The sequence below is a fragment of the Deltaproteobacteria bacterium genome, from assembly GCA_018668695.1.
Taxonomy (GTDB): domain Bacteria; phylum Myxococcota; class XYA12-FULL-58-9; order XYA12-FULL-58-9; family JABJBS01; genus JABJBS01.
On the sequence record JABJBS010000336.1, the window covers coordinates 1 to 57,671 of the forward strand.

Genomic DNA, 57,671 nt, shown 5'->3' on the forward strand with positions numbered 1-57,671 from the left:
GACTTGACGATGGAATTGTGGCCCTTTCTAGATCTTGAAATCTCCTTGATTAACAATGTTTATGTCATTCCACTCTCAGATAATTATGCCCATGGCTCTTTAATGCTGACGAATGAGCAACGATACGCTCACGCTTCGGGTAACCAAGATGGGGCAGGGTTTTCAGACCCCATGCCAACCTATGATGGTATTGCGTGTATTGAGGGAAATGAGGAAGATGTATCGAGTCTCATGACTACCTATTCGGCGGACGGTTCGTTGTCGCAAGAAGGCATGACGGAGTCTGAAATGCTCAGTTGTGATGACATGGATTTTCCAGAATGGAAACCGGAACCAAACGACCCGTCTGATCCCTCAGATCTGATTCCTGGTATAATGACCCCGATTTTCACAATTTACTCCAAGTACAATTTAGACATTTACTGTACGAAGTACGAGCAGGACCTTACCCAGAACCTTGACGTTCCCGAGGACCTGATTTTTCAACCTCTGGGCGATAACTCCCAGTACTGCGTCGTTGTTTTAGTTGATGATGATGGCAACCATATTTTTCCAACCAATGAAGCCCGAGATCAGTACGATTCTGAGTGCTACCTAAAGACTGCTGAAGATTGTGAAGACGATGGTCAGTGTATCTTAGAGGAGCGCATCGTGGGCGATGATGGCGAGGTTGTCATGCACTGCGGCAAAGCTTGACCTGTTTGAGAACTTAACTTCTGAGAAGCGGGGAGCAGGCTTAGAGTTTGCTTCCCGCTTTATTTTTGAATCAATTTTTTCACTGCCCGAAAATAAACCCAATCAGGTATCCATCTTCGAAAACGCCATTGCCAGGCACTGGTTGCAGGCAGGGTGTTTCTATATTTCCAGCGTTGGCCATCCAGGAGTTCGTAAACCCGTTTGGCAATGTTGCTCGCAGGTGGCAATTTCTTTTGTTCGGCGAAAAATTGAAGCGCCTTTGCCATAGCGCCGTAGCGTTCATGGTCAAAATACGGTTCCACCTGGTGTTTGCACTTTTCCCAGATAGAGCTGGCATGAGAGCCGGGTTGAACAATCGCAACTTTGACTCCGTCGTGCTCAAGTTCCATAGCCAAGGCATCGGTTAGAGCTTCAAGCGCGCGCTTGGATGCGGAATAGGGGCCATAGAGAGGGAAAGTTAAATCGGAGGATACCGAAGAAAGCATCACGATTTTCCCTTTGGTTTTTCGAATCTCCGGTAGGAGCAAGCGGGTCAGCTCGAAAGGTCCGAATACATTCACCTCGAACTGCTCACGCAATCTGTCTCGTGAGAGTTCTTCGATGGGTGCGACCACAACATTTCCAGCATTGTTAACCAAGCCATCGATACCATCAGGCGACCAGCTTAGAGCAGCCTTGGCGAAATTCAGAACCGACTCCGAGCTTTGAAGGTCTAAGATTTCTACCTTGCAGCCGAGCTCTTCAAGCTGAGCAGCATCTTTGGTTTTACGCACAGATGCCAGTACGTCCCAGCCTTGGTTTCGTCCTAAGCGGGCCATGGCAAGACCGAGGCCAGAGGAGCATCCTGTAATGACGACCTTTCTCATGAGCAAAATCCTAGCACATAAGTGGACGGGCCATAAACGAAGGCGCCATTCACCGTATTATTTGACGGAGGTGTATTGTAAACTCGGGCCATTGAACAAAGAAGAAAGGGCTCCTTTAAGGAGAACGATATGAGCATTCTTGATTCGCTCGACCAATGCGGCAGCGACCGCCTTTTTTGGTTTACCGATAGGCCAAGTGGCTTGCGGGCTGTGATTTGTGTGGACGACCTCACATTAGGCCCTGCGGCGGGCGGCGTCCGCACACGCTCCTATGCTACTGAGCAGGATGCTCTAGAAGATGTTTGCGCTCTTGCTCAAGCGATGACCCGCAAGTGCGCTCTCGCCGGCTTGGCCGCAGGCGGCGCGAAAGCTCTCGTGTTAGAGGATAAACTCACCAATCGCTCGGCCGCTTTTATGAGACTGGGTGGTTTTATTGAGGAGCTAGGCGGTATGTTTCGTACGGCGGGAGATCTTGGAACGACAACCCAAGATTTAGAGGCCATGGCAACCACCACACAGTATGTTCACACCGATACGTCGCATTTAGCGGGCTCAGTAGCCCGCACCACCTTGCGGTCTATGGAGGCGGCATTGGAAGTGCTGGGTGAGACTGGATTGCGCGGCAAGAAAGTATTGGTCCAAGGCTGCGGCGATATGGGCGAAGCAGTTGCGAAAGCATTGGTAGCGGCCGGAGCAGAGGTATTGTTATCAGATTTATTAGCTGAGCGAAGCGCTGAGGTTGCGAAAGATTTAGGCGTTCAAGCAATCCGTTCCGAAGACTTATTTCAAGTCGAGGCGGACGTCTTTGCTCCTTGTGCGGTTGGCGGTGTGATAGACGACGCCTTGGCCCGAACGCTTAAAGTAAGAACCGTGTGCGGCGCAGCCAACAATGTACTCGCAGAAGATGAAGCCGGTGAAACTTTGATGGAGCGCGGGATCATTCTTGTTCCTGATGTGCTCAGCTCCTCCGGTGCAGTCATCGATGGCATTGGCCGCAGTGTCATGGGGCTCTCGGATAGAGGCGACCTACTCAATGAGATCCGGGACACCACGTTTGTGATTCTCAAAATGGCACAAGATGAAAACATTCCGCCTCACCGCGTGGCGATGGATGTTGCGGATGCCCGCTTGGCCAGAGCAAAAGAAAAGAAATAATCGATAAGCATGTCATCCAAGTTATCTCTTCCCATTGAGTCGCACCTAGCCGGCGCCCTGCAAAAGCTTAAGGCCAATGGTCAGCTTGTATTAGAGGCTGAGCCGGGTGCGGGTAAAACCACACGTTTCCCGTTGGCGCTTTTAGACTCAGGGCTTACTTCGGGCTTGATTATCGTGGTCCAACCTCGCCGAATAGCCGCACGGATGGTGGCGCATTTCCTTGCTGAGACGATGCAGGAGTCAGCCGGGGATACCATTGGTTACCAGGTGCGTTTTGAAAAACGCCTGGGTCCAAAAACACGCGTTTTGTTTATGACTGAGGGGATGCTGCTGAGGCGTATGCAAGGCGACCCCGAACTTGAGGGCGTGGGTGCGGTGATTGTGGATGAATTCCATGAGCGTTCTTTGGCTCTCGATGTCATGGTCGCACTTCTGGGAAAACTTGTACGGTCCCGTACAGATAAGCTTTGGCTGGTGGTGATGTCCGCAACGATGGACGGCCAAAAAGTAGCCGAGTATCTGGGAGGAGCTGAGCATATCAGCGTACCGGGTCGCGTGTTTCCTGTGGAAATGAAGCATCTTGATGTTCCAAGCCAGAATCATCTCGACCAGCAGGTGCGAGTCGCAGTTGGACGGGCGCTCTCTGAAAATTCGGAGGGGCACATCTTGGTCTTTCTACCGGGTGTGGCCGAGATTCGAAGAGCGCGTAAGGCCTGTGAAAAGTATCAGCGCGCAGGTGAAATTGAGATTTTTGATTTACATGGCTCGCTTGCCCTTAAGGCGCAGCGCCAAGCCTTGGCTAAAACGAATTGCCGTAAGATTATCTTGAGCACGAATATTGCCGAGACATCGCTCACCATTGATGGAGTGCGCGCGGTCATCGACTCAGGTCTGGTCCGGGAGTCGCGCTTTAATCAGCAGCGCGGTGCCTCAAGTCTTGTGATGTGCAATATCAGTCAAGCTTCTGCAACGCAGAGAGCTGGACGTGCCGGGCGTACTCAAGAGGGCACTTGTTACCGTCTCTATACGCGGCAAGCGTATGGGCGTTTCTCCGCATACGATACTCCAGAGATTCTTCGCGCTGATTTGGCCGAGCCAATGCTGATGCTCGAAAGTCTTGGGCTGAAGATTGAATTGATGCCATTTTTGGATGCGCCACCTGAAACGGCTTTATTACAGGCACGGAGTTTATTGAAAAAGCTCTCTGCGATTGGTGATGAAGGGCTACTTTCGCTGGGCAAAGAGATGCTGCGTTTACCACTGCATCCGCGCCTTGGGCGGTTGGTCTTGGCTGCAAAGGAAACGGGCGCCGGTGCCGATGGAGCTTTATTGGCGGCACTTTTGGCAGAACGTGATATCCGCCAAAATAGAGATGAGCCGCTTGAGACCGGAGACTCAGACCTCTTGGCACTGCGAGACCTTTTTACTGAAGTTGAAAAAGCTGGGTTTTCCGAGCGCATGATGCGCCATGCTCGGTTGAATGTTTTAAGTGTTCAGAGGGTTCGCCAGGCCAGGGACCAGCTCCTACGCAGCATTTCTTGTAAGAAAAGTTCTACAGATAATGAAGATGCGCTTTTGCAGGCGATTCTCTTAGCCTACCCCGATCAGGTGGCTCGTATGGCTGTGGCCAGCGGGAAGCGCAAAGGTGAGCAGGATCTTGTGATGGTTGGCGGCGGCCGGGCAGCTCTGCATGCATCTTCCGTGGTTCGTGAAGGTGAGTGGGTGGTGGCGCTTGATGTAGAAGAGCGCCAAACGGGAACCGACCGGCGGGCATGGGCCCGTCAAGTGAGCCGCATTGAGCCCGATTGGCTTCTGGACCATTTCGAAGATGAAGTTGAAGCGGTGGACGGTATCGAATGGGATGGTGCAAGAGGCCGGGTGGATGCCATCAGCCAGCTGCGCTACGGGAGTCTTGTACTTGAAGAAAGCCGGGAGCGGGCAAAACCAGATGAGGCCGTGACTGAACTTTTAATTACCGAAGCGATGCGTAAAGGCGCGGAGCAATTTGTTGATATGGGAGCCTTCGCCTCGTTGGTGCGAAGGTTAGAATACGCGCGAGAGTTTTTCCCTGATGTCGAGGTACCTGAAGTGTCTCGGGATGACGCTCAGTCCCAGCTTCGGCTGGCCGCAAAAGGCCTGACCTCATTGAAAGAACTCTCCGCTGTGAATTGTGTGAAGCGGGCGGAAGAGTCTTTAAGTTACGAAGTACAAAATGTTTTGCGAAAGCAGCTGCCGACCCAAGTGAGTCTTAAGGGAGGCCGAAAGCTGACTGTTACTTATGAACCGGATAAGCCGCCTTGGGTGCAAAGCTACTTGCAGGATTTCTTTGGCATGGACCAAGGTCCCGCGATTGCTTCAGGCCGTTTAGCACTCACTTTACATTTACTTGCCCCAAACCGCCGGGCTGTTCAGGTCACTGGAGACTTGCCAGGGTTCTGGGACAATCACTACCCGGGCTTGCGGCAGTCCCTCATGCGGCGATATCCAAGACATGGTTGGCCTGAAGATCCAAGAACAGCCTCGCCAACTCGCCCGACAAGACGAAGAAAGAAACAATCATGAGTCAAGATACCACCACCCACCCTTTGGATAGAATGATTCGTGGAGCTACCACATTGGCAATGGTGGCCGCGGTATTTTATCTGGTCGCCTATGTGGCAGATGTTCTGGTTCCCTTGGCGCTGGGGATACTATTGGCTTATCTCTTGGACCCGGCCGTGGCATGGGTGCAGTCGGGTGTTAAGAAGCGCAATCTGGCAGTTTTTATAACGGTAAGCGGAGCTTTACTCCTCTTAACGTTGCTGGCCTGGGTTCTTGTGCCCATGATTTCTGGAGAGTTCAAAAATCTAATGGTGATGGTGCGTGAAGCATTGGAGCCAGGTTCAACTTTTCGTGCCGGTCTTCGAGAGCGTATCCCAGTCGATGTTTTCATTTTAGTTGAGCAGGTGCTGCGCAGCGAAGAAGTTCAAAGCTTTGTTAAAGAGAGCAATGAGCTTCGCTCGGCCGGTATTCATGTGATGCGCAAGCTTGTACCCGGTCTTTGGGGGATCTTATCGGGCGCATTTTCAGTGGTGGGCTTGGTGATTCAAGCCTTGCTGGTCTTTGTGTATCTGATTTTTATATTGGTCGACTTTAGGAAGTTCCAAGAATCTTGGCGCGATTTTTTACCGCCGCAGTGGCGCGTGGGGATTGTGGATTTTCTAAGTGAGTTCAACGATGCGATGTCGGTCTATTTTCGCGGCCAATTCTTAGTTGCCTCAACAGTCGGTGTCGTGTTTGCGATTGGTTTCTCGATTGTCGGCATCAAAATGGCAATTCTGATGGGCCTAATGATTGGGCTTTTAAATATGGTGCCCTATCTGCAGTTGGTGGGCGTCGTGCCGGCCCTTATTCTTGCTGTGGTCACAGCAGTAGAGCAGGGCAGCGGCGTACAAGGTTACTTAATTGGCGTAGGTGTTGTCTTTTTGGTGGCACAGATTCTTCAAGATGTTGTCATCACGCCGCGTATCATGGGAGAGGCTACGGGACTTCGTCCTGTTGTTATCCTCTTTTGTGTGTTCTTTTGGGGTAAGTTACTTGGGTTTTTGGGTGTTTTGTTGGCTATCCCATTAACGTGTTTGGGACTGGCCCATTACCGCCGTCTTCTTAAGGCGCAAGCTGCAGAGATGCAGGCAAAGGTATAGACAACTTATGGCTCGTAAAAGTCGCTCAAATCGTCCGAACCGTTCCGGTAAGCGTAAGTCATCATCGGATGCCAAGAAGCGCCACCCGAACCGCCGTCAGCACCGTAAGCAGTCTGATGTTGAACAGCCGCGGCTTAAAGGAAGCATTCAGCTCAGCGGAGACGGCAGTGGCCGACTGATTCCCGAGAAAAAAGATGCTGACTATGTATTTTTGCATCCAGAAGAAGTGGCCGGATTGCATACCGGTGATGTCGTTACGGCGGAGCTTCATGTTGGACGAAGAGGAAAAGTAAAGGGACGCATTGTCGAAGTTCACGAGCATGCAAATGATGCTTTGGTTGTGGGCATCGTTCATGAAAACCGCCGTGGCCTCTTTGTTGTGCCACGAGGCGGCGGTATCCCTATTGTATTGGAAGACAGTTCTGAGCTTGAAGTTGAGACTGCTGTAATAGTGCGTCTTACTGAGCGTGGCGATGATACAAAAGTTGCCCGCGGTGAACTTGAAGAGGTACTGGGAGATCCCGATCACGAGATGGTGGCCATTCAAGCCGCAATTTTAGCCACAGGTTTACCCAATGAGTTTCCTGCAGCGGTTTTAAAAGAAGCCGATTCTAAGCCAGATGTTGACCCTAAGAAGGTTTTGGATGGTCTGCGTAAAGACCTGCGCGAAGTAACGCACGTAACGATTGACGGTGCCGATGCTCGCGACTTTGATGATGCGGTGGCGGCAGAAGAGCAGAAGAATGGAACGCGTATCTGGGTGTCGATTGCCGATGTAGCAAGCTATGTGCAACCAGGTTCGGCGCTTGATGATGAAGCGCAAAACCGCGCAACGAGCGTTTATTTTCCCCACATGGTGTTGCCGATGTTACCGGAGCAGCTCTCCAATGGTTTGTGCTCGCTGCGCCCTGACGAATTACGTTTGGCGATGACCTGTGAGTTTCTTGTGGGTACCGATGGTAAGCCCCAAGACATTAATATCTACCCATCATTGATTAAGAGCGCAGCGCGTCTGACCTATGAGCAGGCGCAATCGGTGCTCGATAATACGGAAGAAGCGGCCGATTTACCGGAGCACATCCGAAAGCTCATTGTTCGGTTGAACCGTGCCTCAGGTTGTATTCGTAAAGAGCGTCAGGGCAGAGGATGCCTGGAGCTTGAACTGCCGGAAGCCAAAGTTTTGGTTGATGAAGAGAACAGGCCGGTTACCATTGTGCGGCGCGACCGGATCGCTGCGCATAAGCTTATTGAAGATTTAATGATTGCAGCCAACGAATCGGTTGCTTCTTATCTCCTAGTAAAAAGCATCCCCGGCATGTTTCGAATTCACGAGCCACCGAAAGCGGAGAAGCTCAAGCCTTTGAAAAAGTGGTCCAAGCGGCTCGGTATTAAGTTTGATTGGAAGCGGGCAGACGAGCCTGCGACCCTAGGAAACTTTGTTGCTCAGCTTCAAGAACATGATCCCGCAGGCGTTGTGCAGATGCTTTTGCTGCAGTCGTTGCCGCAGGCGCGTTATTCACCAGAGAACGAAGGACACTTTGGCCTTGGTTCAGAAGCATATCTGCATTTCACATCACCGATCCGGCGTTATCCCGACTTATTGGTACACCGCGCACTTTGGCAGATGTGGAAAAAGAAAGGTCCCATCGAAGACCTCGAAGACCATGCTCGCAATACATCCTCCAAGGAACGGCGCGCTGTTTCTGCAGAGAGAGATGTAACGCAGCTGATGGGGTGTTTTATCGCAAAACGCCATGTCGGCGAGTCGATGACGGTGACGGTCATGGGCGTGCACTCCGTGGGTGCTTTTGTAAGGGCCAATGAACTCTTTGTAGAAGGACTTTTACCCATCGAGTCCATTGGGCGCTTTTACAATGATTACTTCGAATGCGAGCAAGAAGAGGGCATGTTGCGAGGCCAAAACGGTGGCCACAACGTGAGCATGGGTGACGAGCTTGAAGTGGTTCTCGCCCAGGTCGACCCCGATTTACGCCGCATTAACTTTGCGATGGACGAACCCGAAGACGGTCAAAAACCTGCCGCAACGCCAAGTCTGCGGGCGATTCAGGGACGTAAACCGCGATTGTCCTTACGGCAAGAGCAGCGAAATCGAGCGAAGAAAAAAGGCAGAGGTGGTGCGAAGAAGCGAGGAGGCAAAGGTAAAGGTGGGAGTAAGTAAATTCTTATTGGAGCCAATCCGTTTCATACTCACCACTTTGATGAGTCGCTACGTCTAACATAGCCACCAGCATACTTGCTCGCTTCTCAATTTCGGACGACTCTAAAAGAGCCTGCTTATCACTTGGGTCAAATGGCGCGCCCATTGCTACTGCATTGAGTAGTTCTTCATCTTCAGCTTTGCGAAGTTCTTCCCAGCTAATATTAATTTCCTGACTGACGGCAAACGCTTTGAGTTTTTCGAAAAGCTTAACGCGATCTAAAAATCCCGGTACCGGTGGGCAGAGGTCTTCTAGGTATTCTTCAAACCGGGGCGATACGATTCGAAAGCCCCCTTGTGCCGTAGGCAATTCTTCTTCGATGTTAAAGCGACAAACCCCGGTCAGTACGAGGAAGTAACGTCCATCGTCGGTTTCCTGGAAGGAGCTAATTTTTCCGAGACAACCGGTTTCGTAAATTTCAGGTTTCTCTGAGGGATCTCGAAGATTCTTGGGTTGGACCATCCCAATCATACCCGAGTTCTCCAGTGCATAGGTGACCATGGCTCGGTAACGTGGTTCAAATATGTGCAGAGGCATGTTTGCTCTTGGTAACAAGAGGCAACCCGGGAGGGGAAAGATCGGCAAGAGATTGGGGGTCTGTTCGAGTTCCAACTTCGATTCCTCACGCAAGCAACACGTTGATAAGAGCTTACCAGCAATGAACCTCAGAGGGTACGAGTTTCGGATGAACCGGTGCGAATCTATGTATGGAGATGTCTGAGCGTGTCAGTTACTTTTGAGCACCAGAAGGCTTTGGCAGGTTTCTAGGTCAGGCTGTCTGCATTGCTCGGAAGTAATGCACTCTGTGTAGGCTTCCAGGCTTGCGTCGGTAAATGTCGCCAGCACGCGCTCGCAGATCTCAGCAGAGCCACTGAATCCAAGATTTACATCGCAGGTCGTCGCATATTGAATCAAGGTTCCACAAGCGTCTTGCGCAGGAGAGCGATCAACGAAACGAAGTTTCGCCATGCAATCGAGTCGTAAGGCTAAATCGTCACACGCGACATCTTGTAGACAGGTTCCGTAAACGAGGAGGCTCGCAGCAGTAAAAACGTCTGTTTGAAGAAGGCACGTGCCGATGTCTTGAGCATCAACCGCAAGGTACCCGCTGGTTTGTCCTTCGCATTGTTCGGTCCAATCCATGATAAGGCCGCATGCCTCGAGGGCATCGGTAACGCTGGTGGGCACAATGTATTTCTGGCATTCGGAGTAGCGATTATCGGAGCTTGTGGGACAACCAGGCCCGGTCATGCATTCAACCCAGGCGGTAAAAGTATCGCTGGTTAAACCGTCGCTGGCGTTTCTGCAGTTGTCTTCGGTACCGGTTGGTTCAAGGCCACAAGCGGTTGACCAGAGTTTGTATTGCAGACATGGGTTGTCGTTGGCTGCGGTCACATGGGTTTCTTGGCAGCTTTTGATGGCTTCGTTGTCACTGCAATCAGATGCGTTGATGCAGCTGGCAAACGGGTCGAATACCTCTGGAGTGAGTTCTTGACGCATAGAACCGCAGAGTGCTTGCTCCCGATCCACATAGCGGATGTCTACGCCGTCACACCCTTGAGCATGGGCTTTGAGGCTATCGCAGGTGCTGGTGTTGCACCCTTGGAGAAATCCTAGAAGACCGAAGATAAAAGCCAAGTATCGCATCGCAGACCCTAGCATCTCTTGTTTCTATATTTCCAGGGCATAGAGTCTCTGGTGCGGCTCTTGAGGTATTTTTTTGTCTCGAATTCTTAACGCTTGCGATGCGAGGCTTGTGTGGGGTTGTGGGTTGGCATTAACTAAGACCCATGGATGTTCGACTCTTTCATACATTTTCTGGTTTCGTGAAGGGCATACGTGAGCAATCTACGCTTAGTCAGCGAAACTTCGCGAAAAGGCTGGGGGTTTCATCAGGGTATGTGGGGCAATGGGAAATGGGTATTTCCCAGCCTGCGGACGAAATGATCGACAAAATCTGCGCCGAGTTTGGAATTGAGGATGTGGAGTACATAAAACGACTCGCCTTTGCACAGCGTTCCCCGAAGTGGCTTCAAGAATCGATTGTACATTACCGGCGCACGGGTGAGGGGCCGCAAACTCTAAAAGATGTTGAGCGTAAGGTACTTGAGCAAGTACGTCGGCTTGGTGAAAAAGATCAGCAACGGTTGGCTGATCGAATCGTAGGCTGGGTAGAGGCCTTAACCAACCATTGATGAGCAAAAAAAAACGGGCTCTTTCGGTGAAGAAAGAACCCGTTTTCGATTTACTCTAAAAGAGAAACTTAGTTGCCAGCAGCAGTCTTTGCTACTTCAGCAGCGAAGTCTTCGGTACGCTTCTCAAGACCCGCACCCAGTTCGAAACGAACATAGCGACGGATAGTGATTTTTTCACCGATTTTAGCAACGAGTTCATTTTGAACTTCTGTTACGCTTTGCTTAGGCTCCTTGATGAACGGTTGATCCATCAAGCAGATTTCTTTGAAGAACTTGTTGATACGTCCTTCAACGATTTTCTCAACAACGTTTGCAGGCTTGCCTTCGTCAGCAATCTGAGCAGCTAGAATTTCTTTTTCCTTAGCTACCAGCTCCGCAGGAACTGCTTCACGGTTAAGGTACTGTGGATTTGCAGCAGCAACGTGCATTGCAACGTCACGAACAAAACCTTGGAAGTCTTCGTTACGTCCAACGAAGTCAGTCTCGCAGTTGATTTCAACGAGTACACCGATTTTACCACCACCGTGGATGTAGCTTCCAACGAGTCCTTCAGACGCGATGCGCCCAGCCTTCTTAGCGCTTGCAGCGAGGCCTGACTTACGAAGTGTTTCAACAGCGCCGTCGAAGTCACCGTTTGCTTCGCCGAGTGCTTTTTTACAATCCATGATACCAGCACCAGTTTTAGCGCGTAGTTCTTGAACTTGTTTTGCAGAAATTGCCATGTCGATCTCCTACCCATTTTTTTTTGGGTTATAAACTAAGGGGGAAAGTGGGCTCCGCAGAGCCCACCTCGTAGTTTGAATGAATTATGCTTGTGCTTCAGGCTTGGCTTCAGCAGCAGGTGCTTCAGTGGCAGGTGCTTCAGTAGCAGGTGCTGCATCTGCAGGCTTGCCTACAACTTCAACCTTAGGTCCGCCGTCTTTGCCAGCAGATTGGCGTGGCTTGCCTGGAGCAGGTGCGCCTTTAGCAGAGGCTTGTGCCTTAGACTCACGCTCAGTCAGAGACTTCTGGAAGTACTCGGCGCCTTCATTACAAGCAGCCGCAGCAGCTTGGATGAAAATGCGAATAGAGCGAATTGCATCATCGTTACCTGGGATGATGTAATCTACGTTTTCTGGGTTGCAGTTGGTGTCTACGAGAGCCACAACTGGGATACCAAGCTTCTTAGCTTCAGCAACCGCGATGTGCTCTTTCTTAACGTCGATGACGAAAAGTGCACCAGGAAGCTTAGCCATGTCTTTAATACCGCCGAGGGTTTTCTCAAGCTTGTCTTGCTCGCGCGTCAGCTTCAGAACTTCCTTTTTGGTAAGCTTGTCGAATGTTCCGTCTTCAGCCATTTTTTCAATGTTGCGAAGGCGGTCGATACTTGCTCGTACTGTTCGGTAGTTTGTTAAACATCCACCAAGCCAGCGATGCGCTACAAAGAATTGACCAGCAGCACCAACGTGCTCATGGATAACATCTTGTGCTTGACGCTTGGTTCCAACGAAAAGTACTTTTTCGCCGCGGCCAGTTACTGCTGAAAGAAAGCTAGCAGCCTTGTTGAACATCGGAACAGTTTGCTGAAGGTCGATGATGTAAACACCATTGCGGGCACCGAAGATGTAAGGCTTCATGCGGGGATCCCAGCGGTTGGTTTGGTGACCAAAGTGGACACCGGCTTCAAGCATTTCACGCATAGTGAGTGTAGGCATTCTTTTCTCCTGAACGGTTTTTCATCCGTCTGGTCTTATGTGGTCGTTTTGCTGAGACTTTTTGCCACAGCACCGCCCGACCAACTGCCCAGACGTGTAAGTTAACTTCGCCAAAATGACGTAGCCGCGCCGTCGTAGCATAGGGATGAAGGCTTGGCAATCAATTCGCCGGGCTCAAATTAGAGGAAAAGTGCATATTTATGAGGTGGTTAGAGAGACGATCAAGTCGCTGGGAGATCGTTGAAAGTTGGTTTTCGGAGTGCTTCGGGTGAGGTAAGTCCGAAAAGTGTCTTTTCGTGGCAGATTAAATTTTGCACAGAGCTCCCAGCGCAAAGTATAATCAATCCCATGCTACTGCAATCTAAAGGCTTTTTCGATTTTCGTGAGTTCAAAGCGCGCCTGGGTCAAATACTTGTGATGACCGTGCTTTGTCTTTGTGTCCCGACTTCAGTTTGGGCCGCGGGTCCTCGCATCGTTCTTTTGCCAAACCAGATGGCGGGCGGTCCTGATGTGGCCACCGTGGCGCGCACTGTGTTGGGCCCTAAACTGTCTGATGTTGCGGAGGTTGTTCCTTATGGAGCCTTTGTAAAGGCTGGACGAAAAGCCGGAATCAGAAGTGGTAAAATGGCTACAGCGAAGGCCATCAAACGCGTCGGCAAAAAACTCAATATCGATTTGGCATTTATTGTTGAAGGATTTGTCAAAGTGAAACGGGTGGGCAAAAAACGCCGTAAGCGTAAGCGTCCTCAAATCCGGATTGCTTTGATTCAGGTCGCCACTGGCAAACTTCTCTATACGAATACGTGGTCTGTCGTGGGCAATCGGCTAACACCAAGAGAAGCTGGAAAAGTCATCGGCGGTCTCAAGCCTCAAGTGCAAAAGCATGCGCCCCCGAAGCGCGCAAGTCAGCAAAAGAATACTATTTCGAATTTGCCGGTGGTTCCTCCTGCGGCTGTGCCCGAGGCAAGAGCATCTGCTCCGGTTCCAGCTCCTAAAAAAGATGAACCAAGTGCGTTCTTACGACCGGTTGCAGAAGCAGAGGATGATTCACCTCCACCTCCGCCCCCAACTCCTAAAGCGAAGAGGCGAAATGTTCCTGCAGTTTCAGAGGTTGATACCCAGCCGGCACCAAAAGTTGAGGCCGATCCATGGGCAGTTCAAAATGGGGGTGGCTCTCAGGCTTCTGATCCATGGGCTGCAGGAAATTCTCAAGACTCTTCGAGCAGCGCGGACCCATGGGCAACACCGAAAGATGCCGACCCATGGTCTACGAGCCAAGAGCAGCCACCTGCCGATCCAGCAAAAGCTGCATCTCAAGAGCAGAGCGAGCAATGGGCTGCCCAACCGAATACTGGGGAAAACTCAACATGGGGTGATAATGAGGGTCCCATCGCATCACGACGCGATGAGAGTGAGCAGTATGGTCCAGCTTTTCGCAGAGCGTTGCGCTTTATGGTTGGAGCCGGTGCAGTGCGCAGGGAGGCTGCCATCCCAGACCCGAATGTTGAAGGGCAATCTTCGATTTCCTACGGTCTAGGCGGCGGCATGGGTAGTTTTACGCCAGGCGCTGTGGGCTCACTTGATATCTATCCTTTACGTTTTGCGGATATCGGCGGCCTACTGGGTGGCTTTGGTATTACGGTTGATTTTAGTTTTTTCCCGCGCTCTGCCTATGAAGCGGACAGCCAAGGCAATTTGTCAGGCGAACCAATCACGAGCAATGTGCTGAGTTTACGAGGTGGCTTGCTCTGGGATTTTGCACTTTGGGAAGACACCACAGCGCCTCAAATCGGCGTGGTGGCGGGTTTTCATTACTACACTTTCCCTCTCGATAGCGCGTCCTTTCCAGGGGTGGATTACTCGGGACCTTATTTCGGTGCTAACTTCCAATTGCCGATGTCTGAATCTTTTCAAATCGTCTTAGGCGGCGACCTCACGATGCCTTTGATGCCAGGTGGAGGTACCTCAAAACTTGGTACATCGGGTACGGGCTACGGTTTTGGCAGCAATGCTTCCATGGTTTACAGTCTCTTACCTGCAACCGGTATACCTATAGAGTTTGAATTGGGTGGGCGCTATGATTCCTACAATTCAAAATTTGAAGGTCAGACGAGCCTCGGAGGCAATGTGGAAGTTCTTGAGAACGCCGAGCTTCGCGATGTCTCATGGTCTGGATATTTTCTAGTAGGCTTTTCGCTCTAAAGCTTTTGCAGACTCGTTTATTTTGTAAGGCTTAAGAACGCTGTTTCCAGGCTGGTTCCACGTTGAATTCCAACGACCGGACATTCACGCTCAATGAGAATACCCATAGCTTCGTGAATGATGCGCGAGGGTTTACGTTCTTGGGCGAAATAGATGGTGAGCATCTCGCCTGATAGTGACAAGTTGTCATTCCCAAAATGAGACGACAAGGAATCCATGGGGATGTTGGCGCCTTTTTCAAACTCAATCGTAATCTCAGCACTGCTTCTTGTAAGGCTTGCAATGGTTCCCAGTGCTTGTGTTTTACCGTGGTCCAAAATCGCACCATGGGTACAGATTTCCTGGATGTCGGCTAGGTTGTGGCTGGAAACAAGGACGGTTGCTTTGGGACTTTGGGAGGCAATCAGATCTTTAACAATACGCGCGTTATGAGGATCTAGCCCTGCAGTGGGTTCGTCGAGCAAGAGAAGCTTGGGCTCTCCAAGAATCGCTTGGGCAAGGCCTGCGCGCTTGGTCATACCGTGGGATAGTTCGTGGCCGCGTTGTTTAGCGGCATCTTTCAAACCCACAGCTTCCAGCACACGGTCAGCTTCTCGTCCACACTCCAAGGGTCCCATGCCCATCAACGCGCCCATGTGTTTGAGCGTTTTACGAAGCGAGAGCTTGGATGGTAGGGCGGCGTCTTGAGGTAGAACGGTCACCTGACCTCTTAATTTGTAAAGCTCAGAAGGGGCATGGCCAAGTACACGGACCTGCCCTCCGCTTGGTCTTAGCCATCCACATAAGATTCCGAAGGTTGTGCTTTTACCTGCGCCGTTTGGACCGAGGAGACCAAATACAGCTCCTTCAGGGACTTTGAGGCTTAAACCGTCGAGTGCTTGAACACTGCCGTAACGTTTCGAAAGACCATCGGTTACAAGTGCGTTGCTCATAGGTCTCTCCCTGCAAGCTTGCGGTCGGCAAGAAAGAGAAAAAAGGCTCCGAACCCGATGTAGGCCACAATACTGAGGAACATGTCTGGTCCTGAGACAAGCCATAAACCAGTATCGTAATGAGACGGACTAAAGTACTGCATGAAGCTCATATCATCCCAGTGCTTAAGCGCTCCCAAGATTTTAAGGGCAAACAATATGAAGATGATCATGACCAAGGCTCCGAAAGGCTGCTTGGCGAAGGTTGACGAGAAAGTCGTGATGGAGAGATAGCAAAACCCAACCGGGATTAAGAGTGCCCAAGATAGGGCGAGGCCGGGGAGAGTTGCTGCAACGTCGATGGAGTCTAGCATGGTCATTCCCAGTACAATGAGAACGCTAGCATTGACTAAAGTGACGGAACCAAAAAGAAGCATTTGAGCAATGGTTTTGCCAAACAAAATTTCTCGACGGCTGACCCTCAGGAGCTGGTAGCATATGGATCGGTTATGTAAATCACTCACTACGTGATCAAAGCTCGTCATCAGTATCAGGAGGGGGAGAAAGATAAGCGACGCCCAAAGGAAAACAGGCAGAATCGGAGAATCAATAAGGACCGGGTTGAGGTCTTCTTTGGGGACTCCTACGAAAAAAGAAATGATACCTTCATAAGCTTGGTCTTCTAAAACCGAGATTGCACTCACTGCATCTGCTGCACTTGCACCTTGAGCAATGAATCCCTCAATGGCTTTTTCTTCGATCTGATTCAAAGCGCCAACATAAACAAGGCTGCCGATGATACCACTGGCAAGATAGAGTCCGATGACCATCAAGGCTCTTCGGGTGGCCACAGCGGCTTGGAGTTCGTAAATAACGATTTCGAGAATATTGCGAATCACGGAGCTTTTCCTGCCTTAAGTTGGTGTTTGAACTTGTTGCCTGCATTGTTGGCGCGTGTAAAGCACTGCCTAGCCGACGCACCAACTTGCGGCTACCTTCAATCGCGATGCTTTGGAGAGAAACGGTTCTTATGCGCCGAGTGCCGCTTCCACTACGTCTGAATAGACGCTGGCAACTTCAAGCGGTGTCCGCTTTGAGCCAAGGTTTGCTTCAGGAACCGTATCGGTTGCGGAGGCGGTTTTGAATTCCGTGAATTTGAGCCCGTGGGCGGTGGAGACCACCACGACCTGGGCGCCTTTTTCGATGTAGCCTTCGCTTAAACCTTGCTGAAGGCCGGCCACAGCGACTGCGGTATGCGGGCATAAATAAAGGCCGCGCTCGTCAGCGATACGCGCAGCTTGTGTGAGCTCTTGCTCTGCAACAGATGCGACTCGGCCGTTGCATGCTTTGAGCGCCGTGATCGCCTTGGGAAACGATACGGGGTTACCGATGCGAATCGCTGATGCCTGAGTGGCCTGCGCTTGAATGGGTTCAAGTGGGGCAAACTCTTTTTGAAAGCTGTGAAAAAGTGGGTTGGCTTTTTCCGCTTGAGCAACAAGAACCTTGGGTAGCTTATCGATGATGCCAGCGCTTTTGAGGTTTTCAAAGCCGCGGGTTAAGGCCGAGACGTTTCCGAGGTTACCACCAGGAATCACAACCCAGTCAGGTATTTTCCAACCAAGCCCTTGGCAGATTTCTAAAGCGACTGTTTTCTGCCCCTCGATGCGTAAGCTGTTTTTCGAGTTGGCAAGGTATACGCCTTGTTCAACACAAAGTTTTTGAACGTGCTCCATGCAACCATCGAAGTCGGTCTCAATGGCGATGACACGGGCACCATGGGCCAGCGGCTGAATCAACTGGGCGGCGCTAATCTTGCCTGATGGCAATAAAACCAGCGTACGGATTCCCGCGGCGGCTCCGTAGGCTGCCAAAGCTGCAGAAGTATCTCCAGTGGAGGCGCAGGCGACCGCCGGTATATCGCGCCCGGTTTTTCGAAGGTGATTTACCTGGGAGACCAAAACGGTCATGCCGAGGTCTTTGAATGAACCTGAAAGTGTATGCCCACATTGTTTAGTCAGCAGCTCAACACCGAGCTCTTCACTGAGACGAGGTGCTGTTGTGAGCGGGCTTGCTCCCTCGCCCAGAGAGACGATGTCTTCTTCAGGGAGATCGGGCAGGATCCATTCTCGAAATCTCCAGACGCCTGAACCATGATAGCCAGGGCGCCCTGCAAGGCGGCCATCGAAGAGTGTTTTCCATTCTTCGGGGCTTCGCGCTGTGAAAATGGAAGAATCTTGGCGAACTTCCAATAAATTTCCACACTTAGAGCAGCTGTAGACAGAATCTCGCAGACTGTGTTCGGTGTTGCATTCAATACAGGAAAAATGAGCTTTTGGGTCAGACATGGGTAGAGACTACGCCGCACTGCGGCAGGCAATCAACCCTCTAAGCTTGTCATTATGCAAAGATCTCTTATACTAAAATCATACTAAAGTGGTCCTCTATCTCGAGCTGCACTTGCTAAAGAGGGTAAGAGCAGGCTAGAGCATGAACTGAACCACCAAACGAGGTTGTAATCATGACGCTTTTACAAATCCAGCCAGCCGGCTCAGACGTGACTCCTACGCAGCCTATGCCGGTGCAAATCACTGAAAAAGCAGCTGAAATGGTCAAAAGTGCGATGGCTCAAGAAGAACTTATCGACCATGGCCTTCGGGTTGGTGTGACCGGTGGTGGCTGCTCAGGACTTCAGTATCTCCTGGATTTTGCTGAAACCCCTCGTGAAATCGACTATTCGCAGATGCAGCATGGCGTTGAAGTCTTCATCGATCCCTTCAGTGCAGCTCACTTGAGCGGAACGATCATCGATTACGTTGACTCACTCACGGGCGCTGGATTTAAGTTTGAGAATCCAAACATTGTGCGCTCTTGCGGTTGCGGCAGTTCTTTTCAGACTTGATGAGATGAAAAGCACCCGGCGCTCTGCCTGATGCTCCGCTCAGTCTCTTTACATCGAAATTGAACCCTTGCGAAAATCAGTTGCGCCGATTTGCGCGTTGATGAGTACCGGGTGACCTTTGGCAGCCAGTTTCTTGGCCTTGGCAATGACCTCTGGAATCTTTTTCGGGTCGTCCAGTAAGAGACCTTTGCCACCATAGCCTTCGGCTACTTTATGGTAATCAGTGCGCCGTAGCTCCGTGCCGAGAGGTGTACCCAGAACCTCAACTTGTTCTCGAGCAATTTGTTGCCACGATGCATCGGTGCCAACCACTGCGATGACCGACAAGCCGTGGCGAACACATGTGTCGAATTCAGCTAAGCTGTAAGCGGCAGAGCCATCGCCCCAGATAATCCAAGTTTCTGCTTCGGGTCTACAAAGCGCGGCTCCAACGGCGAAACCGCCTCCTACTCCAAGTGTTCCAAATACGCCTGGGTCGAGCCAAGACAGTGGTGATCTGGGTTTGCAGATATAAGCAGCAGTCGCCACGAAGTCTCCTCCGTCTACAACCATCACACTGTCTTCAGACATCATTTTTTCAATGTGCGTGCAGAGCAGCAATGGGTTGATGTACTCCGTTGCTGGTAATTTTGCCTGCTCGGCAATTTCAGTGTCCCGTGCAACTTCGCGTTCGTTGCACTCACCAATCCACTCATCCCAGCGCCCGTGTGGCCGTGGGGTGTTGTCGGCCAGTGCCTGAATGAACCTTCCGGCATCGCATCGAATCGCGAGGGAAGGCCTACGATTTTTTCGTAATTCAAGCGCGCTGCGATTGGCAGCAATCAAGGTTGCTTTACTGTTGATCGAGCGGCCATAGCCGAGCCGGAAATCAAAAGGAAAGCCGGCTACGATAACAACATCAGCATTTTTAAGTGCGGCGCTTCGTTTGTGCTTAAATTGAATGTCGCTTTCAGTACCCAAAAGTCCTCGGGCCATACCACCGAGAAAGGTTGGTATTCCTAAGGCGGTCACAGCCGCTGCAATCGCATCAGCTTCTTGTGCTTGAAGCATGGTTTGGCTGCCAAGTACGAGAACAGGGCGCTGCGCACCGTTGAGGTGTTCGGCTGCTTCTTTAAGCTTGTCCATGTCTAGCTCGGGAACATCGGTTTCGGCGGGCTCGCGAAATCTAACATCTTTGGCGCCTCCAAAGATCTGACCGAGGTGGCGGTTGAGATACAGCTTCAAAAGCTTTGCGCCCACCGCCTTACTCTTATCGACGCCAGTTTCTTTCATGTACCATTCACGGACGGTCTCTTCGTTGTAGAGAAGGTCTACCGGGACTTCGATAAATACCGGACCCGGCACACCTGCTTGGGCAATACGAAATGCCCGCTCAAGAGTAGGAGCGATATCTTTTACCGATTTGAGACTGGTCGCCCATTTGACGTGCGGTGCCATCAAGCTCATTTGGTCGATGTCCTGGAGTGAGCCTCGCCCTTTAAGCACTGTCGCGGTGGCTCCGCCAAATACAATCAAAGGCGACTGTGCCATTTGAGCGTTCTTGATCGAGGTGATGGTGTTGGTTAGTCCTGGGCCAGCAGTTACAGCGGCAATACCGGGGACACCTGTCATTCGAGCGACGGCGTCGGCAGCGAACACAGCATTTTTCTCATCACGAACATCAACTACTTTGATGCCAGCTTTGTCGCTGCCAACAAGGATTGGAGAAATGTGTCCTCCGCAGAGTGTGAAGATAAACTCAACACCGTGCTTTTTAAGAACCTCACCTATAATTGTTCCACCGTTCATCTGATACTCCTGTGTCTTCGAATTATGCTAGGACGTGCTTCTCGGGAATAAAGCAGGTGAATTCACCGGTAAAAACTGCTTCATCACCACGGTTGACGACGACTTCGATAATATTTTTTTTGCCTTCTTGGCGGGCAAGCGTTGCGATTGCTACGACTTTTTCGCCTGCGACAACTGGTTTTAAAAACCGATTTGAAGAGCCACCCAGAACCACATTGGGATGGTTAATGGATAGCATGGCTGCGTAGTCGGCAAGTCCGAAAATGAAACCACCATGAACCAGATTAAAATCATCGACTGCCATGTCTGGGAGGGTTTCCAATTCAACAACGGCTTTACCCTCGCTTAGTTCCACGGGGCTACCAACCCATTGTTTGGAAGTCGTTAAATGGGTTTTTGCTTGATCCATATCTACTTGCAGCTCCCGTAAGAATTTTCGCCTATCGGTTCACAGTGGGCGATATAGCGGAATGTGATGGCGAAAGCCAAATGGAAATAGAGAGTCTCAACAGTTGTGAAACTAAAAAATGGCTTAGGGAGGTGTTGAAATTTAAGACCAAACAAGTGTTCTTAATTCGTGGATAGAAAAAACTGGCGGGCCCGAAGGCATTGTCGTCTTTTTTACTCGTCTGCTTGTTGGAGAGCCTTGTATTTCTCTACTTCATCTTCGAGTTTTTTAAGCATGCGTTGGTCAATATCTTGTTTACGCTCGATGAGCTGTTTCATTGCGGATTCTGGATCGTAGGCCTCACTGGGTGCTCTTCCGCGTCTTCTACCTTGAGCGTCAACGATGATTTCAAAGTAATCGTCTTGGGTCGCGCAGAGCCCGTCTATACCGCAAGATTGAACGAAGTAGGAATCATTTTCCACGTAGAGTTGCCATTCATTGCCCCAGGCGTCCAAGCCCGTGTCGAGTCCTTTGGTACTGTCCATGTTGTTGCGGGCGTAGACGACAATGTCCTCGGGGATTCCTTCATCGAATTGAAGATCAACGTAGATCTGCATAGCGATGTCTTCCATTTCCGATGTAGTTTTGATGACCTTCGCGACGTTGATCATTTCGGTTCCGAGGTTTCTGATTTCTTCGCTACCTCCACCAATGGCGACTCCGGCAGCAAGAAGAGGGGTAAGTTTCATGAGCGTACTAATCATGACTTCACCCCGCTTGCTCGCTCTTGCGCTATTTTTTCAAGCCTAATCCCTGCGAGAAAATCATGCACCATAACGTCTTTGAAGTCTTGCCGGTTAAGGGTGAGCAGAACGCTTTCAGTGGTTGTGGTTACGGTGGCTGTTCGTGGCACATTTGAAAGCAGCGAAATCTCGCCGAAGAAATCTCCTGAGCCCAAAGCGGCCACGGGTTCATTTTGACCAGCTTGGTTTACTTCGACGGCACCGGACTCGATGATAAAGAAGTGGTCTCCTTGTTCGCCCTCCTGCGCGAGAACTTTTCCAGTTGAAACGGTTTGGCGATTGCAGAGTGAGAGAAGTTTATTGAGAGAGCATGGTGAGAGCCCTTTGAAGAGCTCGGAGCGCCTTAGGATACTGGTTGAGCGCAGGGTTGTCGTTATTTGTCCTCGGTCAAGATTGGCGTTTTCTAACGCTTTGAGAAATGCCTCTCGGCCTACCTTGCAAACAGAAGCTGCACCGAGAGCGCGTACCGTAGCATTACGCGGCTCTGATTGAACAAGGGCCATTTCACCGAAACTATCGCCTGCATGTAAAGTGGCTACCGTTGTTTCAACGCCACTGGGTGCAGTGTGAATGATTTCAACATCACCCTCGCTTAACATGTAGAAAGACTCGCCCCAGTCGCCCTCTTTGATAATACTGTCACCGGCCTTAAAGCTAAAAGCCGAAGCCTGATTTGCAAGTTCTTGAATGGCTTCTGAGCTAAGTTGCACAAAGAGTGGGTTGTTGCTGAGAGCCTCTTGAACTTTCGAGAAATCGGGAGTGAAAGATTTAGGAACCACGGATGGGGTTGGAAGACTCTTTAGGAGTGCGCCGCCAATTCCTAAAATGAATGTCAGTAAAATCCCGGCGACGGTGAGTGTGACAATAGCAACAAAACCTACGAGTGCGAGACTGTCTACAAGGCTATGACTTTGCAGTATTGAGCGGGTAGAGGGCAGCAACACTTCAGAGATGAGCCGGGCCCCTAAGACGAAACTAAGGTAAAGCCAAAGCACTGTACCGAGGCTTTGCGCGATGAGCCGGGCTTCACCATCAAACATATCGCGCTTGGTAAGACCTTTGAGATAGCGGGTGCTGACGTAGCTTCCAGCGTGCTTTCGCCCATCTCCGGTGTGGTTCATATGGTCTAATAAAAAACCCAGGTCACTTTTTACAACCGGACATGCACAACCGAGAAGAACGCCCAATGAGCCAAAGCAGGCAAGTTTGAAACCGTGACTGCCAATGCTTGTGCTAAACCAGTCCGAAGTGACCCCTAAGCAGCAAAGCGCGGCAGCCAATGCGGCGCCGGCAAGGCCAGCAAGAGCTACCGAGCGTTGTCCTTGGATACCGGCTCTAAACGCATTACGTGCATCAATGTGAGGTGCGATAAGAAAAAGTCGAAGCTCGATTCCTCGGGCATAGGGAGCAAGTCCGTTACTGGCCAGTGCCCACACGCGGAATATATTGCGTAAGGTAAGCGCAAGTACTCCGCCCATGTAGATTGCAAAGAATCCGGCGAGGTGGCTCTCACCGAGCTTGATAGGTGGCCCGTCGAAAGTGAGGTCTCCCCAGACCAGTAAGGAGCTTGCCGCCAAGACAGAACTTATTAATACCGAGGCAAGAGTGCCCGTACCCAGTGGCAGTATTTTGGGCGACTCAGCGGTGGTTGTCTTTTTTGAGCTAAGCGTAACATTGAAAAACAGGTTCAGTAGCTTACGGCCGAGGCCTTTTGGTTTTCGTGGAGTTTGAAAACCGAAGCGACTGAGCTCTTCATGGCTTTGCTCAAGGCAACCATGTGACGAGAGTTTTTGAATCAGTTGCAGAAGCGCCCGCGTGGATAAAAGGCGTCCGTCGGAGGAGGCAACGTCAATGATTTGTTCAAGCGATTTTTGACCATCGATGAGTTTGACGAAAGGCTGCTCTTCAAGAGTGACGTGTTCGAAGGAACCGTTAGGGGATTCAAAGCCCATACCGGTGTTGCCAATTGAGAAGAACTCAGTTTGGCCTGATAGCACTGGGATAAACGACTCAACCCGAATTTGTTCCTGCATTTTACTCCCTCATGATGAAGAGATACCCCACCAAAGAGTACCGGCTAGTGCCGGGCGGTTCAACGCGAACTCGTTCAGAATGATCTCGATGTATGAGCGTGTATGCCTAGCTATTCGAAAATATGCCGATCATTACAAAATCTCATGCCACGGGTAGGTGTTGCGTAGAGGAAGTTGAAGCACATTTCGTCTTCCGTTCCGTCGCCAAAGAAGACGGTTCGTTGAGGGTCAGAATTGTAAAACCCGCAAGTCGTTTCCAGCTGGTCACCAGGATAGAGAGTAATGGGCATCTCATAGAAAAGTTGCGCCTCGAATGACCAACCGGTTAACTCAATCAAGTTGATACGTGTTCCGTCGGCTCGCACCACATCGGAACGAAAGCTCATGCCAGTTTCATGCATATGAGGCATACCAGCGAGCAAAGTAATCTCTTCTTTAATCTCGCATACCCCTGTGACCACCATCGAGGCCTCCGGACTGACAACAATCATATTGGGGCCGGGGACAATCATACCGTACTCGGTCTCATCGGTGCCGGTCGGGCCGTGGTAGATATTGATGCTCGTTTTATCTTTTACGTTCTCGATACCGGCAGAGTTGTTGTAGTGGATTTGGAAAACATAGCGTTCACCAGGCTCTACGAGAAGACCACCCTCAGGAAACTGAATGGCATCTTGACCAGGCGCCCAGCCGTAGAGAAAGTCGGTGTCTCCGGGTACGCCGCTGCATCGAAATGAGCCGTTGTGACGTTTGCTGGGGTCTCGGTAGAGCACAGCATGATGCAGAACCCGGGTGTCGTCCAATTGCATTTCAAACCGTTTGATAAGTTGAGGCTCGTCAAAAGGGACATCAACAGCCCAGCATTGATATCGGTTGTTCCAGTTTGGGCTGACTTCAAAGTCGTTTGCGCTGATGGTCCAAACGTCGGTTTCAGTGGGGAGATCGCTTGGAGGAAGAAAGACGGGAGCGTTGGCGGTGAGACCTTCCTGGTAGTCCGGATGCTCCATGCCGCAACTCGACCAAAGAACCATGGTATCAAAATCGTTGTGGCTGGGTGCCCCGAAGGGCGCAGGTGGCATAGCGCGTGAATTAAGAGATGGCGTGATTTTATCAACCAGTCTCTCTCCAGGCTCGCCGGCTATCATTTCATCGTAATTTAAGAGGCTGACGGGTGCACCGTAATCTTGAACCTCGCCGTGACAGGTGCCGCAGTTCTTCTCGAATGCAGGTCGCGCGTGCATCTCAAAGGCATCACGGTCCGGGATGCAAATGGTCTCTGCCGGTTCAGCGACTTCTTCCGCGCATCCACTCGTAAGTAGATAAAAAAGACTGGATACAAGAACAGGAATAATAAGATCTGAATGTTTCATAGATAGCCCCCGAGCGTCTGAGCCATGGACGCTAGTATAGTGGCCATACATCTGTCTACACGAAGACTACTTACTTTGGTGGGACCAATGACGGGCTGATCATTTGTAATTACTTGATATTGATAGGATTCCTGGAGAATCGATTCCTGTTTTAGCATCCTTGAGGTTGGCCCGGTAGGTACGCGTTTCCGGCTTTCCAACCCAAGGTTGGAGCATGGCTCCTAATAAACCGTATTCTTCGAGAGGAGCGTAACGGTAAAGAAATGTTTGAACGGTGAAGACAAGGTGGTCGTCTTTGAGTTTGGCCTCGAGTTTAAATCCGTCACCCTCTGGGACTTTGTCCATGGCGGTAAACTGCATGCTTCCGAGTAGGGTGGGTTTGCTCTCACCTTCGCGCCAAATCCAGACACTGGGCGGAGTTTTCTCATTGGGGAACCGCATTCTGACGATACAGCGTTTGCCTTCATGCAAGCCCAGAAAGTGGATCCAGCGGGATGCAATGTCGCGTGGCATTGTGGTGGAACGTGAGTGGTCGACCGCGCCAAAACCGCTTACTGCAACGGGTTCTTGGTTTTTTCGGGTCAGATGGCCTGAGACTCGGCTCCAAGGAACGTAAATTTCGTACTCGTAAAAGTCCTTACCGTTACTCAAAAAGCTGTCGGGGATGGGGATGTGTTTGGCCCGGGTTTGGTATTTCAAGTCGAAGCTGAAGTCCTCAACGGTACCCACCAGAGCCACACCATCTTTTTGGTTTTGAATGCTACAGCGAGCCATCTTCAGCATTTGAGACTCCCGCTCGTAACCCCATTTACTCTTTTTGACCTCTTCGCCTTCTGAGTATGGTTCCTCACCTTTTTTGAGGACGATCACTTTGCAGGCACCTTTTCCACTGCCCATGCCAACATTTGTGACGAAATATTGCACCAACAAGTAGGTGCCATCGGAGAAATCGGCTACCGCGGTGATAGATTCTGCGTAGGTGTCTTGGTGGCTGGTTTTGGGCTCCAGAGGTTTTGCGAGTTGTCCCCATGCAATAGATGGAGACGTAAGCGCTGATAATAAAAGGAATAAAGTCGTTTTGGGGAGCGAGTTGCACCTCTGAAATTGCTGTGAGGAATCAACGGTCATGGCTTATGTTTTCCTTTATTTTACCCGTGAATCTGCATTTAAGCCCGCGTTGGTATGATAATTCAATACCTTACTAGGAATCTTTCGACGCTGGGTATCCTCGTTTTGTTCTGAAAAAGTGTGGCGCAAGTATTTCTGTGGTAGCCGCGACTGGCTACATATGCGAAGACCCGCGTGCGGATATAGGCTTAGGTCCTGTCCCCGAGTGAACATATGACATGAATGATTTTAGGGTGAGTTTCTGGGTATGTCGACAAACCTTACATCCAACACGAGCGCTTTTAGCGAGACTGAGACCTTAGCGCTTGGTCGTTCGCTCGTTAGAAATCTGGCGATACAAGATTGGATTGCCCTCGTTTTTCATAGCTACCTTTGGGTCCGAATCCTGATTGCGCCCGAGAGCGCACAAGCCGAGGAGGGCCGACTTTGGCAGGGCGTTTTGCTCTTGTTCACGTTCATTACGATTTTCTCAGTGCGAAGCCGTTTACTGCCCCAGGGCTCGATTCGAGCATTGATTTATAGGGTTGGCATGTTTCTAAGCATCGCTGGTTCATATTTTGTTCTCAAGTGGGTTTTACCGGGACTGGCCCCGGTTCTTCTCGATATTGAATTGATGGAAATAGACATCGCTGTCTTAGGGCAAACGCCTTCAGTGTGGATGGCTCAGTTCAATACTGTAGCAGTCACCGAGTGGTTGGCTTTTTTCTATTGGAGCTACTTTTTCATTTTGGGTCTTATGACTATCCCGTGGCTGTTTTTAGCCCACGGCAGAATGCTGGTTGAGCTGATGCTGGGAGCAACCATTGTTTGTTCATTGGGTCACAGCGGTTACACGTTCGTTCCGGGCGTCGGCCCTTATGCAGCCATCGAGTTTGCTGAGCCGCTGCATGGCGGAGTCTTTTTAGAAATGGTGATGGGTACTGTGGCTTCCGTGGGTGCAGTTTTGGATATCTTTCCATCGCTTCATACAGCTTACCCTACATTCTTCGCACTCTGGGCTTTTTCAAATCGCAAGCACCGAGTGGTGAAATGGATCTGGCCTGTTCTGGCATTTTTTGCCATCAATATTATCGTTTCGACTATGTTCCTTCGCTGGCACTGGGCCATTGATGTGGTGGCTGGATTGATGCTCTCAACATTTGCTTGGCAGTTTGGAAGATTTGCCGCGAAGTTTGAGATGTCGAAAGGTGTTGGGGACGACACCCGGCAGCCGGTTTGGGAGCGATTGGGCCTTGGTGAATGGGCCACGCGTAAATAAAAAACCTGTATTTTCCGATTTCCTCGACGAATTCCTCAAAACCAATGATTTCAAGTAGCCTCCAAGTGATGCTATGAAATCAGTTCATATTCACGAGGATTGAAATCACGATGTCTAGCAGTAGCCTTATGAATGCAAGCAGAAGCTCCGAGACCGAAGCCTTTTACACCGATTTACGTGAAAGCCTTGGTCAATACCGAGTTTTGGCGGGAAGCAATCCACTTAGTAATCCAATCTCATTATTGGGGCTGGAGATATCTAAAAAGCTTACGACTGAGCAGACTTCCCTATCTGAGTTGAGCGCGGTTATTCAAAGTTCTTCCAGCGCAGCATTTCTGCGAAGGGCCACGAGACTTGGCGACTACCTTGGGGAGATGAGTATCCACCGCAATACAGCGCGGCTCGAGGAACTCTTCGGCGGCATTGCCAAAAAGTGCGAGAACTTTGAGGCATTTGAGAAAACGCTCAACCGCGAGTGGCTCGGCGTTGTCATGACCGCCCACCCAACTTTCGGACTTTCAGATAAGTTGTATGAAGCATTGGCAGGACTTGCGCTGGATAACGCCGAAGGCGGGTCTGAGCTTGATGAGGAAGACCGAAGCGCCCTCCAGGATTTGGTTGCCAGTGAAGTTCATGCACCAGACGATCCTGTGAATCTAAGCAAGGAGCATACGCTTTCTCTTGAAGCCATTGGCAATTTACATTGGGCGCTTCGCCGCGTTTATGGAGTTGCGCTGGATGTGGCGAAGGAGCATTACCCACAAGAGTGGAACGGCCTTTCGCCGCGTTTGATGACCGTAGCAAGCTGGGTTGGTTATGACCTGGATGGCCGAAGCGACATCCTCTGGCATGACACATTTCGCGCACGTATGAAGGTCGAGCTTGAACAGCTTAGAGTTTACCTGAGTGAACTCGCGTCGATTCGAAATATGTTCTCGACAGTTCTTGAAAACAGTCCTGCGGCCACGACAGCCCTTAAACAAATCGAAGAAAAATTAAGAGCGACGGAATACGCGGTCGCTTCGGATATCGATGTTCTATCTCGTGATTGTAATGAGAATGAAGCAGTAGAGCACCTGGGCAAGCAATTGGCCCGCAGTCTTGATGTTCGGCTGACCGATACGTCTTTGTGTGTGGGGCTTCTTAGTGAAGCGATTGATAGTGCCACTGAAGATGACATGGTTCGGGCCTTGTGCATCTTACGCGCAGAGATGGCAAACCATGGTTTGGGTATGGCCCACACCCACGTGCGCCTTAACTCTTCGCAGTTGCACAATGCTATTCGCGGTGTTTTGAAAATGGAAGGCTCGCCGGATGAGCCAGGTAACCGAAGACGCTATCTTAACGAGTTAAGTGCACTCTTTGATGATTTAGAGCCCGTATCGATTAATGTGGGCTCCATTATGGCTGAGAGAACCAGTGGTAAACGATTGTTTATGATCGTTGCTCAAATGATGCGTTACATCGACTCAACCCATCCTATTCGTTTTCTCATTGCAGAATGCGACACCGCATTTACAATCTTAACGGCATTGTACTTTGCTCGCCTCTTTGGTGTTGCGGAGCACGTTGATATCTCTCCTCTGTTTGAAACTGAAACCGCGCTCGAACGCGCAGACTCGGTGATAGAGAAGCTCTTAGATATTCCTCATTATAGAAAATACGTTGAGGAGCGCGGTCGCATCGCAATTCAGACTGGCTTCTCCGATGCAGGTCGTCACCTGGGCCAGCCGGCTGCCAGTATGGCCATCGAGCGATTGCGAATGAAGATGGCAAGAATGCTTTCACGCCACGGTTTAGACGGTATCGAACTTTTAATTTTCGATACTCACGGTGAGTCGATCGGGCGAGGTTCACACCCAGTTAGTTTTTCAGACCGTTTAAATTATACTTCGCCGCAAAAGAGCAGAAAACTCATTGAAGAAGCGGGTCTCCTCTTTAAGCAGGAGCTTAGTTTCCAGGGCGGAGATGGGTACCTCTTTTTCAAGAACGAGTCCTTGGCCTTTGCAACGCTGGCGCGGCTTCTTGAGAACACGCTGGACCCAGAAGAGTCGGATGCAAGTGACGCGTTTTACGATGACACAGACCATTCACTAGATTTCTTTATTACTGCAAAAGAGTTCAATGAAAACGTCATGGACAATCCCAGTTATGGGACCTTACTTGATGCTTTTGGAACCAACCTTTTGTATAAAACCGGGTCCAGAGTTTCGCGTCGACAGCATGATGGCGGTGTGAATCGCAGCAATCACCCATCGCAAATTAGAGCTATTCCGCACAATGCGACGCTGCAGCAGTTGGGATTTCTTGCCAACTCCATCGGTGGTTTGGGCGCAGCGATTTCCAACGATTTGGAACAATTTGTTTCGATGTATGAAAACTCCAGCCGTTGCCGCCGCTTTATGAGCTTGGTGAGTTACGCCCGAAGTTTAACGAACCCAGATGTTTTGGCGGCTTATATTAGCCTCTTTGATCCAGACCATTGGCTGGCACTGGCAGAGACCGAATCTGATCCAACCCGTAAGCGCAGGATGAGACGAGTTGTGAGCCTCTTAGGTGGCGGTGAAACCTATGAAGGTCTTCGGCGCATTTTTAGAATTTTCCGAGAAGATTTAATGGATCTCGATGCTGGCTTCGAAGCCATTGGCGGCCGACCGGTTGGGATCACTGAAACAGCTCGCGATGAACTGGATTTACTGCATGGTCTTCGCGTTGGCTTGATTCAAGAGTTCTTTCTCATGATTGTTCAGGTCCCCCGGTTTAGTTCACAGTCGTCAATGACCATCGGTGAAGTCATGCAAGAGCTTTTACGGCTTAGTGTATTACCGTCGATGAAAGTCTTAGGCGATGCCTTTCCTACAGATGGTCAACCGATTGAAAGCGGAGCCTATGGAGAGCAAGCCAGTTACGTGAGTGACGAGGCACAAGGGTACAAAGAAGTTCATCAAGAAATCTTCGAACCGATGACTGAAATGTATGATTTGATGCGCCGGGTGACCACTGCGGTCACCCATGTTGTTGGCGCGTTTGGCTAAGCCCGAAAGGGCTTAGTTGGAATCTTCAAGCGACTTACTGCTCACATAAAGATAAGCAAGAACCTTCGGCGCCGCCGGCGCCAAACAAGATGCACTGCTGAGTTGTATCGGTACATGCAGGTTCTGTTTGTGAGCAGCTGTCAGCCTCTACTGGTGCCGCACCGGCTTCATCACCACATGCATAGAGAGTATTACCGTTTTGATCGGTCAGAGGAATTGTGCAGAAGAGGCCTTCTGGGCAGTTACCTTGCGCAGCTTGTGGGCAGTCGCAATTTGCGAACTGCTCAGGCTCTGCATTACACTGAGCTCGGTTGATGTCATCACAGCTTTGAGTAACGTAGTTGGCTGCAGAAGCTTGGTCCATTTCGCCGCGTGCTACGCAGTTTTGAACACAACCGGCAGCATCAAGTTCACCGAGTGCTGGGTCGCATACAAGTTGGCCAAGGCATGAGAGAAGGTATTCGCATACCTGAGTACATTCAGCCGTGATATCGCCGGTTGAAGTGTCTCCGCCCGATGTGTCTCCACCTGAAGTATCGCCACCTGATGTATCGGTGTTGTCTGTGCCTGTTGTATCGCCGCCGTCAGTGGATCCAGTGTTATCTTCTGCTCCTGTTTGGTCCTTTGGAGTGTCTTCGCCGCCGCAGCCAAAGACTGCCAAGCTAAGGCCAAGAACAAAAATCATAGTGATCTGTGATAGTGCTTTCATAGTAGGTTCCCCGTTTAAAATAAATTAGTCCAACTTGAGAGTACTGCTTAACTCTCTTGTCATGTTTTTGTGGTGCGCTTCATTGGTACCGCCGCCGATTTCAAGCAGCTTGGCGTCTCTCCAGAGGCGTTCAACGGTATATTCACCGACGTAGCCATATCCGCCCAAAACTTGAATGGCTCTGTCCGCGACGTTTTTAGCCATCGTTGCGGCGTAGAGTTTAACGCCATCAGAGTCGAGTCGGTTACCAGACGAATCAAGCTTCAGGTTGGCTGCCGTGCTGTAAACGTAGGCTTTGCCAGCCATGTACTCCGCATAGGATTCTGCAATGTGTCGCTGAATCTGACCAAAGTGTCGCAGCGGCTTACCAAATGCATGTCTCTCATTGGCGTAACGATTCATGATCTCAATGCTTCGTCTTGCAATCCCAAGGCTCATGGCTGCGAGCGTGAGTCGCTCGAGCTCAAGGTTACGCATCATGTGCTTCACAGCTTCACCTTCGCTGCCTACAAGATTTTCTGCAGGAATACGGCAGTCCTCGAATACGAGCTCTGCAGTGGTCGAAGCACGCATGCCTAATTTGTCATGGATCTTTTGTCCGAGGCTAAAACCGGGTGTGCCTTTTTCAACGAGGAAAAGTGAAGCGCTTTTACTCGACTCACCGGTTTTGGCGTATACGAGAAAAATGTCACCGAGTTCGGTATTGCTGATGGCACCGTTGGTGATCCACATTTTGGCACCATTGATTACGTAGCTATCGCCATCTTTTTTAGCAGAAGTTTGCATTCCGAGAACATCGGTCCCGACCGCTGGTTCGCTCATGCACATGCCGCCGATAAGTTCTCCCGTGGATGCTCCAGGTAAATACTTCTGACACTGCGCCTTGTTGCCGTTGTGTGCGAGGTTGTTGGCAAACAACATAGAGTGAGCAAGGTAAGCCAGGGTAAAACCAGGATCTACCGCTGAGAGTTCCTCGTGCACAATCACAGCCGCGGCTGCATCCATGCCTGATCCACCAAACTCTTCTTGAACGGTGATGCCCAAAAGCCCGAGGCTTCCGAGTTGGCGAAAGAGCGCAATGTTAAAAGTTTCAGTGCGGTCGTTTTCTGCGGCCTGTGGCTCCACTTCGCGCTCGGCAAATTGACGAACCATTTCACGAAGGGCCTTATGCTCAGGCGTTGGGTTATAGATGTTTTCCATGACATACCTCTACTAACGAATTGGGTTGGGCCCTTTACTGGAAAGGCTTCCGACGGGAACTGCCTATATATAGGTCGTACAAATGGAGCAAGGGTAGGGTGCCCAATGGAATGATTGAGGTTATGACGCGCTGCGAAAAGACTCAAGGGGGTAGGAGCCCGCTTGGGTGATCAGGGTTGCTCTTTACGCCACTTTCGTAGGGTTTGCTCTGTGGTGTTCATCATGGAGGCTGCGATTTTCGTCTTGTTACCCAGCCGATCTAACACTTCTGCTAAAAGTGACCCCTTCCAACCTTCGAGTAAGTTGTCGGCGGTTTGCTCATTGGCTTCAACAAGTTTCTGAAGAACTTGGCTGCGAGATGCCCAGATTTCCCGCCGGCCAACATCTTTACTCCCGTGGTTAATTTCCCCGAGCCGCCGACGGTATGTGGACTCAGGAACACCGAGGAGTTTGGCCGCCCTTCGGGTGACGCTGCCGGGTTCACGTTTCGATATGTCTGATGAAATGGTCTGGGCGGCTTCTACAAATGAAAGCGTGAGCCAGAGAGCAACCGGAGGAGGCATGGAAGGAAGCGAGTCAATGCAAGCGGTGACATCTCGGCTGAGCCAGTGTCGCAGCTGCATCGCAGGAGCGATGCCTGAATCGCTCTCTACTGTCTGCGGCGGTTGAGGTGATTGCTCAGCGGTTGCGGCTTGGGTGATCTGCCGGTTTTCAACCGGTATTGCAGGACTGAGTGGAATGTCGAGTTCTTGAAGCTGCAGTTCGTTTTCAGTACACAAAATCACAGCCCGCATTACTTTGTTTTGTAGTTCACGGATATTGCCCGGCCAGTTGTAGGAAAGCATGGCAAGCTCTGCTTCATCGCTTAGCCCATCGATGCGCTTTTGGTATTGAAGGCTGAACTGCTCAATGTAGTAGCGCGTGAGCAATGCGATTTCTTCTCTGCGATCTCGTAGTGGCGGAATCGCAAATGTTACGACGTTGAGCCGGTAATACAGATCTTGGCGAAATTTACCGCTGGAAACTTCGCGCTCTAAGTCGCGGTTGGTGGCAGCGATGATTCTTACATCTACTTGTTGATAGCGGGTGGCACCGACAGGCGAGATGCGGTGGTCTTGAACAAAAGTCAGGAGTCTACCTTGGACCTCAAGTGGCAATTCGCCGATCTCATCGATGAAAACTGTGCCGCCATTGGCTTCAGCAATACGCCCCATACTAGAGCTTTCAGCGCCCGTATAAGCACCTCGAACGTGGCCGAAGAGTTCATTCTCAATCAAGTTTGGCGAGATGCTACTGCAGTCAACGGTTACAAAGGGACGGTCGTGGCGGTTGCTTAAGTTGTGAATGGTTTGGGCCAAGATGCCTTTACCGGTTCCACTTTCACCGGTGATAAGAATAGTCGCTTCGGTGGTGGCTACCCGCCGAGCGGAGGAGAGTAGCTCCTCCATGGCTGGGCTGTTGTATACGAGTTTTACTTTGCCAAAAGCTTTTCGAAGTGTATCAAATTCGTCGCGCAATTTTTTGCGCCGCTCTTCTTGGTTACGCTGTTCTTGTTTTGCCAGCAGTGCTCTATCAAGAGCCATCGCCAGCTGAGTTGAGAGGCCCTGTAAAAATAAGACATCTGTTACATCAAGCCAATGACCCTCGCCGGTATGGGACATGTAGATACAGCCGTGGCATTTATCGTCTGCGAGCATGGGAATCGCGATGGCTCTGAACTCAAGGTTGGTTTGAGTATCGTCGATACCTTCTACGCCGCAGCCTAAGATCGCTTGAGCCTCGACTGCTCTGTCTACCAATTTAGCTTCTCCAGGAAGGACTTCGTTGGCATTATCGTAATGGCCTTTGGCTATCATTTCAGGGCTGACCATACGTTGTATCAGTTTGAGACTTTCGTCTTCCTCTTTACGAAAAATGTAGAGGCTGTGGGCTCGAAAAGTGTGTCGAAGGCTGTCGGCTGAATTACCAATGATACTTTCAGGCTCTTGATTGGCGGCGATTGTACGAACGGTATCCCACATCAAAGACATGCGTCTGTAGTCCCGGGTCATATCACCTGTGAGAACGCTGGTGAGTGGATCGATGGCCTTGGTGCTAACAAGCTGCCCGGGATGCCAAAGTTCAACTTGGTTCATGGAGAGCCGAGCTTTGCCGAGTGCTTGAGCCGCTTGTTGAATCATCAGTTCGGGTTGTCGCGGATTTTTCGCATTGTACACACTCATGCCGCAGTGAAGCTGAAGGTTCACTTCAACCAGTTCATTCACGCGCGCTTCAGTTTGTTCAACCAGTCGACTCGCTACAATTAAGGCATTGCTCTCTCCGGTATCCGGAAGAAGAACTGCAAAGACTGCACCGCCAAACCGTGCCATGAAATCGGTGCTTCTCAGATTGCCTCGTAAAACATGGGCCATTTTATTGAGAAGGTCATCGGCAACTTCTTGGCCCAGAGCATCATTGATCCGGCCATAGTCTGTTGGGTTGAGCATCAAGAGTGAGAGGGGAGGCCCGCCAATATTGGCTTCGCGAATAAGTTCGGCCGTCATTTGGTGCAGCTCACTGAGACCAGGGAGTCCCGTTAGAGAGTCATGCAAAACAGAGCGTACCCGGCTTATGTGCCGGCCCATGGCCCCGCCAAGTGAGAAGAGCCAGTGTAGAGTGAGTTCTTTGGACGTGGGCTGCTGGGAGCCCTCAATAAACTGGTCGAGCTTTTCTTGTGAATCGAAGGTCAGTCCAAACCAAGCAGGTGGTTTGATTTGGGTCAGATTGACTTGGCGGTGGTCACTGCTACGGCGTTGCCATTTCGTGGCGGGAGGAATGGTGTTGGGATCAAGTTCCGGAAGCCCAAGCGGGCTCTGGCCAAGTAGGAGAGGAAAAATGAGACCAAATTTTTCATGGCTTCTCACAGGCATGTGTGCGGAGCCAAGCCATCCTTGTAGTCCAGGAGCGATGTCGAGTTGGTCGAAATCTCCGGTATCAAGCCGGTCTAGATAGGAATAGGCAGTGTCTAACGAATGCAGCTCGGGCAAAGGCTGACCCTCACCGGCGTGCACAAGCAATGTATGACTGCGAGATGAAGAGGGCGAGGGAACGAAGAGTGTGGCATGCGTGGCTGCTGTTGAGTCTTGAACGCCGTGCAGAAAAAAGCGCAACACATCGTGCGAATGGTCCATTGATTTCCCCCTGAGCTGAATCGATTGAGAATCGAGACCGCCTGAACTGCACCAACAATATTGGCATAGCTTATCCAGAATTACTGTAGTCGAGTTTCAGATCAATGAAAAAGAGGGCTAAACGAACCAGAATTGTCGTCGGCGGGTGAAAAATGGAGAGCCCTGGTCACTTGGCAAGCTCTATGGTAGCAATGCTCGACACAACGCGTCGAGATCAAACCACGGTATCGGAGGATAAGATGAAAAACCCAGGCGTCATGGTAACCGGTTTCCCAGGCTTTATCGCGGGTCGGCTTATGAAAGATTTACTCACGAGCCAGGAAGTACAGCATCATTATTACTTCGTCGTCTTAACTCCTTTTATCCAAAAAGCCGGTGAACAATGTGCGGGACTCGAGAGTCAGTTTCCTGAGTTCAAAGATTCTTGGACGATTCTTGAGGGCGATATTCGGCGCCGGGATTTAGGAATTGATGCAGAGACGCTTAAGCCTATTCGTAAGAAGATTGTGCGGCTTTGGCACTTGGCAGCTGTTTACGACTTAAGCGTACCCCTTCCATTTGCCTATGGCGTGAATGTGGATGGCACACAGCATGTACTCGACTTTTGCGAGACTTTGCCTAATTTTGAGCGGCTGCTTTATATTTCGACTTGCTACGTTGCGGGTAAGCGCAGCGGCATGTGTTACGAGAACGAACTCGACTGTGCGCAAGATTTTAAGAATCATTATGAATCGACCAAGTTTTGGGCTGAGAAGTTGGTTCAGCACCGTTGGGACAAAATACCCACGGTTATTTTTAGACCGGCGATTGTGGTTGGAGACTCTGAGACTGGGGAAACCATCAAAGGCGATGGCCCGTACGTGATTTTTCAACTCCTGATGCGTTTGCCAAGCTGGCTACCCATGGTGAATGTTGGAACCTCGAAGGCCACAGTGAATGTTGTACCGGTCGATTTTCTGACCAAGGCGATGGCAACGATTTCCAATCAAGAAGGCGCTTTGGGGAAAGTTTTTCAGCTGGCCGATCCTAACCCGCTCCAAGCAAGCGATATTATTGGTCTTGTGGTCGAGGCAATGGACCGAGCCCCAGTGATTGGTTCTGTACCTTCAAGGTGGATGGAAGCGCTGCTCAGCGTGAAGCCGATTGAACGTTTGGTGGGAATTCAGCGACAGGCCATCACTTATTTTAACCATCCGATCTCATACGACGTACAAAATACAATGGAGGCGCTGGACGGAACGGGTGTGCGTTGTCCGCCACTTGTCTCCTATTTACCGACGCTTATCGAGTATTCACGGCGTAATCCGAACATCTTCATGAAGGTTCAATGATCCCATCTGGTCGGCCACTTTCCATTTCGACGCAGGGCCCCTTGCGCGGTAGGGGAAGTTTGTGGTTTTTCGGCCCACGATGGACAGTCTAAATACACAAATTCAGAAAAGTTCTCCCGATTTTGCCGCCAACCAGGCGCACCACCATGCTCTTGCGGATACTCTCCGTGAGCGGCTGGAAAAGGTGTCCCAAGGCGGTTCAGAGCGGGCCCGTGAAACCCAAAAAAAACGTGGCAAGCTTTTGCCCCGTGAACGCATCGACAAGCTATTGGATGCAGGCACACCGTTTTTAGAACTCTCTGCCATGGCAGCCTTTGGTCAACATGACGATAAGGTACCTGCTGGCGGAATCATTACAGGTGTGGGGCGCGTATGCGGCCGCGAATGTATGATTGTTGCCAACGACTCCACGGTAAAGGGTGGAACCTATTTCCCCGAGACGGTTAAGAAGCACGTTCGTGCCCAAGAAATCGCCCTCGAAAATAGGCTTCCCTGTATTTACCTCGTGGATTCTGGTGGTGCGTTTTTGCCTCTCCAGGCAGAAGTCTTCCCCGACAAGGAACACTTTGGGCGTATCTTCTACAACCAGGCGACCATGAGCGCAGCCGGCATCCCGCAAATTGCGGTTGTGCTTGGCATGTGTACAGCGGGCGGTGCTTACGTTCCGGCGATGGCAGATGAGAATATCATCGTCAAAGGCAACGGTACGATTTACCTTGCAGGCCCTCCTTTGGTGAAGGCGGCCACTGGTGAAGAAGTCAGTCCCGAAGACTTGGGTGGGGGCTCCATGCACTCACAGGTTTCAGGCGTCACGGATCACTTAGCAGCCGACGAAGAAGAGGCACTGCATATTTGCCGAAACATCGTTGAAAACCTTGGGACCATGAAAGAAGTGGACCTGGACATCAAAGAGCCAGAAGAGCCTCTCTACAGTCCTGATGAAATCTCTGGTGTTTTACCAGCGGATTCAAAAGTGCCATTCGATGTTCATGAAATTATCGCACGTTTGGTTGATGGTTCGCGTTTCCACGAATTCAAAGCCTCTTATGGTTCAAGCCTCGTTTGCGGCTTTGCCCGTTGGATGGGCTACCCAGTAGGTATCGTAGCCAACAATGGTGTGCTCTTCAGTGAGTCAGCCATGAAGGGTGCTCACTTCGTTCAGATGTGCAACCAGCGTAAAATCCCACTTCTCTTCTTGCAAAACATCACCGGATTCATGGTGGGTAAGCGTTATGAAGAAGGCGGAATTGCAAAGCATGGAGCCAAGATGGTCCAGGCGGTTGCCACTGCGACAGTGCCTAAAATCACGCTGGTTATCGGAGCCTCTCATGGTGCCGGAACCTACGCGATGTGTGGCCGCGGCTATCTGCCTCGCTTCATGTTCTTGTGGCCTAATGCGCGGGTTTCCGTGATGGGCGCGGAGCAAGCAGCGAGCGTTCTGGTTCAGGTTAAGAAGGACCAAATGGAGCGTCATGGCGAAACCATGACCGCTGAACAAGAGGAAGCCATTCGAAAGCCAGTACTTGAAAAATACGAGCGTGAGGGAGACCCCTACTATGGTAGCTCACGGCTTTGGGACGACGGTATTATTTTACCCAGTGAAACTCGGGAAGTAATCGGTATGGCGCTATCTGCCACACTGAATGCTCCAGTGAAGCGCGGCGACACACCCGTATTCAGGATGTAGACGATGGAAACTCTCAATGTTTCACAGACGGGGCGCGTGGCCACGGTCACCCTAGACCGGCCAGATGTGCGTAATGCATTTAACGACCAAGTGGTTGTAGAACTTACGCAGGTCTTTCGTGAGATGGACGAAAGCGTTCAAGTGGTCGTCTTAGAGGGCGTGGGTAAAAGTTTTTGTGCGGGCGCTGACCTCAATTGGATGAAGAAAAGCGCAACATATACCCAGGAACAAAATGCCGATGATGCCCGTGCGATGCTCGGGCTTTTCGATGCGATTGATAGCTTCGCCGGTGTGGTCATTGGACGCGTCCATGGCGCAGCGCTTGGCGGCGGTGTGGGGCTTGTTGCATGTTGCGACATCGTTGTAGCAACCGAACGGGCCAAGTTTGGACTGACTGAAGTTCGACTGGGAATCGTACCGGCGGTGATCTCACCGTTTGTTGTTGCTAAAATCGGCGTGAATCACGCTCGGCGTTATTTTGTGACCGGCGAAATTTTTGATGCCCAGACGGCTTGCCGTATTGGCTTGGTGAGTGAAGTCGTTGCCGACGATGAAGCTTTGGACCTGAAAATCGGTGAACTGACACAATCGGTAACAGGCAATGGTCCAATCGCAGTGAAAGAATCGAAAAAACTAATTACAGAAGTGACAACCCGGCCTCGTGAGGATGCTCTGGAGTATGCTGTGCAGACCATTGCACGGCTGCGAGTATCGAAAGAGGGGCAAGAGGGTTTGTCCGCATTTCTTGAGAAGAGAAAGCCAGGTTGGCGATGAAAGTATTGGTAGCAAATCGCGGCGAAATCGCTTGCCGTGTTCTACGTACGCTTCGAGAGCGCTCTATCGATTCAGTGTCGATTTACAGTGAAGTTGATGCGGGTAACCCACATGTATGGCTGGCGGATGAGTCTGTGTGTATTGGTGAGCCACGTGCATATCTCGATATTGAAAAAGTCATTGAAGCAGCGAAGCAAACTTCGGCAACGGCTATCCACCCAGGTTATGGGTTTCTAGCAGAGAACGCCGACTTTGTAGCAGCCTGCGAAGCAGCCGGGATTGTGTTCATTGGCCCAAGCGTTGAAGCGATGCATGCATTCGCCGATAAGCGCGCAGCGCGCGTGTTGGCGATGAAGCACGATGTGCCAGTTATCGATGGAGCAGAGGTTTGCGATTCACCTGAAGTTGCCAAAGAGCTTGCCGAAAAAGTAGGTTATCCAGTTCTTCTCAAAGCGTCGGCAGGTGGTGGCGGTAAAGGGATGCGTAAAGTCTTTGGACCTGACGAAGTTGCTGATGCGTACGAGTCAGCGAGCCGTGAAGGCGAAGCAGCGTTTGGAGATGGCCGCTTACTTTTAGAGAAGTACATCCACCCTGCGCGGCACATTGAGATTCAAATTCTTGGTGATGGTAAAAATGCGATGGTTGTAGGTGAGAGAGAGTGCAGCTTACAGCGACGTTATCAAAAAGTACTCGAAGAGGCGCCGGCTACGTTTATCTCCGACGAAACCCGTAAGGGTTTAGCTGAGAGTGCCATTCGTCTGGCTGAAGCTGTGGGTTATTCAGGCGCGGGAACCGTGGAGTTTCTGGTGGGCCCTGATGGCCGTCATTATTTTCTCGAAGTCAACACACGACTCCAAGTAGAGCATCCCGTGAGCGAGATGATTTCCGGCATCGATTTGGTCGCTGCGCAAATTGAGATCGCGCATGGCGGAGCATTGCCCGAAACGCCGATGTTACGTGGTCACTCGATTGAAGCCAGGCTGAATGCTGAAGATGCCTACGGTGGTTATCTTCCGCAATCTGGCGATATCTTGATGTTGGACTGGCCTCAGTGGCCACATGTACGTATCGATTCTGGTATTGTTGAGGGTGGTGAGATTTCTCCACACTACGACTCGATGATTGCCAAGGTGATTGTTTGGGGAGAGACCCGAGAGGTCGCTCGAACACGTTTGTTAGCGGCTCTTAAAGAAACAACGCTTCTCGGTGTGACCACGAATCAGAGCTTTTTGATTGATCTACTTGAGGCTCCGTTTTTTGTCAGCGGAGAAACTTATACGTCAACAGTTGAATCTGAAACGTGGACGGCTCCAGAGCTACCTGAGTTTGTGAAGATGGCAGCTGAAAATGCAGCGTCTGCGCCGACGTCGGGCCCGGTTGGTCATTCTAAGACAGATCGGCACAGCCCTTGGGCCAGCATTGGGAAGTTTAGGATGGGACAATGAGTTTTGTTTTTGTTGAACATGAAGGACGAAAAGTTCGTGTTGCCATAAAGAAGACTGCCAAAGGAACTTGGGTCGGTTGGCCCGGTGGGTCTGCTTTTCTTGAAGAAGAACGTGCATTCGCCAAAGGCCAGCAAAAAGACGAGGGTATCCGTGCACCGATGACTGGGAAGGTTATCGAGGTAAAGGTTGCCGCCGGGGACGAGGTCGAAGAGGGCCAAGTTGTTGTTGTTCTCGAGGCGATGAAGATGGAGTACCGTTTGGCCGCGCCCAAGGCAGGCCAAGTTGAGACTGTCGATTGTGCTGTAGACCAGCTGGTAGATCTTGGTCAGGTCCTTGTCAGTTTGGGAGAAACCGAAGAATGATTCGCATTGTAGAAGTTGGACCGAGAGATGGGTTGCAGAATGAACCTAATTTCGTCCCAACAGAGGCAAAGATATCGTTTGTAGATGCCCTAAGTGAAACTGGGGCTCGTGATATCGAGGTCACCGCATTCGTTTCTCCTAAATGGGTTCCCCAGTTAGAAGATGCGACACAAGTCATGCAAGGGATTAAGCAGAAGGACGGCGTAGCCTATTCTGTATTGGTCCCGAATATGCGTGGTTTCGACAGAGCCATGGAAGCAGGCGTACAAAAAATTGCGATTTTTACGGCGGCCAGTGAAGGCTTCAATAGCAAGAATATCAATACGAGTATCGACGGCTCATTTAAGAGATTAGCCCCAGTCGTACGCGCGGCCCAAGATGCGGGCATCGCTTACCGAGGCTATGTTTCAACAGCTTTCTGGTGCCCCTATGAGGGTAAAATTTCTCCCGAAAAGGCTGCGGATGTGATCGAACGTTTGGCCGACCAAGGGGTCACTGACGTGTCTATTGGAGATACCATTGGGAAGGCAAAGCCTGATGAAGTGCGTGCTCTTTTGGACGTAGTCTTAAAGAGAGTCGAAGCAGACCGGTTGGCGATGCACTACCATGATACGTTTGGACGCGCTTCAGACAACGTTTTGGCTTCATGGGATTACGGCATCAATATATACGATGCTTGTACCGGTGGTATCGGTGGGTGCCCTTATGCGCCGGGTGCTTCTGGTAATGTCGCCACATCAACTGTTGTAAAAACCCTTCGAGCAGCGGGAGCGGATGTTCCGCTGGACTTGGATGCGATTGAACGAGCGAAAGATAAAATCATTCGCCACCTCGGGGGCCAAAGGCAGCCACAAGACGCCGAGGATATTTAGAATGCCTCAGTCTTATTGGCTTATGAAATCTGAGCCAGATGCCTTCTCTTTAGATGACCTTAAAAAATCTCCGAAAAAGACGACCACATGGGAGGGTGTGCGGAATTATCAAGCGCGCAACATCATGCGGGACCTATGTAAAAAAGGTGACGGGGTTCTGTTTTATCACTCTAGGACTAAAGAGCCGGCCATCGTTGGTTTAGCCAAAGTTGTCAAAGAGTCTTACCCCGACCATACTCAATTTGACCCAGACAGTCCGTATTTTGATCCCAAAGCGACTCTAGATAACCCGCGCTGGTTTATGGTGGATGTTCAATACGATTCCCACTTTAAAACGCCGGTTACTTTAGCCGAGGCAAAGCAGACCGAAGCTCTCTCGAACATGGTTCTTGTGAACCGTGGCCGACTTTCAGTTCAGCCTGTAACGGCTCAAGAATGGAAGTTGATCTTAAAAATGGGTAAGCGTTAAACCGTGATCTGATTGACCACGGCAAGTACTAAGGGTTTACGGCCCAGTCGAGCTTTAAAAAACCTTCGAACACTGTCTCTAATTTCTATAGTCTGAGTATGGGTGTTGGGCCGGTTTCCGCAGAGTCCCTCAAGAGCTTTGGTGACCACTCTGGCAGCACCTTCGATAATTTCAGGGAGGTCATCTTCTCGAACCACGCCTTTGGTTGTAACCATAGGTTCTCCTTGAACACGGCCTTGTTTATCAACAGTTGCAACGCAGACAACAATTCCGTGCGTGGCTAAAAGTTGCCGGTCTTCGAGAACTTCTTGGTCCACATCACCAACGCCTGTCCCATCAACACAGACCAGCCCTGCACAAATCTCCTGCGAGATTCTCGCATCAGGCTCTTCCTCAGTACCGCTGAAGTCGATTGGGGTGCCGTCTTCGATGATGAAGATGTCTTGGCGTGGAAAGCCATTTTCTTTTGCCATTTTTGCGTGATTCATCATCAGACGAAGTGTGCCGTGCGCGGGGACCAGGAAGTTAGGGCGGGTATGTTCGAGGAGTGTTTGGAGCTCACCATTGAAGGCGTGACCCGAGGTATGAACCCGTGCGGTTCGGTCATCAATCACATCAAGGCCGAGCCGTAAAAGTCTATCGATCAAGTTGCTGACGGCCATCTCATTACCGGGAATTTTCCTGGCACTCATAATCATCATATCGCCAGGCTCTGGAACGATGCGGCGCTCCTGCCGCGAAGCTATACGATTCAGGGCAGCTCTAGGCTCACCCTGGCACCCCGTCGCCAAGACGATGACTTCGTTTCTAGGAAGATTTTGATAAGACCTCGTTGTTTTTAAGGTCCCGGGTTTGACGTAGAGCAGGTTGCATTCTTTTGCCACTTGAATGTAGCGGTCCATGCTTCGGCCAAAGGGTATAACTTTTCGCCCGGTGGCTTCCGCAGCATCAATGACGCCTTGGATTCGGTGAATATTACTCGCAAACGTTCCAACAAAGACGCGGTCGTCGCAGCCGCGAACCAGCTCCATGATGGTTTTGCGAACCTCGCGCTCGCTCCAAGTCTCGCCTGGGCTTCCTGCATTGGTGGAGTCGGATACAAGCGCTAGGATCCCCTCGTCGCCCAGCTCTTTAAATCTTGAAAGTGCAGAATAGCGATCATCGAGAGGGGTGGGATCGAGTTTAAAGTCTCCGGTATGAATAACCTTGCCCAGAGGTGTATCAATGGCAAAGGATACCGCGTCTGGGATGGAGTGTGTGATGGGAAGTGGTTCGATACGCATTTCCCCCATCTCGAAGACCTCATGGTCGCGAATGAGTTTTAGTTCGGGATTAAGGTGCGGATACTCGGAGAATTTGGCGCGAAGCAGACCTAAGGTAAACCTTGTCCCGTAAATAGGTCCTGGCAATTGATTGATTACATGGGGAAGCGCGCCAATGTGGTCTTCGTGACCATGGGTAATGGCGTAGCCTCTGAACCTATCTTGATTCTCGAGCAGATAAGCGATGTCGGGAATCAGTTTATCGATTCCAGGAAAGCCTTCATCGGCAAAGAGAACACCGCAATCTACGGCTATAATGTCCTTGGGGGTTTCATAAACAAAGAGGTTTCCACCTACATGTCCCATCCCACCTAGACCAACTGCACGAAAAATAGGTTTTGTTTGAGCCATGTAAGATAGTAAAGCTCTTGAATGCTGGTGTAAACGGTAGCAATCCCATCCAATACAAAGATAGAGTTATGTGATGTCGAAAAACTCATTAATTATCAATTCAAGTCCTTCTGAAACCCGTGTGGCTCTTCTCGAGAATGGGCAACCGGTCGAAGTATACATTGAGCGCCGCCAGTCAGCTGGTGTGGTCGGCAATGTCTATTGTGGGCGTGTGGTTCGAGTTTTACCCGGAATGCAGGCAGCTTTTGTGGAAATAGGCCTGCACCGCACCGGTTTTCTCTATGTGAACGATGCCTTACCTCGCAGCCCTGACCCGGTTATTCCACCCAATGGGGAGACTGCTCCGGCTAAGGGTGGCAATCAGGGAAGTCGAACCCAGCCACTTGCGAATATCGCAGACGTGCTGAAGCAGGGGCAGGAAATCTTGGTTCAGGTTCAAAAAGAGCCGATTGGTACTAAGGGTGCTCGATTGACCCGCCATGTGACACTGCCTGGTCGCCATATTGTCTATATGCCCTTGTTTAGACATCTCGGTGTTTCCCACCGCATCGAATCTGAAAAAGAACGCGAGCGGTTAAAGAAAGTGCTCGAACCGTGCATGGTCAATGCAGACGGTTTTATTGTGCGTACCGCAGCCGAAGGAATTGAGGGCGAGGATATTGAGCGGGAAGCGAAAATGCTTCAGCAGCTTTGGAAGGATGTTGAAGAGGATGGCAAGAAGGGCGGAGCGCCGCGCTTAGTCTATGCTGATGCCGATTTGGTGATGCGTGCCACTCGTGATTTGTTCAACGACCAAGTTGGGACCATTCAAGTAGACCGACAAAAAGATTTCCAGCGTATTCGCGAATTTGTGAAGGGCTTTGAGCCTGGCCGTGAATCTGGGGTGGAACTCTACGACAAGCCAGAGCCTATCTTTGATCACTTCGGTATCGAAGTTGAGATTGAGCGTGCATTGGGGCGTAAGGTTTGGCTCAAAAGCGGCGGTTACATTGTGATTGATCAAGCCGAGGCGCTGACAGTTGTCGATGTAAACTCCGGACGGTTCGTGGGTAAATCAAACCTTGAAGAGACGATTACCCGGATCAATTTAGAAGCTGTGAAGGAAACCGCTTATCAGATGCGCCTTCGCAATATTGGCGGAATTATCATTATCGACTTCATTGATATGGGTGAGCAGGCCAACCGTGAAAAGATCCATGCAGCCCTTGAACAGGCACTTGAGCGTGATCGTGCAAAAACATGCATTGTGAGAATGAGCGAAATAGGCTTGGTTGAGATGACACGAAAGCGTGTGCGCGAGAGCCTCGGAGAGGTTTTAACCGATGCATGCTCTTACTGTAATGGGCGTGGATTCATAAAGAGTGAGCAAACTGTCGGCAATGAAGTGTTGCGGGGTATCACTCGTCAGCTCAATCGCGGTGAGGGGAATGCAACCATTCTTGTGAACATGCACCCATCGATAGCCGACTATCTCTACGAGAATGAGTCTGAGGAAATTGAACAGCTCGAATTGAGTTATAAAACCAGTATCATTCCTGTATCTCGTGAAGGCTATCATCAAGAACGATTTGATATTGTCACGGGAACGAGCGCTTAGGATGTCTAATAAACGACAAGGTCCTAGAACAGAAATCAATCATGCTTTTAGAAGTGTAGAATCGTTTCTAAAAGAATATGCGATGAATGTATCGATGGACGGTGTCTTTATCCGGACGGCTGAAGTCTTACCGGTGGGCACTGAGGTGAATCTAAAGTTCAGTGTCATTGTAGATGATTTTGAAACCATTGAAGGAGAAGGCCGAGTGGTGCGCTCCGTAACTGCTGATGAATCGTCAACACCTGGAGTAGGCGTGGTTTTTACCAGCCTTACGGATGAAAGCCGTGAGGTGCTTGCTCGCCTATTTATGCAAGGTACCTAAGCTTAGGTTTAGACCGCGTCGAGAGCGAATCGAGCGTAACGACGAACGTGAGCAGCTTCATCCGTAAGCAATGGCTCAATCGACTCTTTCCACTCCGGTGTTTTACCGAGCCTTGAAATGGCGACGATTGCTGATTCGCGGCAAACGGCATTTGGGCTGTCTAGCAAACGCCCAACTGATTTTTCCATATTCTCGAGTTTACTGATGCCTACTAAAATAGCAGCACAGGAGCCCAGCCAGTGATCGGGTCCCTCCAGGAGCTCAAGAAGCCGGTCGTTGTTGGAGCGAGAAGATAAGCCAAAAGTGTTGTGTCCAATATCGAGTCGGTCTTGAACAGGTCCATCTTCCAGCATGGGTATGATGAACTCTTTATCTTCTTTGGTGAGAAGATTATCGAGAACCTCGAGTGCATTGGAGCGCGTGGCTATATGCTGGCTCTCTAAGTTGCGGCTTACCAGTTCCATTGTGGATGCCTGGTATTTCAGACCCAGCAGGGCCAGCAGCTGGCGAGTAACACTCTTTTGTTTGTCTTTGATCGCATCTTCGACCAGCTGAATATTGGGAATCTTTTTAAGGTCTTCGATGGTGAAGAGGAGCCGGTACCAAAGCTTTGCTTCATTGAGGATAGCCTGGTCACTGGCGGCCAATTCAATGGGCATTTCCGGACGGTTGGCAACAAGCACCGTTAGGGCTTGGACGACCGCGAGTCGAACATGAATGTTTTCATCTGCAAGATGCTCGGCGAGTAGCTCCGCACTTTCAGGGCTATCTAGACGAGCCAGAACACGTGCCAGGTGAGCTCTGAGTTCCGGTGGCTGTGTGAGGTCGTCTAAAATTGGGACGAGTTCGTCTTGAACACTTGGTCCAAATTTGGCCAGTGCTTTTACAGTTGTCATAGCAAGTCGCGGGAATGCGAATTGTTTAACAAGTTCTGGTATGAGCTCTGGGGTTCGGAGGCGACCGGCCGCATCGATGGCCGCAAGTCTTACGTGTTCTGAGCTGTCATTTAGCAGTGGGACCAACGGTTGGTAGAAGTTCTGAACACCGACCTCTCCAAGGATCCAGGCCGCGTATTCCCGTGTTTTCAGAGAAGGGCTCGTCAGCATTTTCTTCAGAACTTCCGCACAGGCCAAAACACCGTCGAGGCCGCCATAGCGAATGAGTCCCGCCACCGCGGAGGCTCGCACTTTTTTATCCCAATCTTGAAGCATTACCTGAATTCGATTTTGGGATTTCTCACGACTCAATGCGCAGTAGCAAAGTACGGCCGCAGCTCGAACAGGTGGAGAACCATCTTCAAGAAGCGGTGCAATCATATCGACGTGAATGTTGCCGTGGCCTTGTAGGTAATGCAGCGCAGCCATACGAACATCTTCGGACGGGTGTTGTAATAAGGCCGTGACCGGCTCGTTGAGGGGTGCTTTGGCTTTAGGGCTGATGGAAGGTAGGAGTTCAAGCGCATGAAGAACCTGACCCATGCTATCGGAGAGTAACGCACCCTGTAGGGTTTGGATGGTGGCTTCATCCGAGATTTGGAATCCAGCATCTTTGAAATTGAGGCGTCGTCTTTTTAGGGTTTTCACGAGGCTGATGACATATTCGCGGCGCAGCGCAACCAAAACAGTAATCCATACAACCAGTGTGAGAAGAACGATGTAGCTCATGCTATTGGCGCTGAGATCTAGCCCAAAAGGAATACCCGTTAAGTTTTTGAATGTTCCAACGAGGATGGAAAGTAAAAGTCCGGCTCCCCCGATGGCGACATATTTAAGAACACCATCGATGACCGCTTTGGCTCGCCCACGGGAGTCGGGTGGAAGCGGGAGATAGAGGAGCTGCATCGTTGAATCGGTGACCGTATAGCGCAGGACGGTCTCAGAGCCTTTAGAAATACTCACGGCCCAGAGCCCCGAAATCATAGCAGGTGCCAATAAGAGACCTATAGAGCCCATGCCCATGGCGATGGGTAGGAGAATCAGAGCGGGCAATACACCAAAGCGTTCGAGCAGTCTGGCGGTTACGGTGAATTGAATCGAGGCGCCGAGGATACCCGTGTAAAGAAAGAACGCTCCGAAGTATTGAGTACGGGCATTCATTTCTGAAATGCTTTCGCCGATGATGACTTTGAATTGGTAGTCAACAAGAGTTGAGACTAGGTAAGTGAGCATGACTGCGGAAGCGATGAGGCGAACGTGCTTCGTTTTAAAGATGGCTTGGGGCGAAGCGAGTTGTCGAGCCCGTTTGCTGGTGCCTGGTCGTTTTTGCTGAGAGGCTTCCAGTTCGGCGCGCGCGTTTTTACCTAAATTGACCACAGCAATAAGGCAAATCACGAGACAACCGCTGATGATAAAGAGAAGGTTCTCCGTACCGATTTCGTTTACGTAGCGTTTAACCAGCAGTCCAAAAGCAATGTTGGCCAGTACGCCGCCGCCGCCAATGATTGCAAAGAGGCGTTTGGCTTGCCGGGCATGAAAGATCTCATTGGTGAATGTCCAAAATTGAACAATCAAAAATGCCCCGAATATTTCGACCCAAATATAAAAGGCCCAGTAAATGGTGTAACTTTGCTTCTCAAGGGCAGCTCGAAATCCCAAGGTGACTAAGATCAGAAGGACGAGGGTGATGGTGTTGGTTCGGTCCCGCCGAAGAACTCGCTCCACTTTGGCGTAGCTGTACATGATGACCGACACGCTCATCGCGATGCCGATATAAGTCAGCGGTAGCTGGGCTTTGTAGTTGGGGATTTCCAAAAAGAGGACATCACGGGTAATTCTAGCCATGATAAACGAGCCAACGGCCATGAAGAGATAAAGAAACGAGAGACCGGTTCTTTTAAGTTCTTCAGGTCGCACGCGAAGTGTATCGTGCAAAATTTGGTAGAGTGATGATGTCATCTTATCTCTCACCTATCACTGGCAAACTGCCGCATCAAACGCTGAAACCAGGCTTTTAGGGTCTGAATTGTCGGTGATCTAGGGTAATGTGTCCTCATGAATGAGGATTATCAAGCACGATTGGTCGCAGGTGGTACACAGCAGGGGGATGAGGGTCAGGAACTGTCTCTGAGACCTCAATCTTTTGACGAGCTGGTGGGCCAAACTAAGCTTGTTGAGAACCTGAAAGTTTATGTCGCGGCGGCACTGGAGCGAGGCGAGGCCTTGGACCACACACTGCTGGCGGGCCCTCCGGGGCTTGGTAAAACGACCATCGCGCATTTATTGGCCAATGAGCTGGGAGTTGATCTGCATGTAACCAGTGGCCCGGCCATTGAGCGTAAAGATCTGGCAGGTATTCTAAGCCACCTTAAAGAACGCGATATGTTGTTTATTGACGAGATTCACCGCCTTTCTCCCGTGGTGGAGGAAAATCTCTATCCGGCCATGGAAGACTTCAAGTTTGATATTATTCTCGGTGGCGGCCCCCATGCTCGAAGTATTGAGATGCCTTTGCCCCGCTTTACTTTGGTTGGAGCAACCACGCGCTCAGGTCTCCTCACTGGGCCTATGAGAGATCGCTTCGGTATTGCTGGGCGCATGGAGTACTACACCCGCGAAGAACTCACCCATGTTGTGACCCGTTCGGCCAAGATTTTGGATGTAGTGTGTGACCCACAAGGTGCAGTGGAAATTGCTCGTCGCTCCCGGGGTACACCTCGGATAGCCAATAGGCTTCTGCGGCGTGTTCGGGATTTTGCTCAAGTGAAGGGTGACGGTGAAGTCGATCTTGAAATGGCCAAATATGCATTGGAGCGTTTGCAGATTGATGAGCATGGATTCGATGAAATGGATCGCAAACTTCTCTCGACCTTAATCCACAAATTTGCGGGTGGACCTGTCGGTGTGGAAACACTTGCCGCGGCGATGGGTGAAGAGGCCGATACCATTGAGAGTGTATACGAGCCTTATCTACTCCAAGAAGGTTTTATCCAGCGCACACCGCGAGGTCGGATGGCCACTGCAAACTCTTACTCTTATTTGGGAGTAACCCCCCCTACTCAAGGGGTGGGTCAGGGTAAACTCTTCCAACTTTCAGGCGATCAAGAGGCCCATAAGTCTGCTTGATAGTTCAGTTTTGCTATGTTAGGGGAGCCTCGTTACGCGTACGATTTGGTCGGAATAATTATTCTCACCTAGCCGACTTTATTGTCATAGCAGTCATACGAAAATGTGTTTTCTGGATGGTACGCGAGACATTAATTGACTCATTTTATGGAAAACATTAGCTTTTTCTAGATTGGTGTAAGAATTGCTCCACGTTCACATAAGTTTTAACACTCTATGAAATTATGAACGAAGGGCATTGGGCTCGTAAATGTACAAGCAGAGAACCATAGCTGAGAAAATCGAATTCGTTGGGATAGGTTTGCACTCTGGGCTTGAGGTGCGGATGGAGATTTTTCCAGCACCGGCAGACTCCGGAATTGTTTTCGTGAGAAGCGATCTCTCTCCTGGGATTGAGATTCCGGCTCGACCTGAATACGTCGTTGATACTCAGTTAGCCACGACTTTAGGTCGCTCGGTAGATGGTCAGCCAGTCACGATTGCTACAGTAGAGCATCTCTTGTCAGCGTTGGCCGGTCTCGGAATCGATAATGTGATGGTTCACGTAGATGGGCCTGAGCTACCGGTCATGGATGGCAGCGCCGCACCGTTTGTCGATCTGATTGTAGATGCCGGCATTGAGGAAGTGCGCGGGCCGAAGCGCTTTATGGTGATTCGCAAAGAAGTCTGTGTTCGAGATGGCGATAAAGTCGCCAAGATTGCACCGGGACCAGGCTTTGAAATTACTTGCTCTCTAGACTTCGACCATCCTCTGATTTCTACGAAACCATTTGTGTTTAACTTTTCAGAACGCAATTTCCGCAATGACCTCTGTGCTGCAAGAACGTTTGGTTTCGCCCAAGATGTTGAATTGCTGAGACAAAATGGCCTTGCATTGGGCGGCTCCTTAGATAATGCCGTGGTGATCGATGGGTTTGAGATTATGAATCCAGATGGCCTGCGTTATGCGGATGAGTTTGTTCGCCACAAGATTATCGATGCAATCGGTGACCTTTCGCTGGTGGGAATGCCTCTGATTGGAAAAGTGACCATGCACTGCTCGGGCCATGCCATGAATGCGCGCCTGGTAAATGCAGTCTTGGAAGACCCACGTTGCTATGAAGTGGTGGAGCTCAATGAGCGTCTTGGAAGCGATTTACTCCCGTCAATCGGTGAGTTCTCGCTCTTTGAATCTATTAATAGCTTGGCTTAGCCAGCCTGCTCAGTGTCGCTGAGCTCTCGATTACCTAAAATGTGATTGAAAACAGAAACCTTCTCCCAGGTTTCCATAATTTCGCGGTCTGCCTCGCTGTCGGCCACAATACCTCCGCCAACGGACACGCTCCAGCCGTCTTCATCGTGAATCAGAGTGCGAATCAGAATCGACATACTTAAGCGCCCGCTTGGAGTTAAAAGACCGATCGAGCCAGTGTAGAAGCCCCGAGCTTGTTCTTCGATGTCTTGAATGATCTGCATTGAGCGTCGTTTGGGGGCTCCGGTGATGGACCCTCCAGGAAAGATAGCCGCCACAAGGTCAGCCAACTCTTTATCGTCGCAGAGCCTTCCCTCTACGGTTGATACACCGTGCCAGACACCTTTAAACCCCTCAACATCCATGAGTTTTGGCACCCGAACACTGCCCGGCACACAAACTCGCCCAAGGTCGTTGCGAACCAAATCAACAATCATGACGTGCTCGGCCCGCTCTTTGGGGTGGTTCTTGAGTAAATGCGCGTTTTCAAGGTTGCTGGGCTCTTGGCTGGATCTCGACCGGGTGCCTTTGATTGGAAAGCTTTGGGCGAGCCGCTCATCGGGTTCGTAGGTGAGCAATGTTTCCATCGTATTGGAAAGGACTTCGAGTTCACCTGTTTTGAGGTATGCGCTGTGGGCAACGGGGTTTTTTGAACACAAGCTCGCCAGTAACCCGATTGCGTCTACTTCGCCTTCAACACGAAGACGCCGAGCAATGTTGGCCTGGTAAATATCGCCGGCTGAAATATGGGCCTGAGCGGTGCGGATGCGCTGGGCATGGATTTCATCGCTCACGGTTGGAACGAGCGTGGCGCGACCGGGCTTAGGCAGCTGCGTTGGCGGATTAACAAGATGTTGTTTTAAGAGCTCAACACGTGGACCAGGATGTCCGAAAATACCCACTTGATTGGTGAGGTGATCAACAACCATGGCGGCATCGAGTTCAAAACAAACGATCGTTGGTTGACCTCTAGGCGGCTCAGAATTGGGCAAATGAACCAGTGAAAAGCCGCTCTCGTAACTTAAAGCGACAATTCTAAGCGCATCGGTTGGAGGCGCATTGAATAATAATGCTAGATTTTGCGTCGATTCTTGAACGAAGTGGACTTGCCTTGGCAGTCCAACCACTCCGTACCGGCCTCTCGGACCCGCTTCTCCACTGCCTATTAGGGCAGCAACGTCCGTTTGCGCGCGTAAAGCGTGCAGAAGCGCCAATTCGGGTTGGAGGGCACCTGTCCAGGTGTGCCACTTAATTTGTGTCGGGAGGCCCCACATAACGAGCCGCAGGTATCATAGCCAGATCCGAAATGACTAGGACTCTAAAGAGTATTTTTAGGGCAATTTATCGATGGGGTGCTTGCTGATCAACCAGTGACTTGTTAGGAAAGCGCCGCCCAGAGAGGTACCCCCGGCTGGAATATCAGCCAAATTCCAAGGAGTGGAACGTGAAAAAATTAGCAATCGTTCTTTCTTGTCTCGCGCTGACAGTAGCATGTTCCGGCGAAGATACGAAAGACACAGACGGAAACAGCAACATCCCTGATCAGTGCAGCGCAGATTGTAACGGCGCATTGGTAGGCGTAAACACCGACACAATGCTTTGTACTGAGTACAACTCAAGCCTTTATTCAAGCGGTAACATCGTTTGTACTGAAGAGTGTACAGCAGACGTGACAGGCTGTGTTGAAGCAGTAACTCCTGCAGCTGCAGAATTTCAGCAGTGCACAGGTACTGGTACAGAGAGCAACTGTGATACTGGCCTTGAGTGCGCATCTTTTGATGGCGTAACGTCTTACTGCATGAAGCCATGCCCAGGTCCAGCACCTGAAGACAACCCAGATGCAGACGATGGTTGTGGAGCAAACGAGTGTGTTGCTTTAACTACAACGAATTACTGTTTCAAAAAAGAAGCACAGCGTGATGCTGCTTGCTTTGACAACCTCAAGACATGCGTTGACGGTGCAGGCGAATGTACTCCTACTGACTACGTAGATGGTGAAGCAGCTGAGCTTCGTTGCAAGATTACTTGCGACATCGCAAGCGACGGCAGCGAGTGCCCAGCAGACGAATCTTGCCTTCTTGATCCACTACCCTACGGTACGGTTCAGCAGGACGAAAACGATGCGCAAGTTGTTTGTACTGACGAAAACGCAGCAGAAGTATGTGACCCAGGTTTCGAATGTGTTGAGCTTAGCAACAACACTCAGGCTTGTTTCAAGCGCAACGGACTTTGCGGAACAAGCGTTCCAGCATGTTTGAGCATTGAGACCAGCGAGTGGCAGGCATGTGTTCAGAATGGTGAACTTTGTACACCAGACAACGGCCACGCTTACTGTGATACTTTTGAAACTGCAGACGACGGTACTGCTGGTGCAGAAGCTTACTGTGCTGAAGTACAAGGCCAAGGACAACCAGGAATCTGTCTTGCATACTGCGAAGGCGCAGACGGCGACCTTTACTGTGGTACTGACGCTCAGTGTGTTCGTCCTGCAGAAGTTACTTACTACTTAAACGTTGCTCGTTCTGATGCTGGCGAATACGTATACTGTTCTGTGCCTGCTGACTGTAGCGCTTACAACACAGACGGCGACCTGCCGTTCGATTGTGTTGACCTTTCAATCGGTTTCGTTTGTTCACGTGCTCTCAAGCAGTGCATCGCGAACGAAGAAGCAGACGTAATCACTGCAGCTAACGAGTGTAACCTCGTAGGTGCAGCTGATGACTGTGGTGAAGTTGACCCAACTGATGCAACTGATGCAACAGACCCAACAGACCCAACTGACCCAACAGATGCAACAGATGCAGCTGACCCATCTGATGGCTAATTCACTTTGTGAATAAGCCGGCTTAGATAGCCAATTTAAAAGGGGACCTTCGGGTCCCCTTTTTTTTGGTATTCCCGTCTCGCGATGCAGGCTCGGTTAAGCCTGACCGTTGGAAGCTCCATGTAGGCTATGCTGAAACTCCGATTAGGAACTTCTCATTCAACGGTTTTGCTGATTGGGTCTTGAAAAATGGAAGTGCAGAGGACGCTCCCGCAAAGGGGGAGCCGCCAGTTCAAGCGGGGGTGAACATCAAGAGCTTAACGGCGCTGATATTCCGTTGGTTCACTTAACATTCAATTGTGGGGAGCTTGTTAAGTGAGTGCTCTTGTTGAGGTGCCTGAACTGGCTGCTCGAACGATTCGTGGTTGATGGAATTTGACTCTTCAGAAAGCAATGCTTGAGCAGCACTGAGGGTGCCCATCAAGCCTACAAAGAAGGCCAAGACCAGAAACATCGAGAAGGTTATGTTTTTCAGTATTCTCATTACGTATCAGATCTAAGCAACCGCTGTGCCAGATGGGCCGAAACATCCAGATCATTGATTTTAAAGAATAAACGAATTCACGGTCGGTGTGATGCAGATCACGACCGTGCCATCTATGTCATGTAGGTACGCTCTCGTGGCGTATTTTATGCACGCAGTGCGTTAGAAATGTGCCACAGTTTGATTCCTACCCCTGCCCCTGTTACTCGCTTATCTCAGGAGGCTTCTCATGGCGCGCTACGACGTTTTACTCTTTGATTTAGACGACACTCTTCTCGACTTTGGTGTGGCGGAGAAATCGGCACTGAAGCGTGCTTTCGAGAGTGTGGGGCTTCACTATGACGCCGACAAGCATCTGCCCCTCTACCAGCATCATAACAAGGCGGCATGGCATGCGTTTGAAACTGGGGAGATCGATCTCGAGACGTTAAAAACGAGGCGCTTCGTGGACTTCTGCGATTCGATTTCTCCGGCGTTGGATGCCGATCTGTTTCGCAGATTCTTTGTTATGTATCTCGGTGAGTCAGCTCATTCGATTCAGGGCGCTGCCCGTGTGGTTCAGGCGCTATCAAAAAGGTATCGCTTGGCCGTGATTACCAATGGACTTAAAGAAGTGCAGCGTTCACGCCTTAAGCGGTGGGAGCTATCGGTGCATTTTCCGGTGGTGGTGATTTCCGATGAGATCGGTGCCAAGAAACCAGATGCCGAGTTCTTTGATCACACGCTTCGCTCGATGGGCAACCCCGATAAGCAAAAGTGCCTAATCATCGGTGACAGCCTGACCTCTGATATTCAGGGAGGAGCGAACGCAGGGATTGAAACCTGCTGGTTTAATCCTCAGGCGAAGAAGAACGAAGGCGGACCTATCCCAACTTACGAGATCAAAGACCTTAAGGAGCTTACCGGATTATTACTGGAAGCTTAGAGGGTGCTGCAGTCTATACCGGTGCCAATGACGAGCCGGTAGTTGGTAATGACTGAATCTCTGTCATCTAGAAAAACGTTTAGGTCGTAGCTTGATGCTTCGGTGTTGGTAAACGAAATCACTTCAACATCATTTTTAGTCATGCTGCTGGCAACAGGCGATTGAGTTGGTCCGGCCTCGTAAAGTGATATGTCGATATCTCCGTCATCATGCTCAAACAAAGTGCAGATGGTGTAAGACCCCGCAGGAAGTGAGAGGGTATACCAATCTTCATCGGCGCAGAGGACCAGATTCGCTTGATCAAAGGGTGCCTCAATGGCAGCGGATAGCTGAGGTGGCACAGGCTCTAGGGTATCGTCGGTACAAGCACGCTGAACTTTGACTTCCAGTCCATAGTAACGAGCATCTCCGCTAAGCGCCTGAACCTGAATCGGATAAAGCCCAGCACCTGCATCTGAGTCGACACTGTAAGATAAGCTAACACGACCAGAGCTTGTTTCACTTCCTGTTGCCGCTGCAGAAGAAGTGTCTTCTTGGCCAAACATCGTAAGGCTTAGATTTGATTCTGAGGCGTCAAAGTAAATTGCAGCTTCAACGGTATCTCCCGGTAAAAGCCTTGTTTGATACCAGTCAGCGTCTCCGCCGCAGCTTGAAAGATGGGTTTGGTTAAGCTCCTGAAGATTGTCGCCATGTTCAACACCGAGCGGAACCAGCGTGGAAGCAGTGGTTAAGGTATTGTTGGGCTCTAGGTTGTCTGCGCTGCATGTGGTGGGTGCAAGTGCCAGGGTTAATGCGTAGTCGGCCAGAGGCCAGCCACCGGTATTTTGAACCCGAATATAAACGTCGTTGCCGTTTTCAGGAGTCGCCCAAGTCGATTGGAAACTTCTTTGAGCCACTGCGGAGGTGCTAAGCATCCCTGACGCGAGTGTCTGCCCGAAGGTTGCATCGGAAATGGCGGCGACGCTTTGACTGTAAAGAGAGATGGCAACGCCAACGTCGCGAGGGTCGTAATCCACTGTTGCGACAACTTGGAGTCCGGCAGGGACGGTCACCATGTACCAGTCATCTTCTTGTCCGCAGAGTGATTCATCTACATGGACGACGTTACTTTCACCGGCGCTGCTCCACAGGGTGGGGGATGCGGTGATAGCTGATGCGGGTGCAAGATGCGCACTGTGGGTGCACGCAGGAGGCGCTTCAAGTTCAAAAACCAATTGCATGCTCTCATGAGACGGGTTGTTGGGGTCGGCAGTAACTTTAGCGTAAACGGCTTCGCCATTGGTGAGCGCTATGGAGGCTTGATTCGCCGGATCTTCAAGATCTGTTGAGCCGGATAGGAGAGTGTTTTCTGCGCTCAGAAGACCCAAGGTGAGTGTATTGGGACTGCCTTCAGATTGGCTCAGATCAGCCGAGACTCGGTAGCCAGCTGGGATAGGGTTGGTTCCATCTAAGGTAAGCTGAAGCCACTCAATATCTGCGATGCATGCATTGAGGTCGATGCTTGTTGTACCTGAGGCATTGAGGCTGATTGTGCTTGCATTTGAGAAGGTGTCGTTGAGCTGGACTGAGTCGTAAGCATCTTCAACGCAGGCCGTTGGGGGCGTATCCACTACGACGTTGATTGCGTAGCCGGTACGTTCACCTTGGTCTCTTAGAACCCGGGCAATAAATACGCTGTCTTCGCGCGCGGTACCCACAACCGTTTTGGTTGGGCCGTTGCTGTTGTCTTCTACAAGTAGGCCATCACTGGTAGCACTTCCAGCGGATGCAAAGGGTCCAAAGAGTGCGAGGTCTAAGTCGCCGCTGTAATCGGAAAGTTCAATGTCGACCCTGGAACCGCCTTCAACCTGGAGGCTGTAGTAGTCCACATCGCCGTCGCAAAGGGTGAGCACATTGGCTTCGCAAATGACAACTTGATTACCGCCGACGGAGCCCCGCACGCATCCATCACTGAGAGTTGAATCGGTTGTAAATAATGGGCTTGGGGTATCGATGGTGTCGTTGGTTTGAACCGACTCCCAGTTATCTTCACATAGTTCACCTTGGCTCAAGGCAAAGGTGAGTGAGTAGAAGCCTGTTTCCGAGCCAGTTCGGGTCACACGTAGAAAGTAAGTATCATCGCGGTTGGCGGTAAAACGAAGTAACTCCCCGCCTAAAGCTCCTAAAGCACCTTCTGCTAGGCTTGTGGTGCCATCTGCTGCGAGTACTTCAA

The 57,671-nt window shown here is 50.6% G+C and carries 44 protein-coding genes (1 of these 44 running past the window's edge); 23 read left to right on the forward strand and 21 right to left on the reverse strand.

The annotated features are described in order from the left end of the window. A partial coding sequence (locus HOK28_19000; GenBank protein ID MBT6435191.1) for a hypothetical protein occupies positions 1–696 on the forward strand: 696 nt, incomplete at its 5' end. 59 nt (positions 697–755) lie between these two features. On the opposite strand, the gene HOK28_19005 is transcribed toward HOK28_19000, so the two are convergent. After that, complete coding sequence (locus tag HOK28_19005; protein MBT6435192.1) at positions 756–1,562, reverse strand: SDR family NAD(P)-dependent oxidoreductase; 807 nt, start codon at positions 1,560–1,562, stop codon at positions 756–758. 129 nt (positions 1,563–1,691) lie between these two features. On the opposite strand from HOK28_19005, the gene HOK28_19010 reads away from it, so the two are divergent. From HOK28_19010 to rnr, 4 genes are read left to right on the forward strand one after another with little or no spacing between them, the layout of a single operon-like run. Beyond that, positions 1,692–2,717: a Glu/Leu/Phe/Val dehydrogenase gene (locus tag HOK28_19010; GenBank protein ID MBT6435193.1), complete on the forward strand. Its 1,026-nt coding sequence runs from the start codon at positions 1,692–1,694 to the stop codon at positions 2,715–2,717. Positions 2,718–2,726: 9 nt separating this feature from the next. Further along, positions 2,727–5,279 carry an ATP-dependent helicase HrpB gene (hrpB, locus tag HOK28_19015; protein MBT6435194.1) on the forward strand — a complete coding sequence of 851 codons (2,553 nt, stop codon included), beginning with the start codon at positions 2,727–2,729 and terminating at the stop codon, positions 5,277–5,279. After that, positions 5,276–6,400: an AI-2E family transporter gene (locus HOK28_19020; protein ID MBT6435195.1), complete on the forward strand. Its 1,125-nt coding sequence runs from the start codon at positions 5,276–5,278 to the stop codon at positions 6,398–6,400. The genes hrpB and HOK28_19020 overlap by 4 nt, the downstream gene beginning before the upstream one ends. 7 nt (positions 6,401–6,407) lie before the next feature. Further along, the gene (gene rnr, locus HOK28_19025; protein MBT6435196.1) at positions 6,408–8,579 is read left to right on the forward strand and encodes a ribonuclease R; all 2,172 of its coding nucleotides are present in this window, start codon (positions 6,408–6,410) and stop codon (positions 8,577–8,579) included. A gap of 4 nt (positions 8,580–8,583) precedes the next feature. On the opposite strand, the gene HOK28_19030 is transcribed toward rnr, so the two are convergent. Further along, positions 8,584–9,231, reverse strand: coding sequence for a peptidase S16 (locus tag HOK28_19030; protein ID MBT6435197.1), 648 nt, complete (start codon positions 9,229–9,231; stop codon positions 8,584–8,586). Positions 9,232–9,345: 114 nt separating this feature from the next. Continuing rightward, a complete protein-coding gene (locus HOK28_19035) occupies positions 9,346–10,266 on the reverse strand; it encodes a hypothetical protein (GenBank protein ID MBT6435198.1) in 921 nt (306 codons plus the stop codon). 143 nt (positions 10,267–10,409) lie between these two features. Here HOK28_19035 and HOK28_19040 point away from each other — a divergent pair, with 143 nt between their 5' ends. Further along, positions 10,410–10,814, forward strand: coding sequence for a helix-turn-helix domain-containing protein (locus HOK28_19040; GenBank protein MBT6435199.1), 405 nt, complete (start codon positions 10,410–10,412; stop codon positions 10,812–10,814). Between the two features lie 68 nt (positions 10,815–10,882). On the opposite strand, the gene tsf is transcribed toward HOK28_19040, so the two are convergent. Together tsf and rpsB are read right to left on the reverse strand one after the other, a co-directional pair. Then, on the reverse strand, positions 10,883–11,536 hold the full coding sequence (tsf, locus tag HOK28_19045; protein ID MBT6435200.1) for a translation elongation factor Ts: 654 nt from the start codon (positions 11,534–11,536) through the stop codon (positions 10,883–10,885). Between the two features lie 84 nt (positions 11,537–11,620). Further along, a complete protein-coding gene (gene rpsB / locus HOK28_19050; protein ID MBT6435201.1) occupies positions 11,621–12,508 on the reverse strand; it encodes a 30S ribosomal protein S2 in 888 nt (295 codons plus the stop codon). 348 nt (positions 12,509–12,856) lie between these two features. On the opposite strand from rpsB, the gene HOK28_19055 reads away from it, so the two are divergent. Next, entirely contained in the window at positions 12,857–14,710 is a 1,854-nt protein-coding gene (locus HOK28_19055; GenBank protein ID MBT6435202.1) for a hypothetical protein, read from the forward strand. A 17-nt stretch (positions 14,711–14,727) separates the two neighbouring features. Here HOK28_19055 and HOK28_19060 read toward each other — a convergent pair whose 3' ends face one another. The 3 genes from HOK28_19060 to thrC form a co-directional block, all read right to left on the reverse strand. Further along, complete coding sequence (locus HOK28_19060; protein ID MBT6435203.1) at positions 14,728–15,642, reverse strand: ABC transporter ATP-binding protein; 915 nt, start codon at positions 15,640–15,642, stop codon at positions 14,728–14,730. Beyond that, positions 15,639–16,520, reverse strand: a complete 882-nt coding sequence (locus HOK28_19065; protein ID MBT6435204.1) for an ABC transporter permease subunit — start codon at positions 16,518–16,520, stop codon at positions 15,639–15,641. The genes HOK28_19060 and HOK28_19065 overlap by 4 nt, the downstream gene beginning before the upstream one ends. A gap of 129 nt (positions 16,521–16,649) precedes the next feature. Further along, entirely contained in the window at positions 16,650–17,966 is a 1,317-nt protein-coding gene (gene thrC / locus HOK28_19070) for a threonine synthase (protein ID MBT6435205.1), read from the reverse strand. Positions 17,967–18,193: 227 nt separating this feature from the next. Here thrC and HOK28_19075 point away from each other — a divergent pair, with 227 nt between their 5' ends. Then, positions 18,194–18,520 (forward strand): iron-sulfur cluster assembly accessory protein, encoded by a 327-nt coding sequence (locus HOK28_19075; protein ID MBT6435206.1) that lies wholly within the window; start codon positions 18,194–18,196, stop codon positions 18,518–18,520. A 48-nt stretch (positions 18,521–18,568) separates the two neighbouring features. On the opposite strand, the gene HOK28_19080 is transcribed toward HOK28_19075, so the two are convergent. From HOK28_19080 to HOK28_19105, 6 genes are all read right to left on the reverse strand, one after another. Continuing rightward, complete coding sequence (locus tag HOK28_19080; protein MBT6435207.1) at positions 18,569–20,308, reverse strand: thiamine pyrophosphate-binding protein; 1,740 nt, start codon at positions 20,306–20,308, stop codon at positions 18,569–18,571. A 22-nt stretch (positions 20,309–20,330) separates the two neighbouring features. Beyond that, complete coding sequence (locus tag HOK28_19085; protein ID MBT6435208.1) at positions 20,331–20,717, reverse strand: thioesterase; 387 nt, start codon at positions 20,715–20,717, stop codon at positions 20,331–20,333. Positions 20,718–20,929: 212 nt separating this feature from the next. Further along, a complete protein-coding gene (locus HOK28_19090) occupies positions 20,930–21,460 on the reverse strand; it encodes a hypothetical protein (GenBank protein MBT6435209.1) in 531 nt (176 codons plus the stop codon). Then, complete coding sequence (locus HOK28_19095) at positions 21,457–23,532, reverse strand: cyclic nucleotide-binding domain-containing protein (protein MBT6435210.1); 2,076 nt, start codon at positions 23,530–23,532, stop codon at positions 21,457–21,459. Before HOK28_19095 ends, HOK28_19090 begins: the two co-directional genes overlap by 4 nt. Positions 23,533–23,642: 110 nt before the next feature. Beyond that, positions 23,643–24,902, reverse strand: coding sequence for a hypothetical protein (locus HOK28_19100; protein ID MBT6435211.1), 1,260 nt, complete (start codon positions 24,900–24,902; stop codon positions 23,643–23,645). 99 nt (positions 24,903–25,001) lie between these two features. Further along, positions 25,002–26,030: a hypothetical protein gene (locus tag HOK28_19105; GenBank protein MBT6435212.1), complete on the reverse strand. Its 1,029-nt coding sequence runs from the start codon at positions 26,028–26,030 to the stop codon at positions 25,002–25,004. 247 nt (positions 26,031–26,277) lie between these two features. Between HOK28_19105 and HOK28_19110 the strand changes: the two genes are divergently transcribed. Together HOK28_19110 and HOK28_19115 are read left to right on the forward strand one after the other, a co-directional pair. After that, positions 26,278–27,288: a phosphatase PAP2 family protein gene (locus HOK28_19110; GenBank protein MBT6435213.1), complete on the forward strand. Its 1,011-nt coding sequence runs from the start codon at positions 26,278–26,280 to the stop codon at positions 27,286–27,288. Between the two features lie 110 nt (positions 27,289–27,398). After that, positions 27,399–30,323 carry a phosphoenolpyruvate carboxylase gene (locus tag HOK28_19115; GenBank protein MBT6435214.1) on the forward strand — a complete coding sequence of 975 codons (2,925 nt, stop codon included), beginning with the start codon at positions 27,399–27,401 and terminating at the stop codon, positions 30,321–30,323. Positions 30,324–30,357: 34 nt separating this feature from the next. On the opposite strand, the gene HOK28_19120 is transcribed toward HOK28_19115, so the two are convergent. From HOK28_19120 to HOK28_19130, 3 genes are all read right to left on the reverse strand, one after another. Then, positions 30,358–31,032, reverse strand: a complete 675-nt coding sequence (locus tag HOK28_19120; GenBank protein MBT6435215.1) for a hypothetical protein — start codon at positions 31,030–31,032, stop codon at positions 30,358–30,360. 24 nt (positions 31,033–31,056) lie between these two features. Continuing rightward, the gene (locus HOK28_19125) at positions 31,057–32,232 is read right to left on the reverse strand and encodes an isovaleryl-CoA dehydrogenase (GenBank protein MBT6435216.1); all 1,176 of its coding nucleotides are present in this window, start codon (positions 32,230–32,232) and stop codon (positions 31,057–31,059) included. Positions 32,233–32,402: 170 nt separating this feature from the next. Continuing rightward, on the reverse strand, positions 32,403–35,402 hold the full coding sequence (locus HOK28_19130; protein MBT6435217.1) for a sigma 54-interacting transcriptional regulator: 3,000 nt from the start codon (positions 35,400–35,402) through the stop codon (positions 32,403–32,405). Between the two features lie 239 nt (positions 35,403–35,641). Here HOK28_19130 and HOK28_19135 point away from each other — a divergent pair, with 239 nt between their 5' ends. From HOK28_19135 to HOK28_19165, 7 genes are all read left to right on the forward strand, one after another. Further along, positions 35,642–36,733, forward strand: a complete 1,092-nt coding sequence (locus HOK28_19135) for an SDR family oxidoreductase (GenBank protein MBT6435218.1) — start codon at positions 35,642–35,644, stop codon at positions 36,731–36,733. 79 nt (positions 36,734–36,812) lie between these two features. Further along, entirely contained in the window at positions 36,813–38,420 is a 1,608-nt protein-coding gene (locus HOK28_19140; protein ID MBT6435219.1) for a methylcrotonoyl-CoA carboxylase, read from the forward strand. 3 nt (positions 38,421–38,423) lie between these two features. Continuing rightward, positions 38,424–39,194 carry a hypothetical protein gene (locus HOK28_19145; protein MBT6435220.1) on the forward strand — a complete coding sequence of 257 codons (771 nt, stop codon included), beginning with the start codon at positions 38,424–38,426 and terminating at the stop codon, positions 39,192–39,194. Beyond that, positions 39,191–40,639: an ATP-grasp domain-containing protein gene (locus HOK28_19150; protein MBT6435221.1), complete on the forward strand. Its 1,449-nt coding sequence runs from the start codon at positions 39,191–39,193 to the stop codon at positions 40,637–40,639. Before HOK28_19145 ends, HOK28_19150 begins: the two co-directional genes overlap by 4 nt. After that, positions 40,636–41,001 (forward strand): hypothetical protein, encoded by a 366-nt coding sequence (locus HOK28_19155; protein MBT6435222.1) that lies wholly within the window; start codon positions 40,636–40,638, stop codon positions 40,999–41,001. The genes HOK28_19150 and HOK28_19155 overlap by 4 nt, the downstream gene beginning before the upstream one ends. Next, on the forward strand, positions 40,998–41,873 hold the full coding sequence (locus HOK28_19160; protein MBT6435223.1) for a hydroxymethylglutaryl-CoA lyase: 876 nt from the start codon (positions 40,998–41,000) through the stop codon (positions 41,871–41,873). The genes HOK28_19155 and HOK28_19160 overlap by 4 nt, the downstream gene beginning before the upstream one ends. Before the next feature lies 1 nt (position 41,874). Beyond that, on the forward strand, positions 41,875–42,342 hold the full coding sequence (locus tag HOK28_19165) for an EVE domain-containing protein (protein ID MBT6435224.1): 468 nt from the start codon (positions 41,875–41,877) through the stop codon (positions 42,340–42,342). On the opposite strand, the gene HOK28_19170 is transcribed toward HOK28_19165, so the two are convergent. Further along, entirely contained in the window at positions 42,339–44,015 is a 1,677-nt protein-coding gene (locus HOK28_19170) for a ribonuclease J (protein ID MBT6435225.1), read from the reverse strand. The genes HOK28_19165 and HOK28_19170 overlap by 4 nt on opposite strands. Before the next feature lie 73 nt (positions 44,016–44,088). Between HOK28_19170 and HOK28_19175 the strand changes: the two genes are divergently transcribed. After that, positions 44,089–45,612, forward strand: a complete 1,524-nt coding sequence (locus HOK28_19175) for an Rne/Rng family ribonuclease (protein ID MBT6435226.1) — start codon at positions 44,089–44,091, stop codon at positions 45,610–45,612. 1 nt (position 45,613) lies between these two features. Continuing rightward, on the forward strand, positions 45,614–45,934 hold the full coding sequence (locus tag HOK28_19180) for a hypothetical protein (GenBank protein ID MBT6435227.1): 321 nt from the start codon (positions 45,614–45,616) through the stop codon (positions 45,932–45,934). An 8-nt stretch (positions 45,935–45,942) separates the two neighbouring features. Here HOK28_19180 and HOK28_19185 read toward each other — a convergent pair whose 3' ends face one another. Further along, positions 45,943–48,828, reverse strand: a complete 2,886-nt coding sequence (locus HOK28_19185) for a hypothetical protein (protein ID MBT6435228.1) — start codon at positions 48,826–48,828, stop codon at positions 45,943–45,945. A gap of 96 nt (positions 48,829–48,924) precedes the next feature. On the opposite strand from HOK28_19185, the gene ruvB reads away from it, so the two are divergent. Next, positions 48,925–49,995, forward strand: a complete 1,071-nt coding sequence (gene ruvB, locus HOK28_19190) for a Holliday junction branch migration DNA helicase RuvB (GenBank protein MBT6435229.1) — start codon at positions 48,925–48,927, stop codon at positions 49,993–49,995. A gap of 250 nt (positions 49,996–50,245) precedes the next feature. After that, positions 50,246–51,187: a UDP-3-O-acyl-N-acetylglucosamine deacetylase gene (locus HOK28_19195; protein ID MBT6435230.1), complete on the forward strand. Its 942-nt coding sequence runs from the start codon at positions 50,246–50,248 to the stop codon at positions 51,185–51,187. Here HOK28_19195 and HOK28_19200 read toward each other — a convergent pair. Further along, the gene (locus HOK28_19200) at positions 51,184–52,500 is read right to left on the reverse strand and encodes an anthranilate synthase component I family protein (protein MBT6435231.1); all 1,317 of its coding nucleotides are present in this window, start codon (positions 52,498–52,500) and stop codon (positions 51,184–51,186) included. The two genes, HOK28_19195 and HOK28_19200, sit on opposite strands and share 4 nt — an antisense overlap. Positions 52,501–52,670: 170 nt before the next feature. Between HOK28_19200 and HOK28_19205 the strand changes: the two genes are divergently transcribed. Together HOK28_19205 and HOK28_19210 are read left to right on the forward strand one after the other, a co-directional pair. After that, positions 52,671–54,050, forward strand: a complete 1,380-nt coding sequence (locus tag HOK28_19205; protein MBT6435232.1) for a hypothetical protein — start codon at positions 52,671–52,673, stop codon at positions 54,048–54,050. A 713-nt stretch (positions 54,051–54,763) separates the two neighbouring features. Next, complete coding sequence (locus tag HOK28_19210) at positions 54,764–55,459, forward strand: noncanonical pyrimidine nucleotidase, YjjG family (GenBank protein ID MBT6435233.1); 696 nt, start codon at positions 54,764–54,766, stop codon at positions 55,457–55,459. Here HOK28_19210 and HOK28_19215 read toward each other — a convergent pair. Beyond that, positions 55,456–57,671: the 3' portion of a hypothetical protein gene (locus HOK28_19215; protein MBT6435234.1), read on the reverse strand. Its footprint extends 1,111 nt past the window's final position; only the last 2,216 of its 3,327 coding nucleotides appear in the window; its start codon lies beyond the right edge, outside the window; it ends in the stop codon at positions 55,456–55,458. The two genes, HOK28_19210 and HOK28_19215, sit on opposite strands and share 4 nt — an antisense overlap.

What these genes read in the sequence shown, in the direction of transcription:
- HOK28_19005 (MBT6435192.1), bottom strand. Translation starts at nt 1,562, where the DNA reads ATGAGAAAGGTCGTCATTACAGGATGCTCCTCTGGCCTCGGTCTTGCC.
- HOK28_19010 (MBT6435193.1), top strand. Translation starts at nt 1,692, where the DNA reads ATGAGCATTCTTGATTCGCTCGACCAATGCGGCAGCGACCGCCTTTTT.
- hrpB (MBT6435194.1), top strand. Translation starts at nt 2,727, where the DNA reads ATGTCATCCAAGTTATCTCTTCCCATTGAGTCGCACCTAGCCGGCGCC.
- HOK28_19020 (MBT6435195.1), top strand. Translation starts at nt 5,276, where the DNA reads ATGAGTCAAGATACCACCACCCACCCTTTGGATAGAATGATTCGTGGA.
- rnr (MBT6435196.1), top strand. Translation starts at nt 6,408, where the DNA reads ATGGCTCGTAAAAGTCGCTCAAATCGTCCGAACCGTTCCGGTAAGCGT.
- HOK28_19035 (MBT6435198.1), bottom strand. Translation starts at nt 10,266, where the DNA reads ATGCGATACTTGGCTTTTATCTTCGGTCTTCTAGGATTTCTCCAAGGG.
- HOK28_19040 (MBT6435199.1), top strand. Translation starts at nt 10,410, where the DNA reads ATGGATGTTCGACTCTTTCATACATTTTCTGGTTTCGTGAAGGGCATA.
- tsf (MBT6435200.1), bottom strand. Translation starts at nt 11,536, where the DNA reads ATGGCAATTTCTGCAAAACAAGTTCAAGAACTACGCGCTAAAACTGGT.
- rpsB (MBT6435201.1), bottom strand. Translation starts at nt 12,508, where the DNA reads ATGCCTACACTCACTATGCGTGAAATGCTTGAAGCCGGTGTCCACTTT.
- HOK28_19055 (MBT6435202.1), top strand. Translation starts at nt 12,857, where the DNA reads ATGCTACTGCAATCTAAAGGCTTTTTCGATTTTCGTGAGTTCAAAGCG.
- HOK28_19060 (MBT6435203.1), bottom strand. Translation starts at nt 15,642, where the DNA reads ATGAGCAACGCACTTGTAACCGATGGTCTTTCGAAACGTTACGGCAGT.
- thrC (MBT6435205.1), bottom strand. Translation starts at nt 17,966, where the DNA reads ATGTCTGACCCAAAAGCTCATTTTTCCTGTATTGAATGCAACACCGAA.
- HOK28_19075 (MBT6435206.1), top strand. Translation starts at nt 18,194, where the DNA reads ATGCCGGTGCAAATCACTGAAAAAGCAGCTGAAATGGTCAAAAGTGCG.
- HOK28_19080 (MBT6435207.1), bottom strand. Translation starts at nt 20,308, where the DNA reads ATGAACGGTGGAACAATTATAGGTGAGGTTCTTAAAAAGCACGGTGTT.
- HOK28_19085 (MBT6435208.1), bottom strand. Translation starts at nt 20,717, where the DNA reads ATGGATCAAGCAAAAACCCATTTAACGACTTCCAAACAATGGGTTGGT.
- HOK28_19090 (MBT6435209.1), bottom strand. Translation starts at nt 21,460, where the DNA reads ATGATTAGTACGCTCATGAAACTTACCCCTCTTCTTGCTGCCGGAGTC.
- HOK28_19095 (MBT6435210.1), bottom strand. Translation starts at nt 23,532, where the DNA reads ATGCAGGAACAAATTCGGGTTGAGTCGTTTATCCCAGTGCTATCAGGC.
- HOK28_19100 (MBT6435211.1), bottom strand. Translation starts at nt 24,902, where the DNA reads ATGAAACATTCAGATCTTATTATTCCTGTTCTTGTATCCAGTCTTTTT.
- HOK28_19105 (MBT6435212.1), bottom strand. Translation starts at nt 26,030, where the DNA reads ATGACCGTTGATTCCTCACAGCAATTTCAGAGGTGCAACTCGCTCCCC.
- HOK28_19110 (MBT6435213.1), top strand. Translation starts at nt 26,278, where the DNA reads ATGTCGACAAACCTTACATCCAACACGAGCGCTTTTAGCGAGACTGAG.
- HOK28_19115 (MBT6435214.1), top strand. Translation starts at nt 27,399, where the DNA reads ATGTCTAGCAGTAGCCTTATGAATGCAAGCAGAAGCTCCGAGACCGAA.
- HOK28_19120 (MBT6435215.1), bottom strand. Translation starts at nt 31,032, where the DNA reads ATGAAAGCACTATCACAGATCACTATGATTTTTGTTCTTGGCCTTAGC.
- HOK28_19125 (MBT6435216.1), bottom strand. Translation starts at nt 32,232, where the DNA reads ATGGAAAACATCTATAACCCAACGCCTGAGCATAAGGCCCTTCGTGAA.
- HOK28_19130 (MBT6435217.1), bottom strand. Translation starts at nt 35,402, where the DNA reads ATGGACCATTCGCACGATGTGTTGCGCTTTTTTCTGCACGGCGTTCAA.
- HOK28_19135 (MBT6435218.1), top strand. Translation starts at nt 35,642, where the DNA reads ATGAAAAACCCAGGCGTCATGGTAACCGGTTTCCCAGGCTTTATCGCG.
- HOK28_19140 (MBT6435219.1), top strand. Translation starts at nt 36,813, where the DNA reads ATGGACAGTCTAAATACACAAATTCAGAAAAGTTCTCCCGATTTTGCC.
- HOK28_19145 (MBT6435220.1), top strand. Translation starts at nt 38,424, where the DNA reads ATGGAAACTCTCAATGTTTCACAGACGGGGCGCGTGGCCACGGTCACC.
- HOK28_19150 (MBT6435221.1), top strand. Translation starts at nt 39,191, where the DNA reads ATGAAAGTATTGGTAGCAAATCGCGGCGAAATCGCTTGCCGTGTTCTA.
- HOK28_19155 (MBT6435222.1), top strand. Translation starts at nt 40,636, where the DNA reads ATGAGTTTTGTTTTTGTTGAACATGAAGGACGAAAAGTTCGTGTTGCC.
- HOK28_19160 (MBT6435223.1), top strand. Translation starts at nt 40,998, where the DNA reads ATGATTCGCATTGTAGAAGTTGGACCGAGAGATGGGTTGCAGAATGAA.
- HOK28_19165 (MBT6435224.1), top strand. Translation starts at nt 41,875, where the DNA reads ATGCCTCAGTCTTATTGGCTTATGAAATCTGAGCCAGATGCCTTCTCT.
- HOK28_19170 (MBT6435225.1), bottom strand. Translation starts at nt 44,015, where the DNA reads ATGGCTCAAACAAAACCTATTTTTCGTGCAGTTGGTCTAGGTGGGATG.
- HOK28_19175 (MBT6435226.1), top strand. Translation starts at nt 44,089, where the DNA reads ATGTCGAAAAACTCATTAATTATCAATTCAAGTCCTTCTGAAACCCGT.
- HOK28_19180 (MBT6435227.1), top strand. Translation starts at nt 45,614, where the DNA reads ATGTCTAATAAACGACAAGGTCCTAGAACAGAAATCAATCATGCTTTT.
- HOK28_19185 (MBT6435228.1), bottom strand. Translation starts at nt 48,828, where the DNA reads ATGACATCATCACTCTACCAAATTTTGCACGATACACTTCGCGTGCGA.
- ruvB (MBT6435229.1), top strand. Translation starts at nt 48,925, where the DNA reads ATGAATGAGGATTATCAAGCACGATTGGTCGCAGGTGGTACACAGCAG.
- HOK28_19195 (MBT6435230.1), top strand. Translation starts at nt 50,246, where the DNA reads ATGTACAAGCAGAGAACCATAGCTGAGAAAATCGAATTCGTTGGGATA.
- HOK28_19200 (MBT6435231.1), bottom strand. Translation starts at nt 52,500, where the DNA reads ATGTGGGGCCTCCCGACACAAATTAAGTGGCACACCTGGACAGGTGCC.
- HOK28_19210 (MBT6435233.1), top strand. Translation starts at nt 54,764, where the DNA reads ATGGCGCGCTACGACGTTTTACTCTTTGATTTAGACGACACTCTTCTC.